This window comes from Paraburkholderia ginsengiterrae, from assembly GCF_001645125.1.
In the GTDB taxonomy this organism is placed as follows: domain Bacteria; phylum Pseudomonadota; class Gammaproteobacteria; order Burkholderiales; family Burkholderiaceae; genus Paraburkholderia; species Paraburkholderia ginsengiterrae.
In genome coordinates, this window is record NZ_LXKA01000333.1 from 1 (window position 1) to 54,788 (window position 54,788).

Genomic DNA, 54,788 nt, shown 5'->3' on the forward strand with positions numbered 1-54,788 from the left:
GGTCGACGGAGCCGAGCACAACGGCGAACGGCGGTGGGAAGCCGGGGGACTGACGACCCAGGTGCGGTGGAAGGGCGAGAGCAAGGGTGTCGCCAGCGTGCTCGGTGTAGGCGGCGCGGCCGACCACGTAGTCACGACCGCAGCGCGTGCGTGGCATGAGGCGCTGCATGTCGAATGTTTCGGACTCAGTTAAACCGACCTGACATGACTGCATGGATCCGCCGCGCGGCCGAAGAGGGCATCGCGACGCTCACGTTCGACCGCCCCGAAGCATTCAACGCCCTGAACGAAGCAATGGCCGTCGAGCTGAACGCCAAGCTCGCGCGCCTCGCGCACCACGACGAAATCCGCGCCATTGTGCTGACCGGCACCGGCAACGCCTTCATGGCGGGCGGCGATTTGCAGACCATGCGCGCCGCCCTCGACACGAAACCGGTGATACGCGAGCGTACGATCGGCAACCTTGTGCGGCTTGCGCAAACCGTGGTCGAAACCATCACGCGCTCGCGCAAGCCGGTGATTGCCAGCGTCAACGGCGCGGTGGCGGGCTTCGGCCTGAGCCTCGTCGCGGCCTGCGATCTCGCGATCGCCGCGCAACGCGCCACCTTCACGTCGGCGTACGGACGCATCGGCACCTCGCCCGACGGCGGCGCCACCTATACGCTGCCGCGCGCGCTCGGCGCCAAGCAGGCCGCGCAGTGGCTGTATCTGGGCGAGCGGCATACCGCGGACGAAGCGCTGCGCGCCGGCCTCGTCAACTGGGTCGTGGCCGACGACGAACTCGCGGCGCAAACGCGCTCGCTGCTGCAACGGATCGGCGCGCTGGCGCCGGATGCGTTCGCGCAGACCAAGGACCTGTTGCTGCACGCGCCGCAGCGCAGCTTCGGCGAGCATCTGTATGCGGAGCAGCGCAGTTTCCTGCACTGCTCCGCCGGCGACGATTTCCGCGAAGGCATCGACGCGTTCTTCGGCAAACGTCAGCCCGTTTTCGGCTCCGGCGCGCGCTGACGCCGTTCGCCCTTCTACACACAGCACGGAATCCACCGATGAAACTGGCCTCCACCGACGAGATCGTCGCCGAACTGAAAGCCGGCCGCATGATCATTCTGGTCGACGAGGAAGACCGTGAGAACGAAGGCGATCTGCTGATCGCCGCCGATCACGTCACGCCCGAAGCGATCAATTTCATGGCGCGCTTTGGGCGCGGCCTCGTGTGCCTCACGCTCTCCGCCGCGCACTGCGAGCGCCTGAACCTCACACCCATGGCGCAGCAGAACGGCACGCAATACGGGACCGCGTTCACCGTCAGCATCGAAGCCGCGCAAGGCGTCACCACCGGCATCTCCGCGGCCGACCGCGCGCATACGATCCGCACCGCAATTCACGCCGACGTGCGCGCCGAGCATCTGGTGCAGCCGGGCCACGTGTTCCCGATCGCGGCGCGCCCTGGCGGCGTGCTGGTGCGCGCCGGACACACCGAAGCCGGTTGCGATCTCACCGCGCTGGCCGGCTTGACGCCCGCGGCGGTGATCTGCGAAATCATGAACGACGACGGCACCATGGCGCGCCTGCCGCAACTCGTCGAATTCGCCGAACGCCACGGGCTGAAGATCGGCACCATCGCCGATCTGATCCACTATCGCAGCGTCAACGAATCGCTCGTCGAGCGTGTTGGCGAGCGGCCGCTGCATACGCCGTGGGGACCGTTTCACGCCATTCAGTATCGCGATACCGTGCGCGGCTCCGCGCATCTCGCGCTGGTGCGCGGCGAACCCCAGCCCGATGTGCCCGTGCTGACGCGCATGCACGAGTGTTTCTCGCTGCTTGATCTGCTCGATGCCGAACCTTCCGCGCATTCGTGGCCGCTGCACGCAGCGCTGCAAAAAATCGACGTGGCCGGATGCGGCGTGGCGGTGCTGCTCGATTGCGACATGCACGCCGAACCGGCACGTGCACGTAGCGGCAACAGCGCAGTCACGCGCAAGGACGGCCGCCTCTCCGGCATCGGCTCGCAGATCTTGCGCGATCTCGGCGTGCGCCGATTGAACGTATTGTCGAGTCCGTTCAGACTGCCCGCCCTGTCGGGTCATGAACTGGAAATCATGGCGTTCATTCCGCTCGGCGAAGCGGATCTCGACAATCCGCATGCGTTCGACGTTGCGCCTCTCAAGCCCGCATCCCGTCATCCCGCCGCGCCTGCACAGGCAAGCGCCAGGGCCGCGGCGCCCGCACTCCAGGCTACTTCCCGGTAAATCAACGATGACAACAACACGGAAACAACCCTACGTTGCGCTAGTCACCGGCGCCTCGCGCGGCGCCGGCAAAGGCATCGCCCTCGCGCTCGCGGCAACCGGCGCCACCGTCTACGTGACCGGACGCACGCAACGCGAAGGCGACGCGCCCTTGCCCGGCACGGTCCACGCGACAGCGATCGAAATCGACCGGCTGGGCGGCAAAGGCATCGCCCTCACCTGCGATCACGCCGACGACCGGCAGGTCGCGGACGTTTTCGCGCATATTCGCGAGACCAGCGGACGCCTGGACATCCTCGTCAATAACGCGACCACGCTGCACGACGAACTGATCCGCCCCGCGCCCTTCTGGGAGAAACCGCTCGATCTCGTCGACATACTCGAGGTCGGTTTGCGTTCCGGCTACGTGGCGAGCTGGCACGCCGCCCGGATGATGGCCGCACAAGGCGACGGGCTGATCGCTTTCACGTCGTCGTTCGGGGCGAGCTGTTATATGCATGGCGCGGCTTACGGTGCGCAGAAGGTGGGCGTCGATAAATTCGCCAAAGATATGGCAGTCGATCTGAAACCGTTTGGCGTGACTGCCGTGTCGATCTGGATGGGCATGCTGCAAACCGAGCGCACCGCGCGTGTGATCGCCGCGCATCCCGAGCAGTATGCGGGGTTCAGTGAACTGGCGGAAACGCCGCAATTCACCGGCCGTCTGATCGATGCGCTGTACCGGGACCCGATGCGGACGCAGAAGTCGGGAATGGTGCTGGTCGGCGCGGAGCTGGCGCACGAGTACGGCATTACCGATGTCGATGGACGGCAACCGCCGTCGCATCGTGAGGCGTTGGGCGGGCCGTGGCAGGCGCATCCGGCCGTCGTTGCGTGAGCGTTGTGTAAGCGTTGCATCAGTGTTGCGTGATTCGCGCCTTTGCCCGCGCGGTCACGCCCGACGGCCGGCACCGCTGCGTGCCGGCTAGAAACCGCTAGAAACCGCTGACGACCATCGCGATCACCACCGCCGCGCCGCCCACCGCGCCGAGGAAGGTGAAGCATTGCTCGTCGGCGCCCGAGCGGCGCGCCCAGATGCGTCCGGCTAGCGCGGCTATGCCGGTAATCCCCAGAAACAGCGACAACGACGAACCCGCTGTGCACACCATCCCCGGAAACTCGTCGTTCCACGCGCACTCGTACAGCTGCCGCATGGATACGCCGATCACCCCGATCGCCACCAGCAATGCGGCAATCAGCCCGTCGCGCTGAACTCTGGATTTCATTTGCAACCCTCCCGCTTCACGCGTGTCTCCGTCCCTGTGCATGCCCGCGGCCTCGATGTCGGCCACATGGCGTTCTTTGCCGCAATACGGCGCGCCTGAATTGAGGCTGCGCCGTTTGCCGGTTCATACCGTCATTGACGGCGATTCGGCGCGGGCGGGCATCGTCCGGTTGGACTAGGGTGGATTGCGGAGGAGGATTGCGGGGGGGCGTGAACGGACTTCCGCTCAGAACCCAAGACGCGGTGCGACATACGCACCATAGTTCGTCGTCGAGACGCCCGTGCCCTGGGTCGGTATCGTGTAGCCGGCTACGAAGTGCCCCGTGATGGTCTTCCCGCCCTGGTCCGCGGTGTCGATATGAAAAGCGGCAAAGGCGATGATCGGCACGTATGTCTTGTTCAAGATTTGCGTGCTGACTGGCATGACGACGGTGGTGCCCTGCGGAATGCTCTTGTAGACGGCCGCCTTGACACCCGGTTCGATGTAGATGTTGTCGCCGATCGAGAGCGGTGTCGGATTGCCGTTATCGATCAGATTGACGACAGTCGGCGTGTCGTTGGCGACCACGAGGAACGATGTCCATTGCCCCGCCTCGCATGTAGCGCCATATTGCGGGCCGTTGCCGATCGTGAACTCTTTAGGTGTACCTGTCGCGTCAACCTTGGGCGCATTCTTCGTCAAGTCCCAGTATTGGTTGTACACGCATTGATCCATCACCATGGGAAATAGCCCACCGGCAGGCACCGAGGAAGGCGGCGCGATGACCGCCACCGCCGTGGCGGTTTCGGGCGTTGTCGGCATGCCGAGCAGCGTGCCGAGCAGCAGGTGCACGAGGCCGCCGTTGCTCGTGGCATTGCGGGAAATCGTCACCTGTACCGCGGGTTCCAGCAAGTGGCCCGCCGGCGCCGGCAGCGTAACGTTGCCCGGCGCGATCAGCGTGGGCGACGACGCGGCGACGTCCCAATACCCCGCCGAGACGGTTCCGCTCGAAAGCTTGGTGCCGTCCGACGTATTCAACGCAATGGCCGCCGTTGCGGACGATGCTGCGCCCGCCCAGTTCGGTCCGCTCGCGCTGCCTTGCGAAAGCGCTCCGGCGCCAGCGAGCGCCGCCGCATCGGCGCCGTTTTGCAATTCGCCGCCGACCGTGAAGACGCGCGGCAGATCGATCGCAAATGCCCCGATCATCAGCAACGCCGTGAACGTCAACAGGAACCATAGTGTTACCGTACCGCGCTCTTGCGATCGCGCACGCCCGCACAGGCGCGGGCGCCCGTCGCGCCGCACAGACGGGTGGCCAAGCATCGCCGCGGTGGCCTGGCCGGAACGCGTTCGCTTATTCACAGTTTTTCACCGCTACGGCCTTCACCGTAATGGGCCCCGTTATCACGCTGAATGCCGAGCCGAGCACCACACCGTTGTAGGTGTAGCTGATGTTCACCTGCAGCGGATTGCTGCTGCCGGCCGCTGCGCAGCCGCCCGTTGGCGTCACGGTCACGGTGGGAGGCGTGGCCGTGCCGCTCGTCACCAGACCGTGGTTCGTATAGGCAAGCGCAACATTCTGGATCTGGGTTTGCGTATAGGACGGCACGCGCAGCACGACGCCCTGGCGCGCTGCTTCCCCCGCGGCATTCGTGATCACGGCCTTGTCGCACAGCACCATGCTCACGTCGACGATGCCGAACAGCACCATCAGCAGGAACGGCGTGACCAGCGCGAACTCGAGCGAAACGCTGCCGCGCGCGTGAGCGCGGGCACCGGAGCCGGCGCGCCCGCGCCCTTTCATTGGATTACTCCGCTGGTCGCGGCGCTGGCCGCGGATACCGGCTGTGTTTCAGCCACGCCCGCCACGCCTGCGGCACCCGTAGCGCCGACAAGGCCCGCGCTGCCTGCATCGCGCCCGGAAGTGCCGAGACGCTCGCGCAGTTGCCGGTAGAAGCGCAGATTGTCGTCCGCCGATTCGGCCGGCATGTCGGTCACGAGGATGCGCCTCGCCGCCTCGCTGTTGCCGAGCAAGCCGTACGCCAGCGCGAGGTTTGCGCGAGCCTGCGGCGGCGCGTCAGGCAAGCCGGCGATATCCAGCAGCACATTGGCGCCTGCGCGCACATCGCCCGCCAGAATGAGCGACAAGCCGAGATCGGCCTTGAGCCCCGCGACCTCGGGGTGACGCTGCAAGGCGGCCCGATAGACCGTCTGCGCTTGCGCGTGCTTACCCTCGAGGTCCAGCGTGGTGCCAAGCCCTTCCGCCGCCACGGCGTGGTCCGGGTGGGACGCGACGAGTTCGCGGTAGCGCTTCTCGGCTTCGTCGAGCCGTCGCTGGCGCAGCGCGACGCGTGCGAGCCCGAGCATGGCGCGCGCATCGTCGGGCGCTATGGCTGCAACCCGCCCGTAGAGCACGCCCGCGCGCGCGAGATCGCCACTTTGATACATCGCATCGCCGAGGCCAAGCTGCGCGGCGTTCGATTGCGGGTCGGTCTTCAGCGCCTTTTCGAAGAGCGACATGGCAAGCTGCGTATCGCCGGCTTCAAGGGCGCTTTCAGCCACATGCATGTCGGCCTGCGCATCGGGCAGATGGGTGGCGGCGGCAGGTTGTGGCGTCACGAAGTGATTGCTCGCGCATCCGGTGGCGAGCAACGCGGCGGCCAGCGGTGCCAGCAGCGCGGCAACGGTCTTGCGCGCGAGCAACGGATGAAATGAGTTCAATTTAAGCTCCAGAATCCTTGCAGCGCTCAATGGCCTCGAAATACCGCGAGGAGTCGAATGACGGCCGGCCCTGCTGCGATAAGCGAGACGGTCGGCATGATGAAGAACATCATCGGCATCGTCATCTTCGGTGCGAGCTTCGCGGCCTTTTCCTCGAGCGCGACCATTTGCATGGCCCGCTCGGTACGCGACAGCGTGCGCAGCGATTGCGTGATCGGCGTGCCGTACTTCTGCGACTGCACCAGTGTGGTCACCAGTGCGCGCATCGTGGACAGGCCGACCCGGGCCGACATCGCATTGAGTGCCTGCGCAGTGTCGCTGCCGATACTGAGTTCGTCCGCAGTCACAGTGAACTCATCGGCAAGCGGCGGGCAGATCACGCGCAACTCGCGCGCCACGCGCTTGATGGCAACGACGAGACTATTGCCTGCGTTGGTGCAGACGACCAGCAGGTCGAGCGCATCCGGCAGCGCGGCGGCAATCGCACTGCGACGATGCCGGATGAAGAAGGCGAGCGCATATTCCGGCAACATCATGCCGACAACGAACGCGCCCGCCATCAGCAGCGCACGAATCGTAAAGTTCTGGCCGACCTTGGGCAGATGTCCGCCGAGGGCGATGGCGCCGAGCGCGAGACAGGCTCCCACGACGATCTTGAGCCCGGACATGACGGCGATCGCGCGCCGGTCGCGAAACCCCGCGCTGGCAAGGCGCATCGCCACTTTGGCACGGTCTTCGGCCTGCACGACAGGCAGCCGCTCGCCAAGCGCGGCGATCCGTTGGGCGAAGCGCTGCGGCATGCGCTTCGTGGCGTCGGCCATGGCGCTGTTGTCAACGCCCACGCGGGCCACGGTTTGCCGTGTACGCTGGGCAATGCGTGCGCGGTGGCTCGTGTCGCGCAAGACCAGCCACAGCGTGAAGCCCGCGAGCAGGACGAGCAAGGCGGCATTGCGCCAGAAGTCGGCGTTCATCATCGCGAGGTGTCCAGGTTCGAAATCTTGTTGATCGACCACAGCCCGATCGTGAGCAGCACGGCCGCGAGGGTGAGGATCTTGTGTCCGGCCCGGGTATGCGTGAGCGTGTCGAGATAGGGCCGGTTGGCGATATAGATAAAGCCCATGAGCGCGAACGGAACGGCTGCGATCATCTTGCTGGCGAGCCGCCCTTCCGCCGTGAGCGCCTTGCTCTTTGCGCGGATGTCGCGCCGCATGCGCACAATGCCCGCGAGGTTTTCGAGCGTATCGCCGAGATTGCCGCCCGTCTCGCGCTGCAGGACCAGACAGACCGAAAAGAACGAGAAGTCGGCGAGCCGCAGGCGGGCCGCTGCCTGCTCGAGCACCTCCTTCAGGTCGGCGCCCACGAGCAGTGCATCGCCCATCGCGCGGAACGTCGTGCGCACCGGCTCCTCGCTTTCCACCCCGGCGACGCAGATCGCCTGCACAACGGGAATACCGGCACGCACCGCACGAATGATGAGGTCGATCGTATCGGGAAAGACGGCGAGGAAGCGGTTCCTGAAACGCGCGATCTGCCAGTGGTAGGCCCAACGCACGAGGAGAACGGGGATGGCGATGCAGGCGAGCACGCGCAGCAAGGCCCCCACAGGAGCGAACGCTGTGCCGATTATCGATGCAATGAATGAAGCCAAAGCGATGAGGTAGATCGCGCGAACACCGCCCGGGCCGCTGACCGTGCGTACGCGTTCGTGCCAGCCCGTGATGACGGCGAAGATTGCGTCCTGGTCCGCGAGGCGGCGCTTGGGGTGCAGCAGTTGCTCCTGAAGACTCGCGTCGCGCTCGGCGAGGGCGGCCTTGCTTTCGTCGCGCACCCCGGCCACACGTGCGCGAATGCGTGTGCCCGCTTGTTGGCGTGCGATGCCGCGCAGCGCGTGCACGATGAGCCCCGCGACCACGAAGGCGAAGAAGGCGCCGAAGCCGATGACGTCCGCGGGTCTCATGATTGCATCGCCGTGAGCAGTGCCTCTTCGAGGCCAAAGTAGGCCGCGCGCACGGCGAACACTGGCCGCAGGGACGAACATTCGAATGTGCCGCGCACCTGCTCTTCGTAAGCGGTTCCGTTGTAGCGGAACGTGAACAGATCCTGCGTGATGACGACGTCGCCCTCCATGCCCACGATCTCGGTCACATGGGTTACCCGCCGCACGCCGTCGCGCATGCGTTCGATCTGCACGATCAGATGGACGGCGCTGGCAATCTGCCGCCGGATCGACATCAGCGGCAAATTGCCATTGGCCATCATCACCATGCTCTCGAGCCGCGTGATTGCATCGCGCGGCGTATTCGCGTGGACCGTCGTCATCGATCCGTCGTGGCCCGTATTCATTGCCTGCAGGACGTCGAATGCTTCCGTGCCGCGCGTCTCGCCAAGGATCAGCCGGTCGGGGCGCATACGCAGCGCGTTGCGAACGAGATCCCGTTGAGAGATTCCGCCAAGGCCTTCGCTGTTTTCAGAGCGCGTCTCGAGACTGACGACATGCGGCTGTTGCAGTTGCAGCTCGGCGGCGTCCTCGATCGTGACGACGCGTTCGGTTTCGTCGATAAAGCGGGACAGCGCATTGAGCAGTGTCGTTTTGCCGGAGCCCGTGCCGCCGGAAATGACGACGTTCAGGCGGGACGCGGTGGCGATGCGCAGTACGTCCACCATCTGAGTGGAGATATTGCCTTGCTGCGCCATCCGGCCGAGTGTGATGTTGCGTTTGGCGAACTTGCGGATCGAGATCGAGGCGCCGCGCAAAGCGATCGGCGGCAGCACGACGTTCACGCGGCTGCCGTCGGCAAGACGCGCATCGACCATCGGGCTGCTTTCGTCGACGCGCCGCCCGACCGCTGCCGCGATGCGTTGCGCCACGTTGATGACGTGCGCGTTGTCGCGAAACTTGAGCGACGTCAGTTCGAGGCGGCCGCCGCGCTCGACGTAGACCTGGTCCGGACCGTTGACGAGGATATCGGTCACGCGCTCGTCGGCGAGCAGCGGCTCGATCGGCCCGATGCCGAACATGTCGTTGAGAATCTCGTCGACCACGAGCGTCTGCTCGGCCAGTGTCAGCGACAAACGCTCGCGGATGGTCGTCTCCGCTGCGACCAGCTCGATGCCCGTGCGTACCTCGCTGCGCGACATCATGAGCGCCGCCGACATATTCATCGACGCAAAGACGGCCGACCGAATCGCCTTGAACGTCTCGGAGCGAATCAGCGCCTCATTGCGGTCCGCCGCCGAGTGACTCGCGGCTGCGGATGCCGCGCTCGACGAGGCCAGCGGCGCCTCGCGCCTGCCCGCTTCCGGCTCGTCCGCCGCGGAACCAGCGACGGCCCCGGATCCCCGAGGCTCGTCGTGATCGGCGAGCGACGTATCGGTCGAGAGAGGATTGCGCCGGCCGAACATCAGCTCGCTCTCCGCGTGGGCAACAGGCGTTGGTACCACGGCTCGCGGGCCACTGCCGTTTCGCTGCCCGTGATCGCGTCGGCCAGCGACACGATGGCCGCTGCGAACGGCGAGCGATTGGCGTGGGCAAGCGTTCCTGCTTCACCGAGGTTTTCAGCGAGGGCAAGGCTCTGCGGCTCGTAGGGCAGCGAATGCACGGACCCGCGTGCGAGCGCGCTGATGAAATCGTCCTCGCGAACGCGCCCGGACACGGGCTGCCGTGCTTCGTTGAGCAGCACCGTGATGGCGGGCGCGGCGTCGAGGGTTTGTGCGAAACGGCAAAGCCGCGCGGCCTCGCGCGCCGAATGCACGGAGAAATCCGCAACGACGTGGATCGTCGAACTGGCATCGAGGGCTTCCTCGACGAGCCTGCCCGCACGCCCAGGCAGATCGAGCATGATGTAGTGGAAGTGATGCTTGAGCATCGTGACAAGCTCGCTCAGCGCGCCCGAACGCAAGGCGAACTCCTGGTTGTACGGGAGTTCCGCCGCAAGCACGAGAAGACGGTCGCTCTGGGCAACGAAAGCCTGATTGATCAATTGCTGGTCGAGCCGCTGCGGGTTCTGCAGCAATTCGATGAGCCCGTTGTTGGCGGCGACGCCGAGCATCGAGGCGGCCGCGCCACCGTACGGGTCGAGATCGATATAAGCAATCCGGCGCCGCGTTTTGTCGGCAAGATGAGAAGCGAGCGCCGTGGCGATCGTCGTGACGCCGACGCCGCCTCGCGCGCCAACGAATGAGAGCACCTTGCCCATGCGCGCCGAGGTACCGCCGTCGCTGGCCGTCAGCGCGCGCCGGACGAGTTCCGCGGTGAGCGGCTTGACGAGATAGTCCTGCACGCCGGCGTGCAGCAGGCTGCGAAAGAGCCCGACATCGTTGCGCTCGCCAATGACGATGACAGCGACGGAAGGGTCGACGACTTCGGCGAGGCGCTCCAGATCGGAAATCGGCATGGCCGACCCCGTCACATCGACAATCAGGTGGCGTGGCGATTCCTTCAGTGAAGTCATGATCCCGATCGCATCGTCGAGCGAACCGAGCGTGACGTACGAAGTTGCGATGCCCTGATCGACAACGACGCTCTTGATGACCTCGATGCTTTGGGCTTCGGAGACAACCGCAATAAGTTTTTCGGCGCCGGACGGTTGCGCCCGGCGTTTGAGGATGTTCGATTCGAAAACGCCCATGTGTGCAATCTCCGTTAGTGCGATCCCGGCGACGAGGGCGCCGCCGAGTTCGACGAAGATGACGAAGAACTCGAATAGTCAGAGTTCAGCGGTTTCGCCCGGTCTTCCTCGTAGCGCCGCACCGCACTCGCGGCGAGCGGCGCGTCCGCGCCCGCATAGGGCAGCGGCGCCACGAGGTCGGCCGGCCGCGCGAGCATCGCGGCCAGATTCGAGTAGGTCGCACAGCCGAACGCCACGCCAGGCCGCCTGAATCCGGCATCGCGCATGCTGGAGCGCTGCGTGAGCGTTCCGCAGTCCGGCGGCATCGCGTGTCCGCCGTCGCCGGGCGTAAAGCCGATCACGGACGCATCGGGCATACCGAGCGGCGGATGCGAGCACGACGTAAGGCCGACGCAAGCCACACCGGCGAGTATCGTGGCAATGAGGGAGAGCCGGGGATTCATTGTGGTCTCCATATCAATAGACGAAGCCCGCGGCGCCAATCAGGCGGGGCGAATTGCCCACAAGCGGGTCGATCGAAAGCGACTGGCGCACCGCATATTCGACGTCGCTGCTGGGGGTGATGACATCGTCCAGCGCGCCGCGCAGCCGGCCCGGCCCTGTCGGCCCGACAATGTACGGTGTCACGATAACGACGAGCTCCGACTTGTTGTTCTGGTATTTCTTCGACGAGAACAGCTTGCCGAGAATGGGCAACTGGCCAAGGCCGGGAAGCTCGGAGAGCACGTCGCTCGTCGAGCTCTGCAGGAGTCCGCCGATCGCGAAGCTCTGGCCGCCCGACAGCTCGACGGTGGTTTCCATGCGGCGCACGGTCAGCGCCGGCACCACGATCGAGTTCAGCGTGATGCTGTTGCTCGGATCGATCTGGCTGACTTCAGGCCGCACAGTGAGGCTGATACGGTTGTCGGCGAGCACGGTCGGGGTGAAGTTCAGCGCGACGCCGTAGGGTTTGTAATCGATCGTGATCGTGCTCGTCGTGCCGCTCTGGGGCACGGGGATTGGCAGCTCGCCGCCTGCGAGGAAGCTCGCGGACTGACCGGACATCGCCGTCAGATTCGGTTCGGCCAGCATCGTCAGCAAACCTTCCTGATCGAGCGCATCGAGCACGCCTTCGATCGTCGTGCGGCCGGCCTTGAATCCGCCCACTACCGAGTACACACCACCGGACTGAAGGTTGAACAGATTGGTCGTCGCGTCGAAAATTGCCCGTCCGTTGAACAGGCCGCCGAAGAAGTTGCCGTTCGCGCCAAGAGCATTCCAGTTGATGCCGAGCTGCTGCGTAATGTTGCGATCCACTTCGGTGATGCGCACGCGCAGCAGCACCTGGATCGGGTGCGCGATCGAGAGGCGGTTCACGAGCTGCTCGTTGGCGTGCAGATACGGCTGCAGCGTTTGCACAATGGCATCGGCATCCGCCGCGCTCGGTACCGCGCCCGTTACCATCAACGAGCCGGGCGCACCCGACACGGTGACCGCGAGTTTGGGGAAGCGCGCGTCGATAAGACGTTGAATCGAAGCCGTATCCGTCGACACACTGATCGTCTTGCGCAGAATTTCCCGATTGTTCGGCCCGAGTGCAAAGAGTGTCGTCGTGCCGGACTTCTTGCCGAGCACGAAAACCGAACGCGGCGTCGGCACATGGACATCGGCAACGCTGGGGTCGGCCACGAAGACGGCAACGGCGGCCTGCGGCAGTTGGATCAACGTGCCACTGCCTGCCGCAACCGACAGCACTTCGGCAGGCTCGCTCGCCGTTGCCGCCCCCGCTACGGGGCCGCAAAGCGCGGCGATGACAAGCAGCACCGCGCCAACGCCGGTGACTGCAGGACGGCCGCCTGCGCAACACCGTGCGCAGCGCGAAAACAGCTTGCCGTGTCTAAGGCTGAACATGTGTCGTCCTATGATCCTGCGGAGATGGGGGGCGCGGCGGGCGGCATGCCGGTGGGCAGCGGCGGCACGCCCGGCGCGCCTGTCGCGCTCGTCGGTGGGCCGCCGGGCAATTCGCCGTCTGACTGCTCGACCTTCGAGCCACGGTAGATGACGACATGCGGCGCCGGCCCGGCTGTTTTCACCGAGTGCGGCACTGCCGGTGCGCTCACCGCGCGCAATGCGTGCGAGACATCGCCAGCCCACACGGGACGTGCGCGCGTCATGGCGACATCCTCGACATCCGGCGTGTGCCGTTCACGCGTGGCAAAACTGCGCAGTGCAAGCGAGAGCGTGCCGAGGTGAGCCGCCACCGTGATCGACTCTGCGCTTGCCGGCGTGACTTCGATCGTCACGGTACGAGCAGTCGCGGGCGTGGCATTGGTGCCCGACGCGCTGTCGTCATCCTTCGGACGACGAAACGCTGTCCCAACCGCGAGCACGCGCACACGTTCGGCGACCGTTTCCGATTCGACCGCGCGCGCGGGATCGACCTGGGCGCCTGGTTCGTTACGCATCTGCTGGGTCAACAGGATATCGACGTAATCGCCGGGCTGAATGAGCCCTGCATTGCCCGACACGTCGTCAACGGCAACCGAGATCGCGCGCATGCCAGGCTTGAGCGCAGCTGCAAGAAATCCTGGGGCGCTCGGCAAAATCACGTCGGCAACGCCGAGCGGCGTCCCCGCACGTACCGCGTGCCGCAGCAGATCGCCTTTGAGGTCTTTTCCGTCGCTGCTGTTCGCGGGCTCTTCGATGAGCGCGCCTGCCGGGACCTGTTCGCGCGGCATCGTTTTCCATACGAGGTCGACGTCGCGCAGCAGCAGTCCGTCGGGCAAATCGTCGGCTGCGGCGCGCACGTGCACCATCGACGTGTGCTGTGCCACGTGCGGGCTCGATGCCGTAATGTACAGCGCGCGGATAGTGAAGGCGCCAATTGCGGCGATGACTACGAGCGCGGCTAGCTTGATGAAGTTTTGCATAGGGTCGGCATTGTGTTCAGTGCAAGCAGCGCGCGGCTCGTGCGGCAATAACCTTAGGTTAACTAAAAAACCAATCCAGATTAACTAAACTAATAACCTAACCATGGCGAGCGACATGCGATGATCGGCTGTGGGTTGCAGCAAGACTGCGACGATGCCGCCTAACGCGAGCGCGACGCCATAGGGCACGCCGCGCGCCGGCGCGATCCAGTCAAGCCGCGCGCTCACGCCGGCAAGGGCGGGAATTCGCTGCATGCCGGCCACTGCGACCACGGCCAGGGCAACAAGCAATCCACACAGCGAAACGACCACCAACACCGGCCAGGATTCGGGCCCTGCCCAGAGAAAAACCCCGGCGGCGAGCTTCACATCGCCGCCGCCGAGCCAACCCAATCGAAACATCAATGCAGCCACGGCAAACGATGCCGCACCCGCGGCCAGATGAATGTCCCATGCCGCAAGGCCGAACCCGGCCATGGCGGCGTTGACGAAATACAGGGCGACAAACGCGGCCACGGCGGCATTAGGCAGACGCCGCATGCGCAGATCGAAACCTGCAAGCATGATGAGGGTCGCGCAGGCACCCGCTTTCACTACACCCGGGGCTATCATCGTTTTTCGAATGTGCCGAGGAAAGTGGTGTCCGGCTCGCACGTGCTCGTGCCGCGCCGGCGCATCACGACCACTAGATTGCGTTGTTTGCCGCCGTGAGCAGCTTCTGGAACACGGCCTGGAAGCCCGTCGTGCCAGACAGGAACGTGCCGAGTGCGACCAGCACGGCGACGATGATGCCGCCAAGAACTGCATATTCCAGCGAGCTGACACCGCGCTCGTCGCGCGAAAGGGTTTGGATAAAACGCAGCATGGGAAGACTCCTTGTTAAGTAACGCCTGCATAGCAGGCTTGCTACGCCGATTTGCTACGAAGGAGGACTAACTCATCCCCCAAACACGTCTAACGGCAATTGGCCGGCAAAGTTGAGCCCATTGCGCGTGGACTGGGGTTCGGTGTGGACGCCCTTCCTCAATACACAGCGTATGTCCGGTCGCGGCAACGCGATCCATTGAATAGAGGCATAAAACCGTTCCAGTTTCTTTCTTATAGAAGCCCCAAAGATCAGACGAATAGAGCGTTCGCGGTAACGTTGAAGGCTTCAGGAGTGCGTCTGACTTCAACTGCCCGTGTCGAACAAACGTTGCCGTTCAAATGGACATGCAGCCCAACGGAAAGACATGCCCCGTTCTTTCCCTACCCTTTTGTAGGATATCTACCCATCGGTGCCGTCAAAGGCTTGCGGGACAATCGTCTACAACACACTAGCCGGTCGGTCCGTCAAGATCATGCCTCGCCTTTTCCATTTGAAGACTGGCGGCATTCTCAGATTGCTTGCAATCCCGATGGCAATGCTCGCACCGCCGGTCTCGCAAACTCTTTCGGCCGACCAAACTGTCGATCTGATTACGGGTGCTTTCTGTTCCTCGCGAAACGGTCCTGTCTTTCAGTTACCCAACGAAGTACCTGCCCGGCCGATCCGGTCCATTCCGGCTGATGGCCTGCATAAAGGAAGTGCTACCCAGGTCCGCTATCCGATGGATAGAATCCTGAAAAATTTTTGACTACTCATGAAGCTCGGCGCCCACAAACACTCTGTCGCATGGCTTGGCCTCATCGCCATGTGGCTCGTCGTTTTCGCGCCGCTCGTGAGTCAGCTGCTCGTTGCGTCCCGCGCCGATGAGCCGGTCAGTGCCATTTGTTCGGCAGTCGACAGCGGCACTTCCGCCGCACACCATGCGTCTCCGGACAAGATCGCGGCGTGCGGATACTGCGATTTCCTCGCTCATCATGTAGCCGCTCTGAGCGTCTCGCCGGCCGGTCTCGTTGCAACGGTATTGTTAGCGGATGCGCAAGTATCGGCGCCCCCTCCGTTTGTCCCTCATGCCGCCGCGTTTCCCTCTGGCCGGCCTCGCGATCCTCCCGTCTTTTCCTAGCCGTTGCTCTGTCAGTCGCAGCGTCGGCCTGCTTCGTAATCAGGCCGTCGCCGCAGTCTGTCGTCTCAGGAAAACACGCACGTCCTTTCACCCGAGGGGGGATGACGCGCGTCCGTATCGAGCGGAGAGGAAATCATGTCAACCAACCAGAACACCCTATTGCGCTGCACGCTGCCTTTCGTCATGGCCGCGATCTTTCCGGCTGCGGCTCACGCATGCGCCACTTGCGGCTGCTCCTTGAGCACCGATGCAGCGATGGGCTATTCCGCCGCCCCAGGCTGGCGAATCAACATCGAATACGACTTCATCAATCAGAACCAGTTGCGCAGCGGTACCAGTTCAGTGCCGAACACGCAGCCCGCCAGTATCAATGACGCTGGTGGCAGCCAGGAGGTGGAGCGCCAGACGATCAATCGATACATCAATCTCGGCATCAGCTATAGCCCCAGCGCGAGCTGGAACTTCAGCGCTCTCATTCCGTACGTTTACCGTAGCCATACGACTTACGGCAACGCGACGACAGACCAGCTCACTCCCGACAACTTGAGCGGCGCAACCAGCAAAGGCCTGGGAGATATCAAGCTCATCGCAAGCTATCAGGGGTTTCTGCCAACGCACAATCTTGGATTGCAGCTTGGCGTCAAGTTACCCACGGGCCGGTACGGCGGTCAGAATGTCGACACCGGCGCAACCGTTGGGCACAATCCCGTGTTCTTCTCGAACGGCCCCAATGCGGCCGCAGGCCAGGCGCTCGACACCAGCTTGCAGCCCGGCACCGGCAGTACCGACCTTATCGTCGGCGCCTACTATTACCAGGCGATCAGCCAGAACTTCGACGCGTTCATTAACGGGCAATTCCAGTCCGCAATCGTCGAAAATCTCGACCATGAAGGCGCGACATACCGCCCCGGAAATCTGGCCAGCTTGAGTGCCGGATTGCGCTATGAAGCGAACCCGAAGTGGGTTCCGCAGTTGCAAATCAACGTTACTCGCAAGAGCCACGACCAGGGCACGCTCGCGGATACGGCGAACACAGCGGGAACTGTCGTTTATCTCAGCCCCGGCGTCACCGTCAACGTGTGGAAAAACCTGGAGGTGTACGGCTTCGTGCAACGTGCGATATACAGCAAGCTCGACGGTTATCAGGTGTTTCCACGCTGGACCGGCAACGTGGGGATGAGCTATGCGTTCTGACGTATCGCGAGCGCAACCGGCGCATGAGGACACCGCATCCTCGATATCGACTGCGCGGCGCGCGTGGTTGCGTGCCGTGCTGGCAGTGTCTCTAGGTGCAGGCGGGTTGGGCCGGCCCTTGGCAAGCCGCGCTGCCACGCTGGCCGTTGGTCAACCTGCTCCGCCTCTGGTCCTTCATACACTGGATGGCCGGGACATCGACACCGCCGATCTGCTCGGCAAAGTGGTTATTCTGACGTTCTGGGCGACCTGGTGCGAGCCGTGCCGTGAGGAACTGCCTCTTTTGTCCGCTTACGCCGCGCGCAATTCGGACCGGGGGCTGCAAGTGCTCGGGTTCAGTCTGGATGGAGCTGACGATCTGTCTGCGGTTCGCGAGGCTGCAGCGGGCTTGAGCTTTCCAGTGGGCCTGCTGGGCAGCGCGTGGGCAGGCGACTATGGGCGAATGTGGCGCATTCCAGTGAGCTTCACGATCGGACGATCGGGTCTCCTGGTGGACAACGGCTGGGACGACAAATATCCCGTTTGGACATCCGAACGCTTGCAACGCGTCGTCACGCCACTTCTGAGGCAATAGATAGGTAAGTGCCCGATTCGACGAGATGAATGACCGCTGTACCCAAAAGCGGCCGAAGAAGTGACACCTGACCCACAGGCCGAAGTGGGTCCAGGTGCAACTTCGCCGATGCAGTTGCGCGCACGACGAGCCATACGCACATGCTCCAAAAAAGCGCGCTAAAGGATACTGTCCAAAGCGTTGGCAAGCCTCGCGACCGCGCCCTCGACGTCATGCAGCTTGTCCAGGCCAAATAATCCGATGCGGAAAGTCTTGAAGTCTTCAGGCTCGTCGCATTGAAGGGGAACGCCGGGTGCGATCTGCAAGCCGGCATCGGCGAATTTCTTGCCGGATCGTATGCCGTCATCGTCGGTATAGCTGACCACGACGCCCGGAGCCTGAAGACCTTCAGCCGCCACGCTCCTGAAACCCTTGGCGCTCAGAAGTGCGCGAACGCGAGTGCCGAGTTCAACCTGCTCCGCTCGCACTTTGTCGAAACCATATGCCTCGGTTTCCTTCATGACGTCGCGCAGCGTCGCGAGACTATCCGTGGGCATCGTCGCGTGGTACGCGAACCCGCCGTTCTCGTAGGCTTCCATAACCTGCAGCCACTTGCGAAGATCGCAAGCGAAACTGCTGCTGGTTGTGGCGTCGATTCTTTCGCGGGCGAGAGGACTGAGCATGACCAGTGCGCAGCAGGGTGACGCGCTCCATCCCTTTTGCGGCGCGCTGATCAGGACATCGACGCCGCTGGCCTGCATGTCCACCCAGATCGTACCGGAGGCGATGCAATCCAGTACAAACATGCCACCGACCGCATGCACAGCGTCGGACACCGCGCGTAAATAGGCATCAGGCAGCATCATCCCGGATGCCGTTTCGACATGTGGCGCAAAGACCAGATCCGGTTTGTGTTCCCTGATCGCAGCGACCACCTCTTCAATCGGCGCCGGCGCATACGCGGCCTGCCTTCCCTGTTCGACAGGACGCGCCTTCAACACTATCGATTCAGACGGAATGCTGCCCATGTCGAAAATCTGCGACCAGCGGAAACTGAACCAGCCGTTGCGAATCACCAGACACTTCCTTTGCGTCGCGAACTGCCGGGCGACGGCTTCCATGCCGAAAGTCCCGCTGCCTGGGACGATAACGGCCGATTGCGCGTTGTAGACCTTTTTCAGGGAGCCGGATATATCCCGTACGACTCCCTGAAAAAGCTGCGACATATGGTTGATGGATCGGTCGGTGTAAACGACTGAATATTCGAGGAGTCCCTCGCGGTCGACATCGGGGAGTAACCCTGGCACGTTCGCCTCCGGTAATAGACGAATAAAAGGATCGAAAGCAGATTCTAACGAAAGCCACGTGCATAAGCATTGGTCGAGACGCCCCGTTACCTTTTCGGCCTCCACCGCGGCTATCTTCGTGCGAAGCGCGCAAGTCATTTCCGCTCGTCCCTACCCGGACGAGTTGTTGAGACAAAGAAAACTTGGAGGAGACGGAACTAGATATAAACCCTTAGGCCTGCGATTCAAGGTAATAAACGAACACCGCCTAATTCAGGTGTTTCAACCAAATTTCACCACAATTACATTAACAACCCCTGTCACACAGTCGATAGTATTGGGGAAATAACTACTAGTAGCCGGATATAGCACCCAGGAGGCAATATGCGCATAGGTGTTCCGAAGGAGATCAAGAACCACGAGTATCGTGTCGGTCTCACGCCGTCTTCCGTGCGTGAGATCGTCGCGCATGGACACAGCGTGGACGTCGAAACAGGCGCCGGCGCTGGCATCGGCGCAACGGACGACGCGTACCGGGCGGCGGGCGCGCAGGTTGCGCCCAGCGGTGAAGCGGTGTTTGCCGCTGCGGACATGATCGTCAAGGTGAAAGAGCCTCAGGCGCCTGAGCGTGCAATGCTGCGACGAGGACAGATTCTTTTCACCTACTTGCACCTCGCGCCGGACCCCGAGCAGTGCGCCGATCTCGTCAGAAGCAACGCGGTCTGCATCGCTTATGAGACCGTCACGCAACGCGGCGGCGGACTGCCTCTTCTTGCGCCCATGTCCGAGGTGGCAGGCCGCATGTCGATTCAGGCGGGCGCGTTCAGCCTGGAACGCGCGCACGGTGGCAAAGGCATCCTGCTTGGCGGCGTAGCGGGCGTGCCTCCCGCGAAGATTGTGATCCTCGGCGCCGGCGTGGTCGGCACCAATGCCGCGCAGATGGCTGTCGGCACGGGTGCGCAGGTTGCCGTACTCGACCGCAATGTCGACGCGCTGCGACGCATGGACCGCCTGCTGGGCGCGCGCGTGATTACCGTGTATTCGAATCAGGACAACATCGAACGACACGTGCTCGATGCCGACCTAGTGATCGGCGGCGTGCTCGTGCCCGGCGCCGCGGCGCCCAAACTCGTCACGCGCAAGATGGTTGATGCAATGAGCCCCGGCTCCGTTATCGTCGATGTCGCGATCGACCAGGGAGGATGCTGCGAAACCGCGAGGCCCACCACTCACGCCGACCCCACGTACAAAGTTGGCGAAGTCGTCCACTACTGCGTCGCAAACATGCCTGGCGGTGTGCCGCGCACTTCCACTTATGCTTTGAACAACGCGACGCTGCCCTTTGTTCTGCAAATCGCCAACCAGGGCTGGCGCAAGGCGCTGACCCTCGACGAACATCTGCGTCGTGGTCTGAATGTCGCGTTCGGTAAAGTGACCTGTCCCGAGGTCGCGGAAGCACTGGGCTACACCTGCGAGGATGCAGGTGCCATCGCCGCTGAATCGTAAGCACATCGAGACGAAGCGCGCGCCTTGGAAAAGGCGCGCCTATTCATTTCTTCCATCCCCGAGCACGATTCTCTGGATATTGGCCGGATACACCCAGTCGCGCGCATGGCGCTCGATGAGATCCATAAATGCGAGGGGACCGCTGCAGTAGATCTGGGTGTTTGCATGCGCTGGGCGCATTGCGTGAGAGGTTGCCTGCCCCACTCGGTCGGCATCGAGACCAAAATGGCGAAAGACCTTGCCTTTGCTTTTAAGCGCATCAAGTTCTTCCCGAAACACCGCGCGTTCAGGTGAACGAGCGAAGTTGTGCAACTCGAACATCTGACCGGCCAGGGCTAGTCGATTCGCGATTCCCGCGATCGATGCCGTGCCGACGCCACCAGCAAAAAGTATCGACCGTACGCGACTGTCCAGAATAACTGTAGGACTCCGTGGCGTTCCGACAAAAGCTTCGTCTCCTTGACTCAACGAAAGGTCTGCTGCTTTTCTGTTTGTGTCCCCGTCATCTTGCCGCACGGCGATTACATAGGAACGCGGGCGAGACGTAGAACGGCACAGGGGATAGATTCTTTCCTTGTTGACGACGTTGTTGAGAACAAGCGTGACGCAGGCTCCATCGTCAAACGACGGAAGCTCCAGTTGGGACCTGGTTTGAAGTTCAACGGCATGGTAATTCTCAGCGAGTTGCCATTTGCGTGTAACGATGACTGAGAGGAGGTTGTCGTGCATGTCTTCTCCAACGGGAGCTTCGTCGTCCGGAATCGGAAGTTAGTCGGTGTACGGATTGCGTGAGATGGCCGGTCCAGGAAATGGTTGGAAGGATGGCTGAATGTGAGATTCAGATTAGGGCGGACGATATTCACCAGCAAGGCGTGCAACGCGAATACCACTTATACGACTGCGCTGATAGTCTTCTGTACCCTACCGCGCACGCGTTTCGCCCTTGCCTCATCGAGGCAGAATCGCACGGACGGAAATTGGGACCGGATTAGGCCGCACGTCCCCAAACGGCGCGATCACGCCAACAGAATCGACAAATCACCCAAGGCCCCCTTTGCGCGCCACACTCAGTGCGACGAGACATACGTTGCATCGGCGAATGCTGCCGGGACAGCGAAGCTCTCACGCATACGCTTCGACTCGGCGGCCGGCGTCAAGCCGAACAGCCGTTTGAATTCCCTGCTGAACTGGGACGGACTCGTGTAACCCACAGCATGACCCGCCGCCTCCGCGGTCAGGTCCTCGCGCACCATCAAGAGACGAGCCTGATGCAGACGCGTCGACTTCACGTACTGCATCGGCGAGACCTGTGTAATTGCCTTGAAGTGACTGTGGAAACTCGGAATGCTCATACCCGCTTCGTCGGCCAGTTGTGCGACGTCGAGGGGTTGCGCATAGCTTGCATGGATCAGACGGAGTGACCGGCCTATCCGGCCGAACTGTCCTCGCATCGCCAACGCCTCACGCATCGAGTTCCCCTGGGCTCCGGTGAGCACCCGGAAATACAGTTCACGCAGCAAGCCGGGGCCCAACACTACCGCTTCGAGTGGCCGACGCATCGCCTCGAGAAAGCGCAACACGGAGGTCTGCATCGCGTCATCCATCGGCGTCGACATCATGCTCCGAGGCGCTTGCACGCGCTCCGTTTCGCCTTCGCGGTCGATCTGCTCCGCCAGTTCGGCGGCCAACGTGAAATCGAGGTGCAGATACAGCGCGAGCAGCGGGCGCTCCTCGCTCGCGTCGGTCTCCATGCTGAACGGCACAGGCACGGACACGGCGAGGTAGTGACGCTCATCGTACAGATAGAGCTGCCCGCCAAAGTAACCCCGCTTGCGGCCCTGACAGACGATCACGATGCCGGGGTCGTACAGAACCGGCGTGCGCGACAGTGCACGGTTCGAACGCAGGATGCGGACGCTCGGCAGGGCCGTCAGGTTGTAGCCCTCTTCCGGCGCCAGCGCGCGCAGCAGGGCCACCATGCGTTTCTGGCTTCGGGAAGATCGGTCTGGATGCTGGATCGAGGTGTGCACCGTGCTCATAGTTTTATGCGAGATAATCAGCGAAACGTGGCTTATTTTGCCTCGTTCGTCAGACTAGTATGCATTCTCCAATCGACATCCGGGAGAAGCTTCATGGCATCCAGCAAAACTCTGCTCATCACCGGCGTCAGCAGCGGCTTCGGGCGCGCGCTCGCCCAGGAAGCGCTGGCGGTGGGTCACAAAGTCATCGGTACGGTGAGAAGTGCGCAGGCGAAGCGCGATTTCGAGTCTCTGTCCGCGAATGGCGCCTGGGGACGTGTGCTCGACGTGACCGACTTCGACGCGATCGACGGTGCCGTCGCGCAAATCGAGGCAAGCGTCGGACCCATCGACGTGCTGGTCAACAATGCCGGCTACGGTCACGAGGGCATCATGGAAGAATCGCCTCTGTCGGAGATGCGCCAGCAATTCGATGTGAACGTATTTGGCGCGGTCGCCATGATGAAGGCCGTACTCCCCTTCATGCGTGCACGCCGCCGCGGCCACATTCTGAACATCACGTCGATGGGCGGTTACATCACCATGCCGGGCATCGCTTATTACTGCGGAAGCAAATTCGCGCTGGAGGGCATCTCCGAAGCACTGGGCAAAGAGGTCAAGCCGTTCGGTATTGCGGTGACAGCCGTGGCGCCGGGCTCGTTCCGCACGGATTGGGCGGGCCGCTCGATGACGCGGACGCCTCGCTCTATTTCAGACTACGACGATATCTTCGACCCCATCCGCAGAGCCCGTGAGGAAAAAAGCGGCAAGCAATTGGGGGACCCCGTGAAAGCGGCGCGCGCGATGCTCGCCGCGATTGCCGCGGATCAACCGCCCGCGCATCTTTTGCTCGGCAGCGATGCACTCGGACTCGTGCGCGGCAAGTTGTCCGCATTGGAGGATGAGATCCGTGCGTGGGAGGCTGTTACGGTCTCGACGGACAACTAAAGACCGCAGCACGGGCTTTGCCTTCAAACTACTTTTAACGCGCAAGCGGCTCACGTGCAGATGACACGCGCCGCTTCGCGCACACTCAATCAGCTCTTGAGCCGATACCCAGTCTTGAAGATCCACGCCACGATCGCCAGGAACACCGCGAGAAATAGTGCGGTCATGCCAAGGCTGACCCCAACGTGCACATCCGCGAGCCCATAAAAGCTCCAGCGAAATCCGCTAACCAGATAAACGATCGGATTAAACAGCGTCACGACCTTCCAGAACGGCGGCAGCATATTGACCGCATAAAAGCTCCCGCCAAGAAACGTCAGCGGCGTGATGATCAGCAGCGGCACAAGTTGCAGCTTCTCGAAGCTGTCCGCCCAGATACCGATGATGAACCCGAGCAGACTGAACGTCACCGCGGTGAGCACCAGAAACAGGATCATCCAGAACGGGTGCTGCACTTGCAGCGGCACGAACAGGCCCGCTGTCGCCAGAATGATCAGCCCGAGCAGAATCGATTTGGTGGCCGCTGCGCCCACATAACTCACCACGATCTCCAGATACGAAACCGGCGCCGACATCAACTCGTAGATCGTGCCGGTAAAGCGCGGAAAGTAAATCCCGAACGACGCGTTCGAAATGCTTTGCGACAGCAGCGACAGCATGATCAGCCCCGGCACGATAAACGCGCCGTAGCTGATGCCGTCCACTTCCTTGATGCGCGAGCCGATCGCCGCGCCGAATACGACGAAATACAGCGAGGTCGAAATCACCGGCGCGATGATGCTCTGCATCAGCGTGCGCCAGGTGCGCGCCATCTCGAACTTGTAGATCGCGCGAATTGCGTAGATGTTCATGGGTTACCCCGAAGCAGATTGACGAAGATTTCTTCGAGCGAACTTTGCGTGGTATGCAGGTCTTTGAAGCGGATGCACGCATCGTCGAGCGCCTTCAGCAGCGCGATGATGTCGGTGCGCCCCCCCTCGCCTTCGTACGTATAGATCAGCTCGTTGCCGCCCTTCGCGACGTCGAGTCCGTAACCGGCGAGCGACGGCGGCACCTGCGTGAGCGGACTCTCCAGTTGCAGCGTCAGCTGCTTCTTGCCGAGTTTGCGCATCAACTCCGTTTTCTCTTCGACCAGCATGATCTCGCCGCCGCTGATCACACCGATACGATCGGCCATCTCCTCGGCTTCGTCGATGTAGTGCGTGGTGAGAATGATCGTGACGCCACTCGCCGTGAGCGAACGCACCATCTTCCACATGTCGCGCCGCAACTCGACGTCGACACCGGCCGTGGGTTCGTCGAGGAACAGCACACGCGGTTCGTGCGACAGCGCCTTGGCGATCAGCACGCGGCGCTTCATGCCGCCCGAGAGCGTGATGATCTTGCTGTCGCGCTTTTCCCATAGCGACAGGTCGCGCAACACCTTTTCGATGTACGCGGGATTTTTCGGCTTGCCGAACAACCCGCGGCTGAACGAGACGGTCGCCCAGACGGTTTCGAAGGAGTCGGTGGTCAACTCCTGCGGCACGAGGCCGATCAGCGAGCGCGCGCCGCGATAGTCCGCCGCGATGTCGAGGCCGTCCACCGTCACGCTGCCTTCGCTCGCCTTGACAATGCCGCAGATAATGCTGATCAGCGTGGTCTTGCCCGCGCCGTTCGGTCCGAGCAACGCGAAGATTTCTCCGCGGTTGATCGCCAGATTGATGTTTTTAAGTGCATGAAAACCGGTGGCATAGGTTTTCGACACGTTCGTGATCGAGACGATAGGCTGCATGGAGTCGACGATGGCAGACACCGTTGTTTGATTGGTGGGATTGGTGCTGAAACAGCACTGTTACCGCAATGTAATGGAAAGTGCGAAAGCGTGCACCGCCCTGAGGCGCCAGACCGGAAACCCGTAGGATCGGAATCACGCGCGCACGGGCACGGCGGCGCCGTCAGCTTCGCAAATGAAATGCTCTGTTGCGGGAATCGCCCTATTAGCGAGGCACGGCAGGTATCGAACGGGGCCGCGCCCGTCACGGCTCGGCACACACAAAACTGCTGGCGAGATTGAGATTGCCCTTGCCGCTATAGCGCGGAAACAGCGGGTAACGGCACAACGGACGCGAGCGTCCGTTGGTGGCCGCCGCGATATCGACCGCCGTGAGCGTTTCGGGCGACGCGCCGTGCGTGACCCAGTTATCGAGCGCGCTCAGCAGATCCACCGAGGGAATGAACGCCCCGCTGCCGTGTTGAAATCCCGGCACCATGTACAGCCGCATGAAACCGTTCACCTGGTCGCTGCCGAAGCGATCGACCAGCGCGTCATAGTAGGCAATCGTCTGGTTCGGGCTGATGACTTCGTCGGCGAGACCGTGCAGCGTGATGAGCTTGCCGCCGCGCCCAATGTAGCGCGTGAGGTCGGTGTTCATCGCGCCGATCGTCTGCGATAACGCGATCAGCTGTGCGCGATATTTTCCCGGGTGTTGCGGGTCGAACCTGAGCGAGTCGAATGACGCATCGCGCGCGACGAAGTACCGGAGATAGCCGTCGCCTTGCGCGAACAGATAGCCGTTGGCGAAGAACGTCGGCATCGGCAAGCGCTCGGGCTGGTGTCCGAGGCCAAGCATCCCGGTCAGATGCGCGCCCTGAAAAATGTTGTAGCCGGAGTAACCGGTGACGTCCCATGCCAGCTTGTAAGGCAGGGATAGCCCGTCACGCATCACGAGCAAGGTGGAGAGTTGCGCGTCCGTGAGGCAGTCATCGTGTGACGGCGCGCGTCCAGCGCAGCGCAACGATTCGATGATCTCCGCTTCGTGTTCACGGCATGCGGCGACGTCGCTGACAATGCCGTCCGCGGCGCCGTCGAGCCGGTCGCACACAGCAAGGGTCCGCTGGTACACGTGCTCGAGCAGCAACGGCGGAATGAAGCCGCCGGGCGCCGCATATTCCGCGCGGCCGAGCTTCACGCCGAGCAGACGCACGCCGGAAAAGTTGAGCGCGGGGGAATTGGCGATCACGCCGTCGTAGTCGTCGGGGTAGCGCTGCATCACCGTGTAGCCTTCCCGTCCGCCGGTGGAACCGCCCGCAAAATACATCCGCTGCGGCGGCCGTCCGTACGCGCGCGCAATCAGGGCGAGCACGGCGTCGTGCGTTTTCTTCAGATGGGCATAGCCGAAGTTGACGACCGCTTCATCGACCAGACCGAACACCGCGAGCGATGAATCACCCACATGCCCTGAGTCGTCGCCGAAGGTCGCATAACCTTGCGCGAGCGGCGCGCGGTTCGGTGAAAACGGCATCACGCCGGTGCCGCTCACCACCACGCCGTTATAGCCGCCACCGCCAATCTGCAGCGCGCGGCCGTTCCAGCGGCGCGGCAGATTCAGATCGAAACGGATATCGGGCGTGGTGGGCGTAAGCCCTTTGATGCGGCCGGTGATACGGCAGTACTCGCCACCCTGCTGATTGCCGGGCGCGGTGGCGCCGATCATCGCGGCGCTTTCGATCTGCGCGCCGGCCGTCGGCAACGCGATGAGTTCCGGCGGCAGCACGGCGCCGGCGAATTCCGCGCAGCGCAAGGCGAGCGGGGCTTCATTGGGCGCAGCCAGTGCGGGGTGAGCGGCGAGCCACAATATGGCGCCGAGGAAGCGGATTGCCGCGCGCGAGTCTCCGATCACACGCCCGCGGCGCCCCCTCGACCTCATCCGTAGCGCGCGCCGCGGGCAGGCGCACCCGCCTGTTGCCCTTTCCAGCCGTTCCAGCCGCGCGCGATCATCAGCACAGCGCCAATGGCGACGAGATCGCCGCCCAGTCCGATCAGCACACCGCGAAAGCCATGGAACGTATGCGGCGTCGCCGTATCGACGATCAATGAGACCAGTGTGCCCGCAACGAAACACACGAGCCCCGTGCGGCCGACCGTCACCACGGCGGGCAGCCGCTGGGCGAGCCGCGCAATGCTGCCCATGCGCACGAATTGCGCGGCGAGCCAGGCGATGACGATGAAGTTGATCACGCGGTCGGGAGAAAGATTCTGTTTAAACGCGCCGGGCAACGGTTGCGTCAGCACGAAGAGCTTGACTATAGCAAACGCCAGCACGGCGATCGCCGCACCCCACGTCAACCAGCGCGCCGTGCTGCTTGCTTGAAAGCGCTCGCTGACGGGTTGTACCCGGCAGAGAATGCCGAGCACCAGCATCAGTTGCCATGCAAACGGATTAAAAGCCCAGTCGGCCACGCCGTCAATGCTGAAGAGCGCGGCAAGCGGCCGTGCGAGCGCCCAGACCGCGAGGCTCAAACCCAGCGCGGTGAGCGGCGAACGGCGCGCCAGCGGCACCGCGAACGGCACGCACAGCGCGAAGATCACATACATGGGCAACACGCTCGACAGATAAGGCTGACGCCGCAGCAATAGGATGTCGAACGCCGCGCGCAGCGGCTGACTCGCGAAAGGCAGCCAGCCGGTGAGATCGACCATGGAACGGTTCATATGCAACGCGGCAAGGACGGCGCCGGACAGCAGCGTCAAGACCGCCGTCAACAGGTACGCGCGATAGATTTCCCAGCAGCGCCGGAAAAAGCGCATCTTCGCCGCGCTCTCGCCACGGTGCGTGAGCACTGCCGTGTAGGCCGCCGCCGACGCATAGCCGCCGAGAAACACGAACACTTCGGCTGAATCGCAAAGCGCGTAGGCGTGCAACATCAGATGCGACAGCGTGCTGCCCGGCATGTGATCCAGCACGATGACGATCAGCACGACGCCACGAAAGAAATCCACTTCGATCGAGCGCCCCCCAAGGGGACCTCCTCCTGGGCGGCCGCGACGGATTTCCATTCAGATTCTCGCAGGATGGCGTGCGCATGCGGCACGCCGTTTTCATAGGAACAGCAAGGCGGTAAAACGTTCCCGCCGATGCCGCCACTGACAATCGCCGCGTGCTGACAACCTGCTTCGATATTGAAATCGCGTGGCAGCAAACTGAAATTCAGCTGTCGGCATGCAGTAATGCTGATTTATTGCGTATGCCATTCGCGGCAAGATTTGCGGATTAGGAACGTCACACGCGAATGCAATCGGTCACGACTGCGGAAATAAATCGCCAAATACGATGCACGGTTTTTTTCGCTTTTTTTCATCGTAGGATGGCTTCATGCGCCTTGGAAGACGACCACATGGAATACAGAATTGCGGGCTTCGATGGGTTGCGCGCAATCGCAGTCCTGATGGTATTTGTTCAGCACCGGCTGTTTGGCGACATCGGCGAGATCGGTCATCTCGGTGTGTGGATTTTCTTCGCGCTGAGCGGCTTTCTGATTATCGGCATTCTCTCAGCGCAACGCACACGGATCGAAACCGGCGCCAGCGGATTCGCGGCTGAATTAAGGCGCTTTCTGTTTCGCAGAACGCTGCGCATCTTTCCTGTTTACTACCTGATGCTGACAGTGTCGTGCGTGCTGATGGCATTCGGCTTGGCCAGTCCTGAACTGGCGAGCGGCATGCCGTTTCACTTCGCCTATCTGTCGAACATCTGGATCGGCTCCGTGCTGCATTATTGGCCGGGGCGTTACTCGCATTTGTGGAGCCTCGCCATCGAGGAGCAGTTTTATCTCGTGGTTGCGCCACTCCTGTTGCTGCTTGCCGCGCGCTGGCATCGCGCGGCGTGCGTCGCGATCGTCGCGGCCGGTCTGGTTTCGCTGCTGGCAATGCGCGCGTGGCATTGGCAGGACATCACGATCTACACGCACCCGCTCTCCAATTTCTGGCTGCTGGGGTTGGGTGGCGTCGGTGGCCTGATGATCGCCGGAAGAACGAACCGCTTGCGCGCGTGGCTCGGGCACGGCGCGACGCTTTTCGTGCTGAGTCTGACCTTGGTTGGTTTGTGCGCGACCGAGCCGCGGTGGAGCCAGGTGAGCGATGCCGCACTGTTCACGGCGGTCAGCGCGCTATACGGCATGTGTATCGCGGCGCTGGTGTGTTCGATTGCCTGCTGCCGCAACGCCGCCGTGACCGGTTTGCTCGAAACCCGCTGGCTGGCCGGCTTTGGGCGTATCAGCTATGGCTTTTATCTGTACCACAACCTGATTCCCGACCTGACCCGCAACCATCGCGCCGTGGCATTCTTCGGCGGCACGGTGCCGATGTGGGCCCACGTCGCGGGCATTGCCGGGTCGTTTGCGATTTCGCTGGCAACGGCCATGCTGTCCTGGCGGCTGATCGAGGAACCGATTCTTCGCTTGAAGACGCGGCGCGCGCCGGACACCGCGCCCCGTCCCGCTCAGGTGCAAGCGCCTGCCACATCGGACGTGGTCTGACGCAAGCAATCCTTACGTTTTTATTACCATCGTCGCAAGCTACGGCACGGTATCATGCGGCCTCAACTGGCCGGCCGCTTCCAGCCTTGCGCGACACGCGGGCACCGAACTGGCCGAACGACAACAACACGCCATTGCCCGCGACGTCCGGTCCCTCCGTGCGCGCGGCCGGCTCGCGGATTCCAACGATGTCGCATTTCACTCTCGCCGACGGCGTGCTCGGCGCAAGCCTGCAGGTGCTCGACTTTTACGCGTTGCTCGGCATCGTCGCCGCGCTCCTGCTTGGCGGAATGGTCAAGGGCGTGGTCAGCATCGGCGTGCCGCTCGTGGCGATGCCGATCCTCAGCCACTTCCTGCCGATCAAGGCAGCGGTTCTGCTGCTGTCGATGCCGATCATCCTCGGCAATATCCCGCAAGCGCTCGAAGGCGGCCAACTATGGCAAACGGTCCGGCGCATCGGCGCGCCGCTGGTCGGCACGGTGATCGGCAATATCGTCGGCGTGGCGGTGCTGGTCTCGCTGGCGCCGCATGGCGCGCAGGCGGCGGCCGGCGCTCTGTTGATGGTCGCTGCGCTGCTGTTGCTGGCCTCCCCGCGGCTGACGCTGTCGCCGACGTGGGCCAAGCCGGTGGGCGTCGCGCTGGGATTCGGCGCTGCCTTGATGGAAAGCATTGCGTCGGTGCCGGGTCCGTTGCTGGCCATGTATCTGATTGCCACGGGCGCCACGGGCAAAGCGTTCACGAAGCAGATCGCCATCATTCTGGTGGTGTCGATCCTGACACTGGTCGCGACATTCAGCGGCGGCGCGCATGCCAGCTGGACCGACCTGGCGATTTCGGCCGCCGCGAGCGTGCCCGTGATTATCGGCATGCTGCTGGTGCGGCCGTTGCGGGACAAGCTACCGCCTGCGGTGTTTCGGATTCTGGTGCTGGTGTTCGTGCTGGCGGCTGCGGCGCAGATGATCTGGAAGTCTGGGGTTTTATAAGTATTCTTCCCGCGACGCTTATTCGAAATCGAATTGGCAATATGGTTCGAATTCCGAAATATATAACAGCGCGCTGTCCGCATTCCCGATGCGGTAGTTCATCAGCATCGAACATGGGCTGATGTGCGACGGGCCTCTTCGGGCCCGTTCGCATCATCGCCACTTTCTCTCAGGTCCCACAGTTTTTTTATTCCGATGCTGGCCTGCACCGGTTTGGTTCTCCCCTACTAAACACAGCCCTTACACAATCTTTCCCAGCAGACTCAGGCAGCGGTGCGCCGCTTCAGCGCGATTTGCGCTTCGCTCGCGAGCTTTTCGAGGAGTTTCGTCACGCGTTGCCGCTGGCTGGCAAGCAGTTCGTACGACCCTTCCAGCGCACGAATGCGCTTTTCCCAATACTCGTGGTCAAGCGCATAAGACCCGCCAGACGCATCCTTGCGCGTCACGTACTCCACCACGCTTTCGAAATGTTGCAACTGGCTATCCACCAGACTGGCCGGTTGCCGCGCGCCGCGTTGCGCGGACGGTTGCCTGTTTACGCCGCTCATCTTTCACACCCCGTGAATTACCTGCTGGCCAAGCGAAACCTTCACGCCTTGACTCCGCAAAAAGCGGATCGGCGCTCTTTTGCGCGCAGTTGCGATTCCAGTCCGGAAGTGGCGGTCGAAAACCTGCCGCGCCGTCGGCGAAAGCGATCTGCATCTAATCATGTAACGTTAAAGCAGGTTTTTTGTTAGGCTTTACCGTCCGTCTCAAAACTCCACGACGGAACGTGAATATGCGCGCAAAACGCGTCATTCTTACCGGATTTGCAGTCCCCGCACGTAGCAACTGATTCATGAACCAGCGCACCCTGCCACCACACCTGGCTGCGGCCGCCGCAGCGAATTCGCGCTCCGTCATTTCGACGAGCCGTTTCAGCACGCACGGCATCACGCCAGGTGAGCAGTTTCTCGCCTGGCGCCAACGCGTGGGCCATGTGGTCGACGCGCCGCCTTCGAAGGCGCAGGTCGCGGGGGGATTTCGCGGGGAAATCGATTTATTTGCGGTCGGCGGGATGGTTTTGACCGACTGCAGCACCGATTCCATGCTGCTGGAACGCTCCGTGGCACGCGTCTCCACGGATTCGCGGCGCGACTACGTGTTTCAGCTCTTCGTGGAAGGGGAAGTCGGCCATGTGAGCGGCATGCGCAAGAAACGCAGCGCGCCGGGTTCGGTGCAAGGCATCGTCGCTTTCGATCTGAATCAGCCGTTTCGCGTTGAACGCCCTGAATGCCGCCTTCTGAGCCTGTTCGTACCGGCCGCGGTAGTGGACGAGGCGTTGCGCGACGGCGCGTCGCTTCACGGCCGTATCCTGCAGCAAGGCTCGCCGCTGACCGGTCTCGTCATGGATCACATGACGGCGCTCGTGCGCGACATGCCCCGGCTCGACCCGGCCAGCGCCATCGGCGCATTGCAGGCGGGTGCGCAGTTGCTGGTGGCCGCGTTTCGCAAGGAGGCGCGCCTGACCGGCACGGGCCGCGCCGCGCTGCAGGCTGCGGTAATGGGCCGGGTGCGCCGCTATATCGAGGCCAATTTGCACCAGGGCGACCTCACGCCGGGCGGCGTGGTCGACGCGCTGCAACTGAAACGCGCGACGATTTATCGCTGGTTCGAGCACGAAGGCGGCCTCGGCGCTTATATCCGCCATCGCCGTCTGCGGGAAGCGGCGGACGAACTAGTCCGTTTCCCGCATCTTCAGGTGACGGAAATCGCGTACGGACTAGGTTTTCAGAGCCCGTCCGATTTCACTCGCGCGTTTCGCCGCGCCTTCGACATGAGTCCGCAGGACATGCGCGCCCGCGCCTTGGATCTGCAGCTAGGCAACCTCGTGCCCTGATGCTCAGGCGGGCGGCTGCGAACCGCAGGTGATGTGCGCGCCCGCCGACGTTTTCTCCGGAAACCCCTTCAGCGCGCAGAGCGTGAGCAGCGTTGCACCGATCAAATACCACGCGGGAACCATCGGGTCGCCGGTCCGGTTGATGAGCCACGTCACCAGAAACGGCGAAAATCCGCCGAACAGGACCACGCCGAAGCTGTAGATCACCGACATGCCGGCCGCGCGCCGCTCCGCCGGGAAGGCTTCCAGCATCAGCACGGAATTGGCGCCGGCGTTGTTGACCGCCAGCGCCACATAAGCGGTGATGATGACCAGCGCGGCGAGATCGCCGGCACCGTGGGTCAGCGCCCAGAAAACCGGCCAGGCTGTCACCAGCGACGCCACCAGCGTCGCGTATTGCAGCGTCTTGCGGCTCGCGAGCCGGTCAGCCGCATAGGCGACGAGCGGCGTCACCACGAGAATCACGATGCCCGAGAGGCAGGCCGTCAGCAGGCTGATCGCCAGCGGGCGGTGCAATGTACGGACCAGGTAGGCTGGCATGTAGAACACGGTGAGATAGATGCTCACTGACGGCGCCGCCATCATCAGGATGCCGCAGACGAGCGGACGTGTGTGCTCCGCGAACATGCGCCGCGGGCTGAGCCGGGTGCGCCGTTGCGGCGCGGCCGCCGGCATATGGCGGCGCAGATACCAGCCGACCGGGCCGATCAGCCCTCCCAGCACGAACGGCACGCGCCAGCCCCACGCATGCATGGCGGCGGGCGACAGGAGCGCCGTGGTGGCCGCACCGACCAGCGCGGCCACAAAAGCCGCCGCGCCCTGGCTCGCCCCGCGCCAGCTCACCATGAAACAGCGGTGCCGGTAGCCCGCGGACTCCATCAGCGAGGCGGACGCCGGGCCGATCTCGCCCCCTGCCGCCAGCCCCTGCATCAGGCGCGCGAGCACCATCAGCACGGTTGCGATGGGGCCGATCGCGGCATAGCCGGGCAGGCACGCGATCAGCCACGTGCCGAGCGTCATCAGCGTGAGCGACACGGTGAGGCCCGCTTTCCGGCCACGGCTGTCGGCAATGTGGCCGATCAGGATTGCGCCGAGCGGACGCATGGCAAAGCCGGCGCCGAAGGTGGCGAGTGAGAGCAGGAACGACGACGCGGGATTCGCCGACGGAAAGAAAAGATTGCCAATCGCGACGGCCGCGAAGCTATAGACGGTGAAGTCGTACGCGACGAAGCCATTGCCGATCACGATTGCGGCGATGACACGCCGGAGTTCGGCGCGGGACAGCGGGGCCGCATTGCCGGCAGCACTATGCATGAGTTGCAGTCGACGAATTCGCCGAGGTAGTCAGGTCAGAAAGGAAGCAAAAAAGCAGAATCTCTCTTCCTTAACGGTCCGGCGCGGCGCAACTTGAGGTAGAGCGGCGTGTTCGGCCAGGTCGAGGTCAAGGCCGCATGAGAACACACTTCCCTGCCGGAACTCAAGGGCGCCTGCACTGCTACACTTGCGCAACCCCTGCGCTACCGCGCCGTACGGCGCGGCAACGCTTCTTCTGATACACGCTCCAATTCATGCTTCGATTCGACAACCTCAGCAAGCGCTATGGCGAACGCCTCATTTTTCAGGGGCTGCACTACGACACGGCGTCAGGATGCGTGGCATTGAACGACGAGTCCGGCAGCGGCAAGTCGACGTTGCTCGGCATATTGGCCGGTACGATCGAGCCGGACACGGGCGAGGTCTGGCTCGGCGGACATTCGTTGCGCCGTGCGCCGCTCGCCGCGCAGGCGGTGCTCACCTATGTGCCGGAAGACTGCATGACGTATCCGGACCAAACCGGCCGGACCTATCTGAACAACGTGGCAGCGGCGAGAAACACCGCCGTTACGAGCGATACGCTGGATCTGGCGGACCGTTTCGGTCTCACGCCCCATCTCGACAAACGCTTCGAGCAAATGTCGTTCGGTACGCGCAAGAAGTTCTTTTTAACCTCGGCGGTGCTCGGTGAAACGCAGGTTTTAATCGCGGACGAACCCGTTGGCGGACTCGACGCCGCCGCACGCGGAGTGCTGGCGGAGCTGTTCAGGAAGCTGGCGCAAACGCGCACGGTGTTTTTCTCGAGCTACGACACGGCTTTTACGGAAGCCTGCGAGGCGCGTAGCGTCGATTTTGCCGGGCTTCGGACGCCCAGCCTTTAACCACTACGACAGCGGAGCCGCCGCGCGTCGGCCAAGCTCAGTGCACCATCGTCACGGGCGTGACGGTGCGTCTTGCCAGCGAGGCGAGCATCGCCAGGCGCCGGAAGAAGCTCATATGACTGGCGTCGATCACCATCACATCGGGCCGGGACGTTGCCGCGTAGGCCGCGATCGCTTTCGTGCTATGGCCGAATACGCGTTTCCAGTGGTAAGGCACGCCAGCCTCTTCGAGGATAGTGCGCGCGTCGATCAGCGCCTTGAGCATGGTGCGCTTTTCCTGCCGCAGCAGCGAGCTTCGCGTGTGAAACGCGGCGGCGCGCCCTTGATCGACGGGTTCGAGCACTTCCAGCAATTCGACTTCAGTCACGCAGCGTTCGAGATACATGAACGCCGCAAAGCGCGCGGCTTCGGCTGCACCGGCGTGATCGAGCACAGGAATCAACATTCTTAACATCTGGCACTCCCGGCCACTGTGGGTAGTTTGAGCTTAGCCAAAGCGGCATTAAAAGCGCGTAAAAGTATTGGCCGTCTACGCGCGGATCGCCGCGGGATTCAGTTCGATATGCAGGATCACGAGCCAGCGCTTCGGGCAGTCCTGTGCGATCTGCAGCGGCTGGGCGCCCTCGCCGCCGGTTTTTACGAAACCCTGCGCACGCGCGAAGCCGAATGCCCGCCGCGCGTCGGCCTGCAGCCACAAGGTCAGCAGTCCGCAGGTCACGCAACTGAACAGCCAGCTCGCGTCACTGGGGAGCGGCGAGCCGAGTTGCTGGACGGCGTACGTAAAGATCGTCGTGAGCACCTGGTTGGTGACGAAGGCAATGGCAATGACCTTGCACATTCCCCTGAAAATCATCGCGGGTGGCGAGGGCATCATGAGCCGCTATCCTGAGCAGCGAACGTGCGAGCCTCAACGCTTACACTTCCTTGGGTCTGTTTGAAGGCCATGCAGGCTCCAGCAAATTTCGGTCTCGTTGCGAGGCGCAACGTCAGTGATGCACTTTACGGATCGCGCCGTAAACACCACGAAGGAATCGCGGGGGCCGACATAAAAATGTCGTGAAGATTGCGGCGAAGGGGCGCCGCCGCATAATCGCGTCGAGCCGGCATCAAAAAACCCCCTTGACCTTACCGCCGTGGGAAGGTCCACGATCGAGGCATGACTTCTCACTGGAGGCAGGACATGGAACTCACCATACCCGATATGTCGTGTGGCGGATGCGCCAACGCCATCAAGCGCGCCGTCACGAGTCTCGACCCCGCTGCGCGGCTCGATATCGATGTCGCCGTTAAAATCGTCAAGGTCACGTCGACGCTGGCGCCCGAGCGGCTCGTCGAGGCCATTGAGGCGGCGGGCTTTCATCCGTCGCAACGAACCTGAGCCAGACCCGCATACACCAACGCTTTTCCAACAGACTTCCACCATGACAAACCTTCGCGCGTTTCGAGCCTTATGCCTTATTAGCGGCGTCCCGTTCGCGGCCGCCGCCCTGCCCGTCCACGCCCAGCAACCGGCCGCCATGCCCGGCATGGACATGTCCGCTTCCGCGGACGCCGGTTCGGGCAATTCGACACCGGCATTCAAGGCCGCCGACGAAAAAATGATGCAGGACATGAGCGCCCCCGCCTACACCGGCGACGCCGACAAGGATTTTGTCGCGCACATGATTCCGCATCATCAAGGCGCGATCGACATGGCGCAGGTCGAATTGAAGTACGGCCGCGACCCGGAGTTGAAGCGGCTAGCGCGAAACATCATCAAGGCCCAGCACGATGAAATCGCGTTCATGAAACGCTGGCAGGCACAGCACGGGGTGAAGTGACGCTATTGACTGTGATGGTCGGTCACGCCGACCACCATGTAGCCGACGCCAGTCTCGGTAATGATGTACTCCGGCTGTGCCGGGTCCAGTTCGAGTTTCTGGCGAAGGTGCCCCATGTAGATGCGCAAATAGTGGTAATTGGTCGCCTGTGACGGACCCCACACCTCCTGAAGCAACTGCTGATGCGTCAGCACCCGCCCCGCATGCGACAGCAGTGCCGACAGCAGCCGGTACTCGATCGGGCTGAGATGAATGATCTGGCTGTCACGCGTGACTCTCCGGTCAACCAGATCGACCGTAATCCCGCCGAAATGCACCTTGTGCAACTCGGGCCGTCCACCGCAGGTTTGCCGCCGCAAATGCGCGCGGATTCGCGCGGTCAGCTCCGGCACGCCGAACGGTTTGGTCAGATAGTCGTCGGCGCCGGCATCGAGCGCCGCGACCTTGTGCTCTTCATGGGTGCGTGCCGAGAGGACAATGACGGGCAGCGTCGACCAGCCGCGCAATTCGCGGATCACGTCGATGCCGTCCATATCCGGCAAACCGAGATCGACGATGATCAGATCGGGCCGCCGCGTCGCCGCGTGGATCAGCCCCTCGCGCCCTGTCTCCGCGTCGAGGACCGACATGCCAGCGGCTTCCAGCGACGTGTGCACGAAACGGCGAATGTGTTTGTCGTCCTCGATCAGCACTACGGTAACCGTCGGGTCGCTCATTTTCCTTCGGATACCTGCCGGTACTGTCATCATCCGTGCATCGGCTTGAGGTCGTCGAGCGCGAGGTTCAGCTTCAGCACATTCACGCGCGCCTCGCCCAGAATCCCCCACTGCCGCGCGGAGGTGTAGCGGGACACGAGCGCGTTAACCTGGTCGGCCGTCAGGCCCCGCGCCTTGGCGACGCGCGCCGCCTGGTACGCCGCCGCGGCAGGACTGATCTCGGGATCGAGCCCGCTGGCCGACGACGTCACCAGATCGACCGGCACGGGCTGCGACATATCGGTGCCGGCCGCCTTCAGGGCGTCGATGCGGCCTTTGATTTCATCGGCGAGTGCCGGGTTGGTCGGGCCGAGATTCGAGCCGCCCGAGTTCTGCGCGTTGTACGGCATCGGCGTAGTGGCCGACAGGCGTCCCCAGAAATAGTATGGCGCGTCGAACTGCTGGCCGATCACGGCCGAACCCACCAGCTTGCCGTTATGCTCGATCAGGCTGCCGCTCGTCTGACTCGGAAATACTGCATGCCCGATGCCGGTCACGACGAGCGGGTACACGACACCCACCATCACGGTTAGAAGGACGAACAGCACGATTACTGGCCGAATCACGTTTTTCATGATGGTTGCTCTATCGGGTCAAACCCAGCCGAAGGCCTTGAGGATCACGTCGATCAGCTTGATGAACGGGAACGGCAACAGGATGCCGCCCAGCCCGTAGATCAGCAGATTGCGGCGCAGCAGCGACGCCGCGCCCAGCGCCCGGTATTTCACGCCTTTGAGCGCGAGGGGGATCAGCGCGACGATGATCAGGGCATTGAAAATCACCGCCGACAGAATCGCCGACGACGGCGAATTCAGATGCATCACGTCCAGCACGCGCAACTGCGGGTAAGTCGTCGCGAACGCGGCCGGGATGATCGCGAAGTACTTGGCGACGTCGTTGGCAATCGAGAACGTAGTGAGCGAGCCGCGTGTCATCAGCATCTGTTTGCCGATCTCGACGATCTCGATCAGCTTGGTGGGATTCGAATCGAGGTCCACCATGTTGCCGGCTTCCTTCGCCGCCTGCGTGCCCGAATTCATCGCCACCGCGACGTCCGCCTGCGCGAGCGCCGGCGCGTCGTTGGTGCCGTCGCCCGTCATGGCGACGAGCCGGCCCTCGCCCTGATGCGAGCGGATCATCGACAGCTTCGCCTCCGGTGTCGCTTCGGCGAGAAAGTCGTCGACGCCCGCCTCGGCGGCGATGGCCGCCGCGGTCAGCCGGTTATCGCCCGTGATCATGACGGTCTTGATACCCATCTTGCGCAGCTCGGCAAAACGCTCCTTGATGCCGCCCTTGACGATGTCTTTCAGCTCCACCACGCCGAGCGCGCGCACCACGTCGCCCTGCCGGTCCGCTACCACGAGCGGTGTGCTGCCGCGCCGCGCGACGTCCGCCACGGCGGCGTCCAGTTCGGCCGGAAAGCGCCCGCCGTGGGATTCGACATACTGCTTGACCGAATCGGCGGCACCCTTGCGGATCTCGCGGCCGGGCAAATCGACGCCGCTCATGCGCGACTGCGCGCTGAAGGCGAGGAACGTCGCGTGCAACGAACCCATGTCACGCTCGCGCAGGTTGAAGCGCTGCTTGGCCAGCACCACGATGCTGCGGCCTTCCGGTGTTTCGTCGGCGAGCGATGACAGCTGCGCGGCATCCGCCAGCTCCTGCTCGGAGGTCCACGGCCCGGGCATGAACGCCGATGCCTGGCGGTTACCCAGCGTGATCGTGCCGGTCTTGTCGAGCAGCAGCACGTCCACGTCGCCCGCCGCCTCGACGGCGCGGCCTGACGTTGCGATCACGTTCGCCTGCATCATGCGGCTCATGCCGGCCACGCCGATCGCCGACAACAGCCCGCCGATGGTGGTCGGAATCAGGCACACGAGCAGCGCGACCAGCGCCGTGATCGTCACCACGTGACCGGCCTTCATGGTCTGAACCGAGAACATCGAGAACGGCAGCAGCGTCGCGGTGGCGAACAGCAGAACCAGCGTGAGGGCGACCAGCAGGATGGTCAGCGCGATTTCATTCGGCGTTTTCTGGCGCTTCGCGCCTTCCACCATCGCAATCATCCGGTCGAGAAACGCCTCGCCCGGGTTCACGCTCACGCGCACGACGATCCAGTCGGACAGCACGCGCGTGCCGCCCGTCACCGACGAGAAGTCGCCGCCCGATTCGCGGATCACCGGCGCGGACTCGCCCGTGATCGCCGATTCATCCACCGACGCGACACCTTCGATCACCTCGCCGTCAGCCGGGACCACGTCGCCGGTTTCGATCAGTACGACGTCGCCTTTGCGCAGATCGGTCGAGGCGACGATCTGGATCGGCGCCTTGGGATGCGGCGCGTTGAGCTTCTTGGCCACCACGTTGTGCTTCGCACTGCGCAGCGACGCAGCCTGCGCCTTGGAGCGCCCCTCCGCGAGCGCCTCCGCGAAGTTGGCGAACAGCACCGTGAACCACAGCCATAACGCAATCGCGAGGATGAACCCGGCGGGCGCCTCGGCCTGGCCGCCGAGCGCGGCGAGCCAGAGAATGGTCGTGAGAATGCTGCCGATGTACACGCAGAACATCACGGGGTTGCGCAACTGTGTGCGCGGCGCAAGCTTCCTGAACGAATCGACGAGCGCGGGCCGGACGATCGCCGGATCGAACATCGAACGCGCCGCGGTGCGCGCCTGACCGATATTGTCGGGCTGATGAACCGGCGGTTGAGTACGGGTAGTCATGCTTTCCTCGATATCAGTGGCCCGGGAACATCATCAGATGTTCGACGACCGGACCGAGCGCGAGCGCCGGCACATACGTGAGCGCGCCGACCAGCACCACCGTGCCGAGCAGCAGCACGACGAACAGCGGGCCGTGCGTCGGCAACGTACCGGCGGTCACGGCAATGCGCTTCTTGCCGGCGAGCGAGCCGGCAATGGCCAGCACGGGAATAATCGACCCGAAGCGGCCAAACCACATGACGATGGCTAGCGACACGTTGTAGAACGGCGTGTTGACCGACAGCCCGGCGAATGCGCTGCCGTTGTTGTTCGCGGCCGAACTGAACGCATAGAGGATTTCGGAGAACCCGTGCGGGCCCGGGTTGGCGATACCCGCCGTGCCCGCGCTCGAGAGCACGCCGACCGACGCCCCGACCAGCACGAGCAGCGGCGTGAGCAGCACGGCGATCGACACCATCTTCATCTCGTAGGCTTCGATTTTCTTGCCCACATACTCAGGAGTGCGTCCGATCATCAAACCGGCAACGAAAACCGCGAGCAGCGCGAACACCAGCATGCCGTACAGGCCGGAACCGACACCGCCGAAGATCACCTCACCAAGCTCGATCAGCAGCAGCGGCACGAGGCCGCCCATCGGCGTCAGCGAGTCATGCATGGTGTTGACCGCGCCGCACGATGCCGACGTTGTCGCGACCGTGAAGATGCCCGACTGTACGATGCCGAAGCGCGTTTCCTTGCCTTCCATGTTGCCGCCCGCCTGCGTGGCGGTGGCGCTCTGGTCCACATGCAGCGACGCCAGCAGCGGATTGCCACCCTGCTCCGCGGAAATCTCCACCCAGCATGCCGCCGCAAAGGCGATCGTCATGGCGGCGAGCACGGCGTAGCCCTGGCGCTGGTCACCCACCATGCGGCCGAACACGAGACATAACGCCGCGGGAATCACGAGCATCGCGATCATCTGCACGAAGTTCGCGAACGGCGTCGGGTTTTCGAACGGATGCGCCGAGTTCGCATTGAAGAAGCCACCGCCATTGGTGCCTAGCATCTTGATCGCTTCCTGCGACGCGGTCGGCCCCATCGCAATGGTCTGCTTGTCTGCCTTGTTGTCCACCATCACCGGATTGCCCTTCGCATCCTTCACCGGATTGCCTTGAGCGTCGGTCTTCGGCGTCTGGTAGGTCGTGACCTGGACCGTGGCGACATCCTTGTAAGACTCGAAGTTCTGGATGGCGCCCTGGCTGATGAACAGCAGCGCGATCACCACCGAGAGCGGCACGAGGATGTACAGCGTGATGCGCGTGAGGTCGACCCAGAAGTGGCCGATGGTCTTCGTGGTATGGCGCGCAAAGCCGCGCACCAGCGCCACGACGACCGCAATGCCGGTAGCGGCCGAGAAGAAGTTCTGCACGGTGAGCGCGGCCATCTGCGTCAGGTAGCTGACCGTGGACTCGGGCGTGTAGTCCTGCCAGTTCGTGTTGGTCACGAAACTGATGGCCGTGTTGAACGCGGCATCGGGTGTCATCGGGCCGAAACTCTGCGGGTTGGCCGGCAGCCATTGTTGTACGCGCAGAAATCCATATACCGCGAGCACGCCGAGCACATTGAAGGCAATCACCGCGAGGGCGTAATGCGTCCACGACATTTCGGCTTCCGGATCGACACCGGCAAGCTTGTACAACACCGCCTCGATCGGCCGGCCCACACGCCGCACCACGACGGATGAACCATCGAGCACGGCGGTCATGTAGCGGCCCAGCGGAATCGCCAGTGCGATCAGCACGACGATATAGAGACCGGTCTGGAACAGGTCATTGGTCGTCATTCGAGGGCCTCCGCGCGCAGCAGGGCATACACGAGGTAGACAAACAGCACGAGCGTGGACGCAGCCGCGAGCCACAGCGTCCAGAGCATCATGGCCGGCCTCCCGGAGCACGGCGGAGCTTGTCGCAACCGATGGCGCCCGCCACGACAAGGCCCCCGAAGGCGGCGATTGCAAGGAGATAAAGCAGATCCATGGCCATACCCTCCCATGACGGTCCTTCCTAACCTGAAGCCTAGGAAAAGAGTGGTAAAAGCCGTGGCAAGACTCCATGCCGAGTAGTAAAGAATCCGTAAACGCGCATGGCTTGCTGGTTTGTTTTCCGCTGCGGCGGGTTGCGTCGAGGTGATCCGGTGGAGTCGTTACAATGGCCCGGATGAATCACCGTCAAAAGTTTCAGATGCCAGACTCGCTGATCTCCTACTTCTGGAGTGACGACGCCATTCGCAGCCGGTGCGTGAGCGACATCGTGCTATCCGGCAGGCTCGACGTGCCTGCGCCTCCCGTGCGCCTGCTTGCGGATTGGGACAGAGAGATCGCGTCGAACGTCGTGCTGGATCCCGGCGACGTCGAGCCACTGCCGCTGCCGCGAGCGCGGGCACGCTGGCCGGACTACACGCTCTGCGTGCGGGCCGTGTCCGAGTGGACGCGTGAACTGGGACTGCCTGAGGTGCTGGCCGCAAGCGACGTTGCGCTGATGGCCTGCCGCGGCGCGAGGTATCACCATGACGGCAACCAGTATGGCCATGCAGCCTTTTGCAATCTCTTCATGAGTGACGACAAAGGCCTGGACTTGCACTTCCCCGCTTTGGACCTTCGCATTCCGTTGACACGGGGAACAGCCGTGATATTCGATACCGGCCAGCCGCATGGCGTCATTCAGCGCGGCAGCCGCGGTTTTGACGAAGCCGACTTCGCGCCGGCGCAGGATAACGTCCAGATCTTCCTGACCTGGGAGCTTCCCATCGAAGAAGTCCATGTCGCGCGTGCGCTTCAGGTCGCCTTCGACATCGCCCCTTCGGTCTCGAAGCAACTGGGCGCCGGGCAGATTCGGCTGAACGGCGAACGGGTCACGGTCTGCCCGGATTCCGGCCGGTGGCGCCGGGCCGAATGATGGTCATCACGGTCACGCCGCGGCGTTGAACGGTATGATGGCGGACTCGCGCCCGGCCGGACGCCCATACTGGCTGTCCGCGGCGCTCACGCATTCATTCATGACGATCAGGAGGAAGACCCCCATGACGGCCAGCACGCAATTCGATCAGGTTTCCGTTGTTAAACGAGCCAACGTCTACTTCGACGGAAAATGTGTGTCGCACACGGTGCTGTTCGCCGACGGCACGCGCAAGACGCTCGGCGTGATCCTGCCCGGCGCCCTCAACTTCGGCACCGACGCGCCGGAACTCATGGAAGTGCAGGCAGGCCAATGCCGCATCCGTCTCGAGGGCAGCGACGAATGGAAGACGTATGGCGCGGGCGAGTCCTTTTCGGTGCCGGGCAAGAGCCGCTTCGACATCGACGTGATCGAAACGCTCGACTACGTCTGCAGCTATCTGTAAAGACGCACAGGTCCCGCCAAGGGGTCAACGAAAACGGCACCGCACAACTTCCCGGTGCCGTTTTTATTTGAGGAGAGCTGAATCCGTGCGAATCAGGCCCCGCTGCGCGCCTTGGCGATAGCTTCATCGCGAACCTTCGCGGCCGCCGCCTTCTGCCTGTCATAAACCTTCTTCGCCGCAGCGACTTTCCGGTTGTATTCCTTATTGGCTGCTGCGATCTGCATCCGCATTTTCACGATCTCATCGGAATTGGCGCCTGGCGCCGCGTTCGCGGCGGGCTCCGATGCAGTCTGTGCCCACGCTGACGGCGCGAGCGCCGCTGTGCACAGACAGACCGTTGCGATGAGCTTCTTCATAAATATCTCCGGTTGGACTGCGTTCAGGATTAACGGCGAATGCACTGGGTATGGTGTCGCGGATGCCGCCAACCCAATGTATCTGGAATGGAATTATCCCGGCATCCGATATGTCATGGCTAAATCAGGTTCCGTTCGACTGCCGGATTTCATCCACAAAATGCGTAAATGGATGGTGAATGCTGCGCATTCAAACGGGCGATAACGCCCGCCTGTAAACACACTCTCAAACCTTTGGCATCTCGAAGTTATATGCGACGGTTTATCCGTGTGCAAGAAAAATTCCGCATCGAATGCGAAATGAATGAAAAAGGTAACTGATTCATACATTCCATGATGCGATTCGAATGTCACAGTTAGCGAATATGTGTTGAATCAATGTATTCGATATGACATCTGCGGCAATTACAAATAATCGCGATGGCATTCGAGCTTCAAACATGCAAATCCGGATGCATAGAAATAATTCATTAACTCGACTTATGGTGGTCACCGATCCACTGAATATCAACGTGCTGTGTGAGAGGTGATCGACTCGCCGGCCGTCCGTAAGGCTCAAGTTCTCGCCCGTTGCGCCGTAGTCCGTAAAGGTGGCGCTAAAACCATGGCTCGGTTCGGGTCGAGCCGACGTGCCACATCAGGCATTCCGATTCGTGCAGCACTTTTCCACTCTTCACGGCATCCATGATTTCCTCACTTCGAACCCGCATCCTGATCATTTCCTCGGCTACCGTCATCGGCGCGCTCGCGCTCTCAGGCGCCGCTGCGTACACCACTGTGCGCGCCAACACGATGGAGACGATCGCACAGAACCTGAGCGCCATCGCCGGCGCCAATACGCTGGCCATCGACAAGTGGGTGGCGGCCAAAGCGCAGGCCGTGAAAGTGACCGCCGAAGAGGTGGAACACGGCGATCCGCAGGGTTTCGTCAAGCATCTGAGCCGCGCGGACGACTTCCCGATCACCACGGTGGGCTGGACCGACAAGACCTATTTCTCGACCAGCAACACTACGCCCAAGGACTACGACCCGACCGCGCGGCCCTGGTATAAGGCAGCCATCGCTGCCGGCAAGCTGATTGTCACGAAGCCATATGGCGACGCGTCGACGGGCGTGCCTTACGTGTCGTTTTCCGCGCCGATGATCCGCAATGGCGAGGCGACCGGCGCGTTGAGCGGCGCCGTGCCGCTCGACGGCGTGCGCGAAGTGGTCGCCGCCGTGCATCCGACCCCCTCGAGCCTCGCCTTCGTGGTGACGCGCGACGGTCAGGTGATCGCCCATCCGAATGCGAAGCTGATCCTCAAGCAGGCGGCCGACATTTCCGCCGCGCTCACTCCCGACGCGCTGGCCTCGCTCGTGCAAGCCGGCGCGCCCATGGAAGTCGAGCTGGGCGGCGTCGCGAAGCTGCTCAAAGCGCAACCGGTGCAGGGCACCGACTGGTATATGGTGGTCGCGCTCGACAAGGCGGAGGCCACGGCCGGTCTCGCCAACGTGCTGCGGGCGCTCGGCGTGGCGATGGTGCTGCTGACGCTGGCGGCGGTGGCTATTGCTGCGTTCTTCACGTCACATTCGTTCCGCGGCCTCTCGCAGGTGCGCGACGCCATGGACACCATCGGCTCGGGCAGCGGCGATCTTTCGCATCGCCTGCCGGTCGTGGGCAAGGACGAAGTCGCGCAGATTTCCGCGTCGTTCAATGCGTTTGTCGACAAGATCGGCACGGTGCTGCTGGAAGTGCGCGCCGGCGTGGAGAACATGAAGACGGCCACCAGCGAAATCGAAATGGGCAACCGCGACCTGTCGCAGCGCACGGAAACGTCCGCCTGCAATCTGCAGAACACCTCGGCGGCGCTCACGCAACTGACCGCCAGCGTCAAGCAGTCAGCCGAAGCCGCGATGGAGGCCACGCGGCTCGCGACCTCCGCGAGCCAGGCCGCCGCGCGCGGCGGCGAGGTCGTGACGAGCGCGGTCAGCACGATGGATGAGATCGCCAAATCCTCGGCCCGTATCACCGAAATCATCGGCGTGATCGACAGCATTGCGTTTCAGACCAATATCCTTGCGCTGAACGCCGCCGTCGAAGCGGCCCGGGCCGGCGAGAACGGCCGCGGCTTCGCCGTGGTGGCGGGCGAAGTCCGCACGCTGGCACAGCGCTGCGCGACCGCCGCGCGCGAGATCAAGGACCTGATCCAGGCGTCCGAAGCCAGCGTCGGCACGGGCGCGCAGCGCGTCCAGGCCGCCGGCGCGGCGATGCACGAGATCGTGGCTGGGATCGACCGGGTGAATCGCGTGATCGGCGAAATTGACGGCGCCATGAACGAGCAAAGCGCCGGCATCAGCCAGATCGACCGCAGCGTCGCCGAGATGGACCAGGCGACGCAGCAGAACGCCGCCCTCGTGGAGCAATCGACCGCCGCGTCCGCCACGCTGAACGAGCAGGCGCACGGCCTGTCGCGTATCGTGGGGCTGTTCAAACTACGCCACGCCGACGCCCACGCGTAAGCAGGCCGGCAACGTTCGCGTGCCGCCGATCGACGGCACGCGACACCACGCATCGCTTCGGCGCGCCGCTTCAGGCCCTGTCCCACGGCGGCACGCCTGCGAACGCGTCGACCAGAAAATCAATCGCCGCACGCACCTTCGCGCTCACGTGCCGGCGGCTCGGATATAGCGCGAGCACGTCGATATCCGGCAGCCGGAATTCAGGCAGCACCCGCACGAGCCGGCCGGCGCGCAGGTCGTCGCCGATCATGAAGGTCGGCTGCCAGATCACGCCCTGCCCTGCAAGCGCCGCCGCGCGCGCCGTATCGCCGTTATTGGTGCGCATGTGGCAGTTGACTTCGACGGCGTGCGTCTTACCGTTGCTGTCGATCAGTTGCCATTCGTCCCCGGTGGCGGAATAGGAATAGCCAATGCAACGGTGTCTCGCGAGATCCGCCGGTGTTTGCGGATGTTCCCAACGGCCCAGATAGTCCGGGGAAGCGCAGAGGATGTTTCTCGAGGTCGCCAGCTTGCGGGCCGCGTGGTCAGCCGTGCCGGCACGCGAGATACGAATGGCGAGGTCGAAGCCCTCCTCCACAATGTCGACGACTCGATCGATCAGAGCAACCTCGAGTTCGACATCGGGATACTTCTGCATGAACTGAGGCCATAGCGGCGCCAGATGCAAAATGCCGAAGGTAACCGGCGCATTGATGCGCAGCCGTCCGCGCGGCTCGATCGAGGTCGTCGATACCAGCCCTTCCGTTTCGGCGACGTCTTCCAGAATGGTGCTGCAGCGGGCGTAAAGCGTCTCGCCGCCCTCGGTCAGCGACAGCTTGCGTGAGGTGCGGTTGAGCAAGCGCGTGCCGAGATGCGCTTCCAGTTCATTCACGTAGCGGGTCACGTTCGCGGGCGACGTGTCGAGCGCGTCGGCCGCGCGCGCGAAGCTGCCGCGATTGACCACGGTCACGAAGACCTCAAAGGCGCGCAATCGGTCCATGCTTCGCCCCTACATTCATAAAAGCTGAATGATACCGCCATTATTTTGGCCTTTCCGCCACAAGGTGGAAATCCTATAGTGCTCTCACTGACCGACGCACTGGGGCTCGGTCCACCAACTCAGCCGGAGATAGAACATGCAACGCTTGACAGGAAAAGTCGCCATCGTGACGGGCGCAAGCGCAGGGATTGGCCGTGCCGCGGCAAAGCTGTTCGCCGCGGAGGGCGCCAAGGTCGTCGTGGCCGCGCGCCGCCAGGCCGAACTCGACACGCTAGTTACGGAGATCGTCAGCGCAGGTGGCGAAGCTGCCGCACTCGCAGGCGACGCGCAATCCGAGGACTTCGCGAAGTCGCTGGTCGCATTCGCCGTAGAACGCTTTGGCCGTCTCGACATCGCTTACAACAATGCCGGGACGCTAGGGGAAATGGGGCCGTCCACAGGCGTATCCGAAGACGGCTGGTCCGCCACGATCGCGACCAATCTGACCAGCGCGTTTCTGGGCGCAAAGCATCAGATTCCTGAAATGGTCAAGCATGGCGGCGGATCGATTATCTTCACGTCGACGTTCGTCGGCTACTCGTTCGCCTTCCCGGGGACTGCCGCCTATGCGGCGAGCAAGTCCGGCCTGATTGGCCTGACGCAAGCGCTCGCGGCCGAGTACGGGCCGCAAGGTGTGCGCGTCAACGCAATCCTTCCGGGCGCGGTGGACACGGAAATGTATCGCGACATGAACGACACGGCTGAATCGCAAGCGTTCGTGACGAACCTGCACGCGCTCAAGCGCGTCGCCAGGCCGGAAGAGATCGCACGGTCGGCGCTCTATCTGGCCTCCGACGATTCGTCCTTCGTGACGGGTACGGCTTCGCTGGTTGACGGTGGCGCCTCGATTACGCGCACCTGAGTGGTGTGATGGCGGAGTCTGGCGCGCGGCAGGCAGTCGAAGTGCTGTTCGGCTACCGCGCGCCGAAGTCACCGCTGGCCGACGCCATAACAGGCGTCGGCCAGCGTCATCTTGCCGGAGGACGGCAGTTCACCCGCCAAACAGCTCCACCGCCTGCGCATTGAAGCCATTGACGAACGCATGCTCGCCAGGGCCCGGGTTCGCGCGCATCGGCTTCGCACCTTCAACCAGAACCTCATCCACGTCCGTTCCAAGCACTGCCATCGTTTCATTGATGAAGTCGTCGAGCGGCATCGCCTGTTCGGCCTCGCGGCTGTTCATCAGGTCCGTGCGCACCCAGGGCGGCGCGATCTCGAGCACGCGAACCTTCGAGTTCCGCAGCATGAAGCGTTGCGAGAGAACGTACGAATGCAGTGCCGCCTTGGTCGACGAATACACCGACGTCACGGCCAACGGCACGAAGGCCAGTACCGAACTCGTATAGGCCACCACCGCGTCGTTTTTCGTCTTGAGGTGGTCGATCAGCGCCGACGTCATGCGGATCGGGCCGATGAGGTTGGTCGTGACGGTGTCCACCAGCAGCGCATCGTCGATATGGCCGCCCGCCTGGTCGGGCTGCATGATGCCGGCGTTATTGATCAGCACGTTCAGGTCCGGATAGTCGGCGATCAGTTGCGCCGCAACCTTCTCGATGCTGGCCGGGTTGGTAATGTCGAGTTCGACTGCCGACATGCCGGGATTCGCCGCCACCACCTCGTCGAGATGGCTGCGCCGGCGGCCGCTGATGATGACCTTGTTGCCGCGCTGATGGAGCGCCTCGGCGAGCCCGCGGCCAATGCCTGAACCGCCGCCCGTAATGAAGATCGTGTTTCCAGTGAGTTTCATGATCGCTTCCTTTGGATGCTTAAGTGATGAGTGATGGCGTGCTCAGGCAGGGAACCGGTCGCCGAACATCGGCAGGCCGCTTGCCGATTCCGCCTTGGTGGCTTCGTCCTGCAGGACGTCCCAGTGCTCGGCCAGCTTGCCGTTTTCGAAGCGAACGACGTCGGCCGCGATCCATGACGCGGGCCGGCCATGGCCGGAGAAGCGCCCGTGTGCAATGACATAGTCGCCCTCGGCCAGGATCAGATGGTTCTCGTAGCGCAAGGTATCGGGCAGCGCGCGGACCAGATTGAACAGGCCGTCGCGTCCGGGCGGGATATGCGCGCTGTGCTGAATGTAGCTGTCGGACCAGAAGCGCTCGGCCGCGGCGTAGTCGCGCTTGTTGAACAGCGCCTCGAACGCTTCCAGCACTAAAGCCTTGTTCTGCTCGGCGGTTGTCTTCGTCATGATGGGACTCTCTTCAAAGATTCAGGTAACGACGCCCTCAGGCGCCGGTTAGACATCGTGCCCCCTGCTATCTGGAGGTCCAGTTCAGGAAGGTCATACTTAAGACAATGGTGAATGACATTGTCGTTGAGATGGATTCTGCGCGGCCACCCACGCAATGTCAATGGTGATCGACATTGTATTTTTCGATGGAATTGATTGGGACGCTGTGGGCCGTTGTGGGCCGCTCTGGGCTTTTTTTGGCCGAAGGGAGGGAGATTGGGTGTTTTTCAGGCAGCGGGCGGGCGAAAAACCGCCGCGCGATCACGGCGGCGGCCCGCTTCAGGCAAAGCGGTGTCTACAACCACTTCACGTCAAAAGACGCGTAGGTCGCTTTGGTGATGGAAAAGCAATGGAAGAAGGCCGGGAGGCTGGCGCCTCCCGGAGCCGCGCGAACTCAGCCGTTCACGATGCGGTCATTCGGCGCCATGCGGGAATAGCTTGCGCTGCCGCTTTTCGCGGTACATAGCGGCGTCCGCCAGTTCCAGCGCCTGATCGACGGTGACGAGTCTGACAGCGATCACACCCGCGCTCACGCCGGCGTAATCAATGGCCCTGCCGCCGAGCGCGTAGAGCCCGCGAGTCGCCTCGGAAGCGCGTTTCTGCAACTGCTCCGCTACGCGGTGCGCCTGCTTTTCGCCGACCGGGCCGGGCGCCACCATGGCGAATTCATCACCGCCCACGCGCGCCAGCATGTCCATGTCGCGCACAATGCCGGCAAGACGTTTTGCACACTCGCCCAGGAAGTGATCGCCGATGACGTGGCCGTATGAATCGTTAATGCTCTTGAAGTCGTCGAGATCGATGATGCCGACGATGACGTACGAGCCGTCCCTCGCCGCCCGCGCCAATAGCCTGCCGAGTTCGTCGTGGAGAGCCCGCCGGTTGGGCAGGCCGGTCAGCGAGTCGGTCAACGCGAAGTTCGCGAGGTATTCGTTTGATCGCCGGAGCTCCTCGAGCAAACGCTCCCGCTCGACATGCTGCCCGATCAGCTTCGAAAAGATGTTCAAGGCGCTGAACGCTTGCGGATCGAGCGACTGGCTGTGCTTGCTCGCCCCACACAACGTACCGATCACCGCCCCATTACTCGCGCGAATGGGCGCGCTTGCGTAGGTCTCGATCCCGAGAGCCCGCGCCGCTTCCGAATCGCCCCAGATCTCGCTCGCGTTGGACGTAAACCGGCGCCCTTCTTCCAGACAGCGTTTGCATAGCGTGTCGGACCATGGGACAGTCAGTCCCTCGGGGATCAGGAGTTCACCCGTGTTTCTTACGTAGTCGACGGACTGCACGCCCGCCTCTTCATCAATCGTGGTCAGGTACACGGATTCCAGGCCAGTGATCAGTTCGAGCATTTCCAGCAATGGCCTCGCGAGCTGCTCCAGACTCTCGGCCGAAGCAACCGACTCGGATAGCCGCTCAAGCGTCAACTCCATGTGAACCTCTTATTCGCTAATTGACTTTTTCGACTCAGGATCGCTGGCTGCCGCCACCCAGTCGATTCCTCGGTCAGAACCCCTCCGGTGGCTCAGTGTACTGGGCCAGCTTAGTATATTTGACTCGGGTATTCCACAACACGCCAACAAGAATCAAACTACCGTGTCAGTAATGCGAACGTGAGCATCGGTGATATGGAAGCCATGCTTCTCGATGTCGTCCAGACACGCCGCCGGATCGACGCCGGGGGTGGGTTCGTCGCGGTTCAGTTCTACTGACTTAAATGGGACCCAAGGCGAGAACTTTGCCGGCAAATTCGCTGCTGCAGCATCCGCCGTAAAGCCGAACACACGGCCAGGCCCCCGAAATATATGAACAAGCATTTCGCACACTCCTGTAACGGCCAAACACGCTCGGCCGAATTGGCATCTGGACAATTCAACGGCCCTTCTCAAACGCTAGTCGCGTCCATAACACCCCCTCGTTCCGGTTCACCTGCTGAATCGATTGGATTCGAAGCTCGAGCACGGGTCGCAACGCGTGGAGGCCCGCGAGCTGAATGGTCTCGTTCGCGGAAACGTCGAACATGCGCCGGCCTTCGGGAACGGGTCCATGCCGCAAGGACATGATCAACACACCACCATCGAGCAACAGGGAACTGACCGTGTGCATGGCTCGACGGCGCTGCTCGGCATCAAGGTGCATCCATACGGCTGTGAGCATGACCACATCGAATGTTTCCGGCCTCGAACGCAGGACGGCGAGCTCAGGGAGACTGTCATCGAGCCATTCAACCTGGCATGACGGACACAGATTGATTCCGGCGGCACGCAGTTGATCGACCGGCTCAACGGCCACGACCGAGTGGCCCATCGCTGCAAACGCGGCCGCATCCACCCCTGCCCCGGCGCCAACATCGAGAATGCGAGACGGAGCATTGGGTATCAGGTGCAGAACCGGCTTGTGTTGCCCGGCAAATGGAATGCTCCGCCAGCGCCTGATAAGCGACTGCGCATGCTCCGCGTAACCTTCCGTGCCGCTTACGTTGATGGACATCGATCGCGCTTCGGATCACCGTGGTTTCCGAAGTTTGCCATATTGCTAAATGAGTTCCGCGACACGCACGATAACGAGTGCCGCTGGAACGAGCGCCGCCTGCGCACACAGTGTGTCGAGAACGCGCGCGCCCGCGAGCGTTGTGATGGCACGCCTGAAACTGTTTTCGGAGATCCGGCCTTCAATGACGTCGTCCGTCATCACTGAAACTTGCGGGTCGATGACGACTGCCAATACGACCGTCGCGAAGCCATTGATCACTGACGACAGATTGGCGCATGTCACTCGCAAATCGGGTTTCAGGTATCCGGCATAGAGCGACGCAAAAACGCCTACCGTCCAGATCGCCATCGCGAGAACGTTCAGCCCTATCACCTTCCAGGAAACACCCGCGCCTGCGGTCAGTTGCGTGACGTTGTGCCGGGAAGGAAGCCGCGCGCCGGTCCGGATATAGTTGACGCCTCCGCGACTGAAGATATGGAGCAGCAGACGGGAAATCGAGCGGTTAGCCTGAAAGTGATCGACGGCGCGGCTGAAATAACGCTGGAATGTGGGAATAAGAAATGTCCCGACGATGCTCGCCACTGTGGCGGCCAGCAGGAAAAGCCGAAAGTCGCCGAGCAGGCCATGCTCCATGTGGCGCGCGATATCGAGTTCAACCCGCTTCGCTATGAATGGCCCCTGAAAAGAATTCGCCGTTCGCGAGACCAAGGCAATGATCCCGAATAGAGAAAATGACAAGGCGACCCGGCGTGTGCGAACACCGGCGATCCGCACGGCATAGGCCAGTGTCGCGATCACATGGATTACAAATGTAAGCCCGCAGATGATCAGAAGCTGAGTATCCATGCTGTCGCCGCGAGGTTGGCAGGAGCACCAGTCTACCGGAGCCCCTCCCCGCTGCCGTCAGAAAGTGTGGCGGATTGCAGCGCGAACGAGCACCTGCCGCGACGTTGACGAAAGGTCCTGCGCACCGGGCACGTAGGCACGATCGAGCGACGAACCAGTCCGATCGCCGGCCACCAGCTGATACATGCCCTGCAGATAAATATCCGTTCGCTTCGACAGGTTGTAATCCGCCATCAGTCCGGCTGTGTGAATGCCTGGCTTCGCGCTGCCCGCCGTCGTGTCGAAGCGTTCGATGGTGTAGACATACTCCGCGCCAACGAAAAACGCCGGCGTGAACTGGTATTTGCCGTTCAATTCGAAATTCTGAAACTTCAGTGAAGTCAGCGTACCGCCGGCAAGCGGTCCCGCGACAGGCTGAATTGTTTCCGCCCCGCTCAGATAGGCGACGTTGGCGGTGGGCTGGTCCATGCGCGTGTTCGTGTAGGCAAAACCGATCGTCGCCAACCCGGCCGTGTAGTTGACGCCGGCTCCGAATATCTGCAACTTCGACGAAACGAAATTGCCATCTGCACCCAGCGAGCCGCCCGCGCCGGAAATGGCGCCGCCGGGCGTGGCCGCCGGGTTGTTCGCATTGAGGTAAGCCGCTGCAAAGAGCCAGTCACCGACCGCATATTGCGCGCCCACGCTCATCTGCCGATTGTTGGCAAAGCCCGCATCGTTGCTGAAGCTATACGTTCCGCCGAATGAAAAGCCGCCGAAGGTTGGGCTGGCGTACTTGACCGTGTTGTTCACGCGAAACGTATTGTCGGTGTTGTCGTTATCGTAAGGATGCGAGAACGCGTAGCCGCCCCAGTTGCCATTCGCCGTGGTCTGCGCGAGATAGTCGACGACCGAATCGTACTGGCGGCCCAGCGTAATCGTCCCGAAGCGCTCGCTGGACAGGCCGACGAACGCCTGACGTCCGAACTCGCGGCCACCTTGCGCAAACGCCCCGTTGCTGGCGTTGAAGCCGCTTTCCAGCTGGAACACCGTGCTTAAGCCGCCACCAAGATCTTCGGTCCCCTTCAAACCCCATCGGCTCCCCTGCGCATAACCGCTGGTCATTTCGTAGACCTGGTGGCCGTCCGAGTTGTTCGTGAAATCGATACCCTCATCGATCAAACCATACAACGTCACACTGCTCTGGGCTAACGCGGGGACGGTGGCACTGCACAAGACTACAGCCGAGATTATCTTTTTCATGTAGCTTCCATTTTTTTCGTCATGCTAAATATTTACGATGGCGACTATGCTTGCCTTCTTCCTTGCTCACCGACCGCATGCCTTGCAGGCCAATGCGGTTCGGCATAGTTACTTCGCGCCGTAAATGTCGAAGTCGAAATACTTTTTGTTGATGCGCGCGTAGGTGCCATTTGCCAGTATCGTCGCGAGCGCCTGGTTGAATGCGTCGCGTAACTCGACGTCCTGCTTGCGCAGTCCGAGGCCATCGCCCTGACCGAAATACTTCGGGTCGTCGATCGACGAACCCGCGAACTCGAAGTCCTTGCCTTCAGGTTTTTTCAGGAAGCCGTCGCTGGCTTCAATCGATGCCTGGAATGCCGCATCGAGACGCCCCGACATCAGATCGGCGAACACCTGATCCTGGTTCTGATAGGCCACGACTTCAACCCCGGCCGGCTGCCACATGGCACGCGCGTAGTCTTCCTGACTCGAGCCCTGCTCGACGCCAACGCGCTTGCCCTTGAGCGAGGACGCAACCGGCAGCAGCGGCGAGCCACGCCTCACCACGAGCCGCGCCGGGGCGTTCGAGATTTTGTTGGAAAAAGCGATCTGCTCCATGCGTTTCGGCGTGATCGTCATGGATGAGGAAATCACGTCGAACTTGCGCGCGATGAGGCCGGGAATCATGCCGTCGAAACTCATCTCCACCCACACACATTTCGCATGCATCTGCGCGCACAACGCGTTCGCAATGTCCACGCCGAAGCCGGTCAGTTTGCCGTCCGGCGTTTTGTACTCCAACGGCGGATAGGTCGGGTCGACGGCAAGCCGGATCTCCCTGCCGGTCC

Annotated in this window: 57 protein-coding genes and 1 pseudogene (1 of these 58 running past the window's edge); 19 read left to right on the plus strand and 39 right to left on the minus strand. The window is 62.6% G+C overall.

The window, feature by feature from the left end; translation table 11 throughout:
• The 4 genes and pseudogenes from A6V37_RS41515 to A6V37_RS25390 all read left to right on the plus strand — a co-directional run.
• Positions 1–193 (plus strand): annotated as a pseudogene (locus A6V37_RS41515) (hypothetical protein); the annotation flags it as partial.
• A gap of 11 nt (positions 194–204) precedes the next feature.
• The gene (locus A6V37_RS25380) at positions 205–1,008 is read left to right on the plus strand and encodes an enoyl-CoA hydratase/isomerase family protein (protein ID WP_064286441.1); all 804 of its coding nucleotides are present in this window, start codon (positions 205–207) and stop codon (positions 1,006–1,008) included.
• Positions 1,009–1,046: 38 nt separating this feature from the next.
• Positions 1,047–2,252: a bifunctional 3,4-dihydroxy-2-butanone-4-phosphate synthase/GTP cyclohydrolase II gene (gene ribBA / locus A6V37_RS25385; protein WP_082902899.1), complete on the plus strand. Its 1,206-nt coding sequence runs from the start codon at positions 1,047–1,049 to the stop codon at positions 2,250–2,252.
• 7 nt (positions 2,253–2,259) lie between these two features.
• The gene (locus tag A6V37_RS25390) at positions 2,260–3,129 is read left to right on the plus strand and encodes an SDR family NAD(P)-dependent oxidoreductase (protein ID WP_064271676.1); all 870 of its coding nucleotides are present in this window, start codon (positions 2,260–2,262) and stop codon (positions 3,127–3,129) included.
• A gap of 97 nt (positions 3,130–3,226) precedes the next feature.
• Here the strand turns inward: A6V37_RS25390 and A6V37_RS25395 are convergent, their stop codons facing one another.
• From A6V37_RS25395 to A6V37_RS25455, 13 genes are all read right to left on the minus strand, one after another.
• Entirely contained in the window at positions 3,227–3,517 is a 291-nt protein-coding gene (locus tag A6V37_RS25395) for a hypothetical protein (RefSeq protein ID WP_064271677.1), read from the minus strand.
• Between the two features lie 225 nt (positions 3,518–3,742).
• Positions 3,743–4,819, minus strand: coding sequence for a TadG family pilus assembly protein (locus A6V37_RS25400; RefSeq protein WP_064271678.1), 1,077 nt, complete (start codon positions 4,817–4,819; stop codon positions 3,743–3,745).
• Between the two features lie 31 nt (positions 4,820–4,850).
• Positions 4,851–5,300 carry a TadE/TadG family type IV pilus assembly protein gene (locus A6V37_RS25405; protein WP_064271679.1) on the minus strand — a complete coding sequence of 150 codons (450 nt, stop codon included), beginning with the start codon at positions 5,298–5,300 and terminating at the stop codon, positions 4,851–4,853.
• The gene (locus A6V37_RS25410; protein ID WP_244174053.1) at positions 5,297–6,217 is read right to left on the minus strand and encodes a tetratricopeptide repeat protein; all 921 of its coding nucleotides are present in this window, start codon (positions 6,215–6,217) and stop codon (positions 5,297–5,299) included. The genes A6V37_RS25405 and A6V37_RS25410 overlap by 4 nt, the downstream gene beginning before the upstream one ends.
• A gap of 26 nt (positions 6,218–6,243) precedes the next feature.
• The gene (locus tag A6V37_RS25415; RefSeq protein WP_082902900.1) at positions 6,244–7,191 is read right to left on the minus strand and encodes a type II secretion system F family protein; all 948 of its coding nucleotides are present in this window, start codon (positions 7,189–7,191) and stop codon (positions 6,244–6,246) included.
• The gene (locus A6V37_RS25420) at positions 7,188–8,174 is read right to left on the minus strand and encodes a type II secretion system F family protein (RefSeq protein WP_064271680.1); all 987 of its coding nucleotides are present in this window, start codon (positions 8,172–8,174) and stop codon (positions 7,188–7,190) included. The genes A6V37_RS25415 and A6V37_RS25420 overlap by 4 nt, the downstream gene beginning before the upstream one ends.
• On the minus strand, positions 8,171–9,619 hold the full coding sequence (locus A6V37_RS25425; protein ID WP_075643559.1) for a TadA family conjugal transfer-associated ATPase: 1,449 nt from the start codon (positions 9,617–9,619) through the stop codon (positions 8,171–8,173). Before A6V37_RS25425 ends, A6V37_RS25420 begins: the two co-directional genes overlap by 4 nt.
• On the minus strand, positions 9,619–10,845 hold the full coding sequence (locus tag A6V37_RS25430; protein ID WP_064271681.1) for a CpaE/TadZ family protein: 1,227 nt from the start codon (positions 10,843–10,845) through the stop codon (positions 9,619–9,621). Before A6V37_RS25430 ends, A6V37_RS25425 begins: the two co-directional genes overlap by 1 nt.
• 14 nt (positions 10,846–10,859) lie before the next feature.
• On the minus strand, positions 10,860–11,288 hold the full coding sequence (locus tag A6V37_RS25435) for a CpaD family pilus assembly lipoprotein (RefSeq protein ID WP_064286442.1): 429 nt from the start codon (positions 11,286–11,288) through the stop codon (positions 10,860–10,862).
• A 13-nt stretch (positions 11,289–11,301) separates the two neighbouring features.
• A complete protein-coding gene (locus A6V37_RS25440) occupies positions 11,302–12,735 on the minus strand; it encodes a type II and III secretion system protein family protein (RefSeq protein WP_082902901.1) in 1,434 nt (477 codons plus the stop codon).
• Positions 12,736–12,743: 8 nt separating this feature from the next.
• A complete protein-coding gene (gene cpaB / locus A6V37_RS25445) occupies positions 12,744–13,754 on the minus strand; it encodes a Flp pilus assembly protein CpaB (protein ID WP_064271683.1) in 1,011 nt (336 codons plus the stop codon).
• An 84-nt stretch (positions 13,755–13,838) separates the two neighbouring features.
• On the minus strand, positions 13,839–14,366 hold the full coding sequence (locus A6V37_RS25450) for a prepilin peptidase (RefSeq protein WP_064271684.1): 528 nt from the start codon (positions 14,364–14,366) through the stop codon (positions 13,839–13,841).
• A 73-nt stretch (positions 14,367–14,439) separates the two neighbouring features.
• Entirely contained in the window at positions 14,440–14,619 is a 180-nt protein-coding gene (locus tag A6V37_RS25455) for a Flp family type IVb pilin (protein ID WP_064271685.1), read from the minus strand.
• 757 nt (positions 14,620–15,376) lie between these two features.
• Here A6V37_RS25455 and A6V37_RS39475 point away from each other — a divergent pair.
• The 3 genes from A6V37_RS39475 to A6V37_RS25470 all read left to right on the plus strand — a co-directional run bounded on the left by A6V37_RS39475 (position 15,377) and on the right by A6V37_RS25470 (position 17,510).
• Positions 15,377–15,742, plus strand: coding sequence for a DUF2946 domain-containing protein (locus A6V37_RS39475; protein ID WP_075643560.1), 366 nt, complete (start codon positions 15,377–15,379; stop codon positions 15,740–15,742).
• A 135-nt stretch (positions 15,743–15,877) separates the two neighbouring features.
• Positions 15,878–16,936, plus strand: coding sequence for a transporter (locus A6V37_RS25465; RefSeq protein ID WP_064271687.1), 1,059 nt, complete (start codon positions 15,878–15,880; stop codon positions 16,934–16,936).
• The gene (locus A6V37_RS25470) at positions 16,926–17,510 is read left to right on the plus strand and encodes a TlpA disulfide reductase family protein (protein WP_082902902.1); all 585 of its coding nucleotides are present in this window, start codon (positions 16,926–16,928) and stop codon (positions 17,508–17,510) included. Before A6V37_RS25465 ends, A6V37_RS25470 begins: the two co-directional genes overlap by 11 nt.
• A gap of 158 nt (positions 17,511–17,668) precedes the next feature.
• Here A6V37_RS25470 and A6V37_RS25475 read toward each other — a convergent pair whose 3' ends face one another.
• Positions 17,669–18,796: an aminotransferase class V-fold PLP-dependent enzyme gene (locus A6V37_RS25475; protein ID WP_064271764.1), complete on the minus strand. Its 1,128-nt coding sequence runs from the start codon at positions 18,794–18,796 to the stop codon at positions 17,669–17,671.
• Positions 18,797–19,159: 363 nt separating this feature from the next.
• Here A6V37_RS25475 and ald point away from each other — a divergent pair, with 363 nt between their 5' ends.
• Positions 19,160–20,281 carry an alanine dehydrogenase gene (gene ald, locus A6V37_RS25480; RefSeq protein WP_064271688.1) on the plus strand — a complete coding sequence of 374 codons (1,122 nt, stop codon included), beginning with the start codon at positions 19,160–19,162 and terminating at the stop codon, positions 20,279–20,281.
• Between the two features lie 39 nt (positions 20,282–20,320).
• Here the strand turns inward: ald and A6V37_RS25485 are convergent, their stop codons facing one another.
• Together A6V37_RS25485 and A6V37_RS25495 are read right to left on the minus strand one after the other, a co-directional pair.
• Entirely contained in the window at positions 20,321–21,010 is a 690-nt protein-coding gene (locus A6V37_RS25485) for a ferredoxin reductase domain-containing protein (RefSeq protein WP_064271689.1), read from the minus strand.
• Between the two features lie 338 nt (positions 21,011–21,348).
• Positions 21,349–22,320, minus strand: coding sequence for an AraC family transcriptional regulator (locus tag A6V37_RS25495; RefSeq protein WP_064271691.1), 972 nt, complete (start codon positions 22,318–22,320; stop codon positions 21,349–21,351).
• A 93-nt stretch (positions 22,321–22,413) separates the two neighbouring features.
• Here A6V37_RS25495 and A6V37_RS25500 point away from each other — a divergent pair, with 93 nt between their 5' ends.
• Positions 22,414–23,247 carry an oxidoreductase gene (locus A6V37_RS25500; RefSeq protein ID WP_064271692.1) on the plus strand — a complete coding sequence of 278 codons (834 nt, stop codon included), beginning with the start codon at positions 22,414–22,416 and terminating at the stop codon, positions 23,245–23,247.
• A gap of 89 nt (positions 23,248–23,336) precedes the next feature.
• On the opposite strand, the gene A6V37_RS25505 is transcribed toward A6V37_RS25500, so the two are convergent.
• From A6V37_RS25505 to A6V37_RS25520, 4 genes are all read right to left on the minus strand, one after another.
• The gene (locus A6V37_RS25505) at positions 23,337–24,098 is read right to left on the minus strand and encodes an ABC transporter permease (RefSeq protein ID WP_064271693.1); all 762 of its coding nucleotides are present in this window, start codon (positions 24,096–24,098) and stop codon (positions 23,337–23,339) included.
• Positions 24,095–25,021 (minus strand): ABC transporter ATP-binding protein, encoded by a 927-nt coding sequence (locus tag A6V37_RS25510; RefSeq protein WP_064271765.1) that lies wholly within the window; start codon positions 25,019–25,021, stop codon positions 24,095–24,097. Before A6V37_RS25510 ends, A6V37_RS25505 begins: the two co-directional genes overlap by 4 nt.
• A gap of 244 nt (positions 25,022–25,265) precedes the next feature.
• The gene (locus A6V37_RS25515) at positions 25,266–26,936 is read right to left on the minus strand and encodes a tannase/feruloyl esterase family alpha/beta hydrolase (protein ID WP_064286443.1); all 1,671 of its coding nucleotides are present in this window, start codon (positions 26,934–26,936) and stop codon (positions 25,266–25,268) included.
• Entirely contained in the window at positions 26,933–28,066 is a 1,134-nt protein-coding gene (locus tag A6V37_RS25520) for an OpgC domain-containing protein (protein WP_064271695.1), read from the minus strand. Before A6V37_RS25520 ends, A6V37_RS25515 begins: the two co-directional genes overlap by 4 nt.
• 338 nt (positions 28,067–28,404) lie before the next feature.
• Between A6V37_RS25520 and A6V37_RS25525 the strand changes: the two genes are divergently transcribed.
• Together A6V37_RS25525 and A6V37_RS25530 are read left to right on the plus strand one after the other, a co-directional pair.
• On the plus strand, positions 28,405–29,544 hold the full coding sequence (locus tag A6V37_RS25525; RefSeq protein ID WP_064271696.1) for an acyltransferase family protein: 1,140 nt from the start codon (positions 28,405–28,407) through the stop codon (positions 29,542–29,544).
• A 188-nt stretch (positions 29,545–29,732) separates the two neighbouring features.
• Entirely contained in the window at positions 29,733–30,527 is a 795-nt protein-coding gene (locus tag A6V37_RS25530) for a sulfite exporter TauE/SafE family protein (protein ID WP_064286447.1), read from the plus strand.
• A 263-nt stretch (positions 30,528–30,790) separates the two neighbouring features.
• On the opposite strand, the gene A6V37_RS25535 is transcribed toward A6V37_RS25530, so the two are convergent.
• Complete coding sequence (locus A6V37_RS25535; RefSeq protein ID WP_064271697.1) at positions 30,791–31,075, minus strand: hypothetical protein; 285 nt, start codon at positions 31,073–31,075, stop codon at positions 30,791–30,793.
• A 290-nt stretch (positions 31,076–31,365) separates the two neighbouring features.
• Between A6V37_RS25535 and A6V37_RS25540 the strand changes: the two genes are divergently transcribed.
• Entirely contained in the window at positions 31,366–32,406 is a 1,041-nt protein-coding gene (locus A6V37_RS25540; RefSeq protein ID WP_064271698.1) for an AraC family transcriptional regulator, read from the plus strand.
• Positions 32,407–32,409: 3 nt separating this feature from the next.
• On the opposite strand, the gene A6V37_RS25545 is transcribed toward A6V37_RS25540, so the two are convergent.
• The gene (locus A6V37_RS25545; protein ID WP_064271699.1) at positions 32,410–33,720 is read right to left on the minus strand and encodes an MFS transporter; all 1,311 of its coding nucleotides are present in this window, start codon (positions 33,718–33,720) and stop codon (positions 32,410–32,412) included.
• 254 nt (positions 33,721–33,974) lie between these two features.
• Between A6V37_RS25545 and A6V37_RS25550 the strand changes: the two genes are divergently transcribed.
• Entirely contained in the window at positions 33,975–34,601 is a 627-nt protein-coding gene (locus A6V37_RS25550; protein WP_064271700.1) for an ABC transporter ATP-binding protein, read from the plus strand.
• A gap of 37 nt (positions 34,602–34,638) precedes the next feature.
• On the opposite strand, the gene A6V37_RS25555 is transcribed toward A6V37_RS25550, so the two are convergent.
• Positions 34,639–35,055 carry a universal stress protein gene (locus tag A6V37_RS25555; RefSeq protein WP_064271701.1) on the minus strand — a complete coding sequence of 139 codons (417 nt, stop codon included), beginning with the start codon at positions 35,053–35,055 and terminating at the stop codon, positions 34,639–34,641.
• Positions 35,056–35,130: 75 nt separating this feature from the next.
• A complete protein-coding gene (locus A6V37_RS25560) occupies positions 35,131–35,475 on the minus strand; it encodes a hypothetical protein (protein WP_064271702.1) in 345 nt (114 codons plus the stop codon).
• A gap of 306 nt (positions 35,476–35,781) precedes the next feature.
• On the opposite strand from A6V37_RS25560, the gene A6V37_RS25565 reads away from it, so the two are divergent.
• Together A6V37_RS25565 and copM are read left to right on the plus strand one after the other, a co-directional pair.
• On the plus strand, positions 35,782–35,979 hold the full coding sequence (locus A6V37_RS25565; protein WP_064271703.1) for a heavy-metal-associated domain-containing protein: 198 nt from the start codon (positions 35,782–35,784) through the stop codon (positions 35,977–35,979).
• Between the two features lie 43 nt (positions 35,980–36,022).
• Positions 36,023–36,421 carry a CopM family metallochaperone gene (gene copM / locus A6V37_RS25570; protein ID WP_064286444.1) on the plus strand — a complete coding sequence of 133 codons (399 nt, stop codon included), beginning with the start codon at positions 36,023–36,025 and terminating at the stop codon, positions 36,419–36,421.
• A 2-nt stretch (positions 36,422–36,423) separates the two neighbouring features.
• Here copM and A6V37_RS25575 read toward each other — a convergent pair whose 3' ends face one another.
• The 5 genes from A6V37_RS25575 to A6V37_RS25595 form a co-directional block, all read right to left on the minus strand.
• Positions 36,424–37,137 (minus strand): response regulator, encoded by a 714-nt coding sequence (locus tag A6V37_RS25575; RefSeq protein WP_064271705.1) that lies wholly within the window; start codon positions 37,135–37,137, stop codon positions 36,424–36,426.
• Positions 37,138–37,166: 29 nt separating this feature from the next.
• Positions 37,167–37,751: a potassium-transporting ATPase subunit KdpC gene (kdpC, locus tag A6V37_RS25580; protein WP_064271706.1), complete on the minus strand. Its 585-nt coding sequence runs from the start codon at positions 37,749–37,751 to the stop codon at positions 37,167–37,169.
• Between the two features lie 18 nt (positions 37,752–37,769).
• Positions 37,770–39,827, minus strand: a complete 2,058-nt coding sequence (kdpB, locus tag A6V37_RS25585) for a potassium-transporting ATPase subunit KdpB (protein WP_064271767.1) — start codon at positions 39,825–39,827, stop codon at positions 37,770–37,772.
• An 85-nt stretch (positions 39,828–39,912) separates the two neighbouring features.
• Complete coding sequence (gene kdpA, locus A6V37_RS25590) at positions 39,913–41,721, minus strand: potassium-transporting ATPase subunit KdpA (RefSeq protein WP_064271707.1); 1,809 nt, start codon at positions 41,719–41,721, stop codon at positions 39,913–39,915.
• Positions 41,718–41,813 carry a potassium-transporting ATPase subunit F gene (locus tag A6V37_RS25595; RefSeq protein WP_064271708.1) on the minus strand — a complete coding sequence of 32 codons (96 nt, stop codon included), beginning with the start codon at positions 41,811–41,813 and terminating at the stop codon, positions 41,718–41,720. Before A6V37_RS25595 ends, kdpA begins: the two co-directional genes overlap by 4 nt.
• A 281-nt stretch (positions 41,814–42,094) precedes the next feature.
• On the opposite strand from A6V37_RS25595, the gene A6V37_RS25600 reads away from it, so the two are divergent.
• Both A6V37_RS25600 and ppnP read left to right on the plus strand, forming a co-directional pair.
• Positions 42,095–42,832 carry a hypothetical protein gene (locus tag A6V37_RS25600; RefSeq protein ID WP_165614494.1) on the plus strand — a complete coding sequence of 246 codons (738 nt, stop codon included), beginning with the start codon at positions 42,095–42,097 and terminating at the stop codon, positions 42,830–42,832.
• Positions 42,833–42,956: 124 nt separating this feature from the next.
• Positions 42,957–43,277, plus strand: a complete 321-nt coding sequence (gene ppnP, locus A6V37_RS25605) for a pyrimidine/purine nucleoside phosphorylase (protein WP_064271710.1) — start codon at positions 42,957–42,959, stop codon at positions 43,275–43,277.
• A gap of 92 nt (positions 43,278–43,369) precedes the next feature.
• On the opposite strand, the gene A6V37_RS25610 is transcribed toward ppnP, so the two are convergent.
• Positions 43,370–43,633, minus strand: coding sequence for a hypothetical protein (locus tag A6V37_RS25610; RefSeq protein WP_064271711.1), 264 nt, complete (start codon positions 43,631–43,633; stop codon positions 43,370–43,372).
• Positions 43,634–44,317: 684 nt separating this feature from the next.
• On the opposite strand from A6V37_RS25610, the gene A6V37_RS25615 reads away from it, so the two are divergent.
• Positions 44,318–46,132 carry a methyl-accepting chemotaxis protein gene (locus tag A6V37_RS25615; RefSeq protein WP_064286445.1) on the plus strand — a complete coding sequence of 605 codons (1,815 nt, stop codon included), beginning with the start codon at positions 44,318–44,320 and terminating at the stop codon, positions 46,130–46,132.
• A gap of 70 nt (positions 46,133–46,202) precedes the next feature.
• Here the strand turns inward: A6V37_RS25615 and A6V37_RS25620 are convergent, their stop codons facing one another.
• Positions 46,203–47,111: a LysR family transcriptional regulator gene (locus A6V37_RS25620; protein WP_064271712.1), complete on the minus strand. Its 909-nt coding sequence runs from the start codon at positions 47,109–47,111 to the stop codon at positions 46,203–46,205.
• A 136-nt stretch (positions 47,112–47,247) separates the two neighbouring features.
• On the opposite strand from A6V37_RS25620, the gene A6V37_RS25625 reads away from it, so the two are divergent.
• Positions 47,248–48,012, plus strand: a complete 765-nt coding sequence (locus tag A6V37_RS25625; protein ID WP_064271713.1) for an SDR family oxidoreductase — start codon at positions 47,248–47,250, stop codon at positions 48,010–48,012.
• A gap of 129 nt (positions 48,013–48,141) precedes the next feature.
• Here A6V37_RS25625 and A6V37_RS25630 read toward each other — a convergent pair whose 3' ends face one another.
• The 8 genes from A6V37_RS25630 to A6V37_RS25665 all read right to left on the minus strand — a co-directional run.
• Complete coding sequence (locus tag A6V37_RS25630) at positions 48,142–48,897, minus strand: SDR family oxidoreductase (protein WP_064271714.1); 756 nt, start codon at positions 48,895–48,897, stop codon at positions 48,142–48,144.
• A gap of 42 nt (positions 48,898–48,939) precedes the next feature.
• The gene (locus A6V37_RS25635; protein WP_064271715.1) at positions 48,940–49,341 is read right to left on the minus strand and encodes a nuclear transport factor 2 family protein; all 402 of its coding nucleotides are present in this window, start codon (positions 49,339–49,341) and stop codon (positions 48,940–48,942) included.
• A gap of 455 nt (positions 49,342–49,796) precedes the next feature.
• Positions 49,797–50,813: a GGDEF domain-containing protein gene (locus A6V37_RS25640; protein WP_064271716.1), complete on the minus strand. Its 1,017-nt coding sequence runs from the start codon at positions 50,811–50,813 to the stop codon at positions 49,797–49,799.
• A 153-nt stretch (positions 50,814–50,966) separates the two neighbouring features.
• Entirely contained in the window at positions 50,967–51,197 is a 231-nt protein-coding gene (locus tag A6V37_RS25645; RefSeq protein ID WP_064271717.1) for a hypothetical protein, read from the minus strand.
• Between the two features lie 55 nt (positions 51,198–51,252).
• Positions 51,253–51,870 carry a class I SAM-dependent methyltransferase gene (locus A6V37_RS25650; protein ID WP_064271718.1) on the minus strand — a complete coding sequence of 206 codons (618 nt, stop codon included), beginning with the start codon at positions 51,868–51,870 and terminating at the stop codon, positions 51,253–51,255.
• 45 nt (positions 51,871–51,915) lie between these two features.
• Entirely contained in the window at positions 51,916–52,719 is an 804-nt protein-coding gene (locus tag A6V37_RS25655; protein WP_064286446.1) for a lipid II flippase Amj family protein, read from the minus strand.
• 57 nt (positions 52,720–52,776) lie between these two features.
• Complete coding sequence (locus A6V37_RS25660) at positions 52,777–53,961, minus strand: porin (RefSeq protein WP_064271720.1); 1,185 nt, start codon at positions 53,959–53,961, stop codon at positions 52,777–52,779.
• A gap of 108 nt (positions 53,962–54,069) precedes the next feature.
• Positions 54,070–54,788, minus strand: partial view of an ABC transporter substrate-binding protein gene (locus A6V37_RS25665; protein WP_064271721.1) — the 3' portion only. It continues 70 nt past the right edge of the window; only the last 719 of its 789 coding nucleotides appear in the window; its start codon lies off the right edge, out of view; it ends in the stop codon at positions 54,070–54,072.

What these genes read in the sequence shown, in the direction of transcription:
- A6V37_RS25380 (WP_064286441.1), top strand. Translation starts at nt 205, where the DNA reads ATGACTGCATGGATCCGCCGCGCGGCCGAAGAGGGCATCGCGACGCTC.
- ribBA (WP_082902899.1), top strand. Translation starts at nt 1,047, where the DNA reads ATGAAACTGGCCTCCACCGACGAGATCGTCGCCGAACTGAAAGCCGGC.
- A6V37_RS25390 (WP_064271676.1), top strand. Translation starts at nt 2,260, where the DNA reads ATGACAACAACACGGAAACAACCCTACGTTGCGCTAGTCACCGGCGCC.
- A6V37_RS25395 (WP_064271677.1), bottom strand. Translation starts at nt 3,517, where the DNA reads ATGAAATCCAGAGTTCAGCGCGACGGGCTGATTGCCGCATTGCTGGTG.
- A6V37_RS25400 (WP_064271678.1), bottom strand. Translation starts at nt 4,819, where the DNA reads ATGCTTGGCCACCCGTCTGTGCGGCGCGACGGGCGCCCGCGCCTGTGC.
- A6V37_RS25405 (WP_064271679.1), bottom strand. Translation starts at nt 5,300, where the DNA reads ATGAAAGGGCGCGGGCGCGCCGGCTCCGGTGCCCGCGCTCACGCGCGC.
- A6V37_RS25415 (WP_082902900.1), bottom strand. Translation starts at nt 7,191, where the DNA reads ATGATGAACGCCGACTTCTGGCGCAATGCCGCCTTGCTCGTCCTGCTC.
- A6V37_RS25420 (WP_064271680.1), bottom strand. Translation starts at nt 8,174, where the DNA reads ATGAGACCCGCGGACGTCATCGGCTTCGGCGCCTTCTTCGCCTTCGTG.
- A6V37_RS25425 (WP_075643559.1), bottom strand. Translation starts at nt 9,619, where the DNA reads ATGTTCGGCCGGCGCAATCCTCTCTCGACCGATACGTCGCTCGCCGAT.
- A6V37_RS25430 (WP_064271681.1), bottom strand. Translation starts at nt 10,845, where the DNA reads ATGGGCGTTTTCGAATCGAACATCCTCAAACGCCGGGCGCAACCGTCC.
- A6V37_RS25435 (WP_064286442.1), bottom strand. Translation starts at nt 11,288, where the DNA reads ATGAATCCCCGGCTCTCCCTCATTGCCACGATACTCGCCGGTGTGGCT.
- A6V37_RS25440 (WP_082902901.1), bottom strand. Translation starts at nt 12,735, where the DNA reads ATGTTCAGCCTTAGACACGGCAAGCTGTTTTCGCGCTGCGCACGGTGT.
- cpaB (WP_064271683.1), bottom strand. Translation starts at nt 13,754, where the DNA reads ATGCAAAACTTCATCAAGCTAGCCGCGCTCGTAGTCATCGCCGCAATT.
- A6V37_RS25450 (WP_064271684.1), bottom strand. Translation starts at nt 14,366, where the DNA reads ATGATAGCCCCGGGTGTAGTGAAAGCGGGTGCCTGCGCGACCCTCATC.
- A6V37_RS25455 (WP_064271685.1), bottom strand. Translation starts at nt 14,619, where the DNA reads ATGCTGCGTTTTATCCAAACCCTTTCGCGCGACGAGCGCGGTGTCAGC.
- A6V37_RS39475 (WP_075643560.1), top strand. Translation starts at nt 15,377, where the DNA reads ATGAAGCTCGGCGCCCACAAACACTCTGTCGCATGGCTTGGCCTCATC.
- A6V37_RS25465 (WP_064271687.1), top strand. Translation starts at nt 15,878, where the DNA reads ATGTCAACCAACCAGAACACCCTATTGCGCTGCACGCTGCCTTTCGTC.
- A6V37_RS25470 (WP_082902902.1), top strand. Translation starts at nt 16,926, where the DNA reads ATGCGTTCTGACGTATCGCGAGCGCAACCGGCGCATGAGGACACCGCA.
- ald (WP_064271688.1), top strand. Translation starts at nt 19,160, where the DNA reads ATGCGCATAGGTGTTCCGAAGGAGATCAAGAACCACGAGTATCGTGTC.
- A6V37_RS25485 (WP_064271689.1), bottom strand. Translation starts at nt 21,010, where the DNA reads ATGCACGACAACCTCCTCTCAGTCATCGTTACACGCAAATGGCAACTC.
- A6V37_RS25495 (WP_064271691.1), bottom strand. Translation starts at nt 22,320, where the DNA reads ATGAGCACGGTGCACACCTCGATCCAGCATCCAGACCGATCTTCCCGA.
- A6V37_RS25500 (WP_064271692.1), top strand. Translation starts at nt 22,414, where the DNA reads ATGGCATCCAGCAAAACTCTGCTCATCACCGGCGTCAGCAGCGGCTTC.
- A6V37_RS25505 (WP_064271693.1), bottom strand. Translation starts at nt 24,098, where the DNA reads ATGAACATCTACGCAATTCGCGCGATCTACAAGTTCGAGATGGCGCGC.
- A6V37_RS25510 (WP_064271765.1), bottom strand. Translation starts at nt 25,021, where the DNA reads ATGCAGCCTATCGTCTCGATCACGAACGTGTCGAAAACCTATGCCACC.
- A6V37_RS25515 (WP_064286443.1), bottom strand. Translation starts at nt 26,936, where the DNA reads ATGAGGTCGAGGGGGCGCCGCGGGCGTGTGATCGGAGACTCGCGCGCG.
- A6V37_RS25520 (WP_064271695.1), bottom strand. Translation starts at nt 28,066, where the DNA reads ATGGAAATCCGTCGCGGCCGCCCAGGAGGAGGTCCCCTTGGGGGGCGC.
- A6V37_RS25525 (WP_064271696.1), top strand. Translation starts at nt 28,405, where the DNA reads ATGGAATACAGAATTGCGGGCTTCGATGGGTTGCGCGCAATCGCAGTC.
- A6V37_RS25530 (WP_064286447.1), top strand. Translation starts at nt 29,733, where the DNA reads ATGTCGCATTTCACTCTCGCCGACGGCGTGCTCGGCGCAAGCCTGCAG.
- A6V37_RS25535 (WP_064271697.1), bottom strand. Translation starts at nt 31,075, where the DNA reads ATGAGCGGCGTAAACAGGCAACCGTCCGCGCAACGCGGCGCGCGGCAA.
- A6V37_RS25540 (WP_064271698.1), top strand. Translation starts at nt 31,366, where the DNA reads ATGAACCAGCGCACCCTGCCACCACACCTGGCTGCGGCCGCCGCAGCG.
- A6V37_RS25545 (WP_064271699.1), bottom strand. Translation starts at nt 33,720, where the DNA reads ATGCATAGTGCTGCCGGCAATGCGGCCCCGCTGTCCCGCGCCGAACTC.
- A6V37_RS25550 (WP_064271700.1), top strand. Translation starts at nt 33,975, where the DNA reads ATGCTTCGATTCGACAACCTCAGCAAGCGCTATGGCGAACGCCTCATT.
- A6V37_RS25555 (WP_064271701.1), bottom strand. Translation starts at nt 35,055, where the DNA reads ATGTTAAGAATGTTGATTCCTGTGCTCGATCACGCCGGTGCAGCCGAA.
- A6V37_RS25560 (WP_064271702.1), bottom strand. Translation starts at nt 35,475, where the DNA reads ATGATGCCCTCGCCACCCGCGATGATTTTCAGGGGAATGTGCAAGGTC.
- A6V37_RS25565 (WP_064271703.1), top strand. Translation starts at nt 35,782, where the DNA reads ATGGAACTCACCATACCCGATATGTCGTGTGGCGGATGCGCCAACGCC.
- copM (WP_064286444.1), top strand. Translation starts at nt 36,023, where the DNA reads ATGACAAACCTTCGCGCGTTTCGAGCCTTATGCCTTATTAGCGGCGTC.
- A6V37_RS25575 (WP_064271705.1), bottom strand. Translation starts at nt 37,137, where the DNA reads ATGAGCGACCCGACGGTTACCGTAGTGCTGATCGAGGACGACAAACAC.
- kdpC (WP_064271706.1), bottom strand. Translation starts at nt 37,751, where the DNA reads ATGAAAAACGTGATTCGGCCAGTAATCGTGCTGTTCGTCCTTCTAACC.
- kdpB (WP_064271767.1), bottom strand. Translation starts at nt 39,827, where the DNA reads ATGTTCGATCCGGCGATCGTCCGGCCCGCGCTCGTCGATTCGTTCAGG.
- kdpA (WP_064271707.1), bottom strand. Translation starts at nt 41,721, where the DNA reads ATGACGACCAATGACCTGTTCCAGACCGGTCTCTATATCGTCGTGCTG.
- A6V37_RS25595 (WP_064271708.1), bottom strand. Translation starts at nt 41,813, where the DNA reads ATGATGCTCTGGACGCTGTGGCTCGCGGCTGCGTCCACGCTCGTGCTG.
- A6V37_RS25600 (WP_165614494.1), top strand. Translation starts at nt 42,095, where the DNA reads ATGAATCACCGTCAAAAGTTTCAGATGCCAGACTCGCTGATCTCCTAC.
- ppnP (WP_064271710.1), top strand. Translation starts at nt 42,957, where the DNA reads ATGACGGCCAGCACGCAATTCGATCAGGTTTCCGTTGTTAAACGAGCC.
- A6V37_RS25610 (WP_064271711.1), bottom strand. Translation starts at nt 43,633, where the DNA reads ATGAAGAAGCTCATCGCAACGGTCTGTCTGTGCACAGCGGCGCTCGCG.
- A6V37_RS25615 (WP_064286445.1), top strand. Translation starts at nt 44,318, where the DNA reads ATGATTTCCTCACTTCGAACCCGCATCCTGATCATTTCCTCGGCTACC.
- A6V37_RS25620 (WP_064271712.1), bottom strand. Translation starts at nt 47,111, where the DNA reads ATGGACCGATTGCGCGCCTTTGAGGTCTTCGTGACCGTGGTCAATCGC.
- A6V37_RS25625 (WP_064271713.1), top strand. Translation starts at nt 47,248, where the DNA reads ATGCAACGCTTGACAGGAAAAGTCGCCATCGTGACGGGCGCAAGCGCA.
- A6V37_RS25630 (WP_064271714.1), bottom strand. Translation starts at nt 48,897, where the DNA reads ATGAAACTCACTGGAAACACGATCTTCATTACGGGCGGCGGTTCAGGC.
- A6V37_RS25635 (WP_064271715.1), bottom strand. Translation starts at nt 49,341, where the DNA reads ATGACGAAGACAACCGCCGAGCAGAACAAGGCTTTAGTGCTGGAAGCG.
- A6V37_RS25640 (WP_064271716.1), bottom strand. Translation starts at nt 50,813, where the DNA reads ATGGAGTTGACGCTTGAGCGGCTATCCGAGTCGGTTGCTTCGGCCGAG.
- A6V37_RS25645 (WP_064271717.1), bottom strand. Translation starts at nt 51,197, where the DNA reads ATGCTTGTTCATATATTTCGGGGGCCTGGCCGTGTGTTCGGCTTTACG.
- A6V37_RS25650 (WP_064271718.1), bottom strand. Translation starts at nt 51,870, where the DNA reads ATGTCCATCAACGTAAGCGGCACGGAAGGTTACGCGGAGCATGCGCAG.
- A6V37_RS25655 (WP_064286446.1), bottom strand. Translation starts at nt 52,719, where the DNA reads ATGGATACTCAGCTTCTGATCATCTGCGGGCTTACATTTGTAATCCAT.
- A6V37_RS25660 (WP_064271720.1), bottom strand. Translation starts at nt 53,961, where the DNA reads ATGAAAAAGATAATCTCGGCTGTAGTCTTGTGCAGTGCCACCGTCCCC.